This is a genomic window from Streptomyces sp. NPDC015345 (genome assembly GCF_043078805.1).
Taxonomy (GTDB): Bacteria; Actinomycetota; Actinomycetes; order Streptomycetales; family Streptomycetaceae; genus Streptomyces.
In genome coordinates, this window is the sequence record NZ_JBIBTX010000006.1 from 205,314 (window position 1) to 259,730 (window position 54,417).

Sequence of the window (54,417 nt, forward strand, 5' to 3'; positions counted from 1 at the left end):
CTGGCTGATGAGGGTCACCGCCCGGCGCACCCCGGCAGGACCCAGCTCCCGGGTGTCGACGCCGCCCAGGGCGATGGCCCCCTCGGACGGTTCGTGGACCCCGGCGATGAGCTTGGCGAGCGTGGTCTTCCCGGCGCCGCTCGCGCCCACCAGCGCCACGCGCTCCCCGCTGCGGATCTCCAGGTCGACGTCGGCGAGCACGGGATGACCCGAGGCGTACGCGTGACCGAGCGCGGTCACCTTGACCGAGCCGTCCACCGGGGCGCTGTTGCCCTGCGGGGTGCGCTCGGCGGGGAGGTTCGACACCCCGATCAGGCGGGCGAAGCTCGCGCCCGCGGACTGCGCGTCGTCGAGCAGGAACAGCGCGGCGTTGACCGGGTTGAAGAGGCTGTGGAAGTACAGCGCGGCCGCGGTGGCCGTACCGATGCTCACCGAGCCGTTGTCGACCAGCGCGAAGCCGGTGCCGAGCACGGCGGCGAGACCGAGGTACTCGGCGAGGTTCAGCCGGGAGAAGAACCCGGTGACGATGTGGATGCCGCGCAGCGCCAGGTCACGCGCCGACGCCGACCGCTGCTCCAGGAGACCGGCGTGCGTGCCGTTCAGCCGGAAGGCGCGCACGGTCCGCACCCCGCCGATGCTGTCGAGCAGCTGGTGCTGCAAGGCCCCGGTGGCGACGCGGTGTTCGGCGTACACGGGGGAGGAACGGCCCAGGTACCAGCGTACGGAGAGCACCTGGACGGGCATGGCCACCAGCGCCGCCAGCAGGAACCGCCAGTCGAGGACGGCGAGTCCGCCGAGGGTCAGCACGATGGTGAGCGCGGAGCGGGTGAACTCCGGCAGCGCCTGGCGCACCGACTTGGCGATCATGGAGACGTCGCTGGTGACCCGGGAGACCAGGTCGCCCGAGCCGGCGGCCTCGACGCGCTCGAGCGGCAGCCGCAGCGCCCGCTCGATGAACTGCTCGCGCACGACGGCCAGAACGGTCTCGCCGAGCCGGGCCACCAGGGCGCTGCCGACGGCCGTCGCGGCGCCGCGGACGAGCGCCACCACGACCAGCAGGACGAGCGGCACCGTCAGCGCGTCGGAGCCGCGCTTGTCCACCACCAGGTCGACGATGTGTCCGAGCAGGGGAGCGGTCAGCAGACCGACTCCGGTGCCGGCGGCCAGGACGACGAAGGCGCCCGCCGTCAGGAGCCGGTGGCCGCGCAGCATGGTGCGCAGCGCGGCCAGGCTCTCGGCGGCGGTGGCGGTCGGCAGAAGCACGCGGTCGGTGCTGTTGGCGGTCATGGTGTCGGCTGTCTCTTCTGTCCCTGCCGGATTCTGTGTCCCTGTCGGCTTCCCCGGCTCCGCCGGGTTCTGAGCCCCCGCCGGCTTTCCTGGCTCCGCCGGATCCGTCCCTGCCGGCTTCTCCTGCTCCGCCGGATTCCGTGTCTCGCTCGCGTACGCGGATGTCATGCGAGCACCGCCGCTCGGTACGCCTCGTCGGCGGCGACGAGTTCGGTGTGCCGGCCCTCGGCCGACACGGCGCCCTCGTCGAGGACGATCACCCGGTCGGTGACCGCGAGGAGCGCCGGGCTCGTGGTGATGAGAAGGGTGGTGCGGCCCTGGCGGGCGGCACGCAGCCGGGCGGCGATCCGCGACTCGGTGACGGTGTCCACGGCGGTGGTCGGGTCGTGCAGGACCAGGACGGGCCGGTCGGCGGCGAGCGCGCGGGCGAGCGCCACGCGCTGGCGCTGGCCGCCGGACAGCGACCGGCCGCGCTCGGCGAGCACCGTGTCCGCGCCGTCGGGCAGCAGCCGGGCCACCTCGTCCGCCGCGGAGGCGGTGAGGGCGGTGTCGACCGCCGCGGCCCCGGTCTTGTCGTCCACGCCCGCCCGCACGTTGTCCAGGAGGCTGCTCTCGAACAGATCGGCGTCGTGGTGGGCGACCAGGACGGCGCGGCGCAGCCCGTCCGGGTCGAGTGCGGTCAGGGGTACGCCGTCGAGCTCGACGATGCCGTTGGCCGGGTCGGACTCCCTGGCCAGGCAGTGCAGCAGGTCGTTGGCCACGGCCGGGTCCTTGGCGACGATGCCGGTCAGGCTGCCCGCCGGGATGTCGAGGTCCACCGCGCGCAGCGTGCCGAGTGTCACCCCGCGCAGCCGGATGTGCCCCGCGGCCCGGTCGGACGGCGTGTCCTCGCCGCCCTCTACGGCGGCGGGCTCGGCCAGTACCTCGGCGATCCGCCGTGCGGAGGCGCGGCCCTGGGCGAACTCGGCGTTGACGTAGGTGAGGAGCTGGAAGGGGCCGAGCAAGAACTGCGCGAGGCCGACCGCCGCCACCAGTTCGCCGACGCTGATGCTGCCGCGCATGGCGAGGTAGGCGCCCACGACACCGATGACCGCGATGAAGACACCGGTCAGGGCGAGGACGGCGCCCTCGTGGCCGGACCGGCTGCGGGCGGCCCTGAGCGCGGCGGCCAGGGAGTCCTGGCTCGTCGTGCGGTAGCGGGCCACGGCGGCCGACTCGGCGCCCATGCCCTTGAGGACCCGCAGCCCCGAGACCAGGTCGGCGGCGACGCCGGAGGCGTGCGCGGCCTGCTCCTGCTCGGTTTCGCTGCGGCGCTCCAGCGGCCGGCTGATGCGGTGCCCGAGCCACAGCAGGGGCGGGATGCCGAGCAGGACGAGCAGTCCGAGCGGGACGGAGATCCTGAGCAGCGCCACCGCGCTGATGACCAGGGCGGCGACCGCCGCCACGCCGTAGGTGAGGACCGTCGCCACGGAGCCCACCCGGCGGGCGTCGTTGGTGGCGATGCTGGTGAGCGCGCCCGGCAGCCGGTTCGCGTCGGAGCCGCCGCGTGGATCGAGGACCCGGGCGCCGAGTTCGAGCCGCAGCTCGTGCGCGGCCTGTTCGCCCGCGCCCTCGGTGATCCGCGCGCTGTTGCGGTAGCACGTGGACAGCACGAAGAAGAGGACCGCGAGCACGAGGAGCCAGCGCAACAGGGCCCCGGAGTCTCCGGTCGCGACGGCCGTGTCGATGGCGACGCCGATGACCACGGGGACCAGGGCCTCGCATCCCTGATGGGTCATGCCGAGCAGGGAGGCGGCGACGATACGGCGTCGTTGCCCCCTGATCGCCCTGCGGAGGACGTGCCCCCCGGTTGGTGCTCCAGCTGGCATGCGGCCCTCCGCGACGATGTTCATATGGGTTAGGTAAGGCTACTCTAAACAGGTGGTGCCCGTCTGTCGCCACCTCGCGCCCTCGACCTCGCGCCCTCGACCTAGCGCCCCAGTCTCGCGTTCCCGACCTCGCGTGCTCAATCTCGCGTTCCTATCGTGACCGCAGGCCATCTCGCGGTGAAGACCCGCGCGTTGACCGGGCCGGATGCGTTCGGTTAGGCTCACCTAAGTCTCAACTTGCCGTGCGCGCCGCGCCTTCACGCGGACGACGCCCGAACTGCCGCCAGGGGGAGTTGTCGTTGTCGGTCGAAACCCGGGCGGTGTCCGAAGGCCGAGCCGCCGTCGCGGCGCCACCCGGAGCGGGCCGGACCGTGAACACCCTGCGGGGCGTGGGCCTGCTCGTGGCGCTCGGCGCCCTGGTCCTTGTCGCGTTGCTCAGCATTTGGGTGGGTACAAGGGGAATTCCCTTCACCGCGACCTGGAGCGCGCTCTGGAACCCCGACGGGTCGGAGACGTCGATCATCATCCACGACTACCGCATCCCCAGAACGCTCCTAGGGCTCCTCGTCGGCATGGCGCTCGGCCTCTCCGGAGCGCTGATGCAGGCGCTGACCCGCAACCCGCTCGCCGACCCCGGCCTGCTCGGGATCAGCCTGGGAAGCGCCGCCGGAGTCGTGGTGGCCATCGCCTTCCTCGGCGTGGGCTCGGTGCTCGGCTATGTGTGGTTCGCCTTCATCGGCGCCGCCGTCGCCTCGGTCGTCGTCTATCTGCTGGGCACTTCGGGACGCAAGGTGGCCACCCCCGACCGCCTGGTCGTCGCGGGCGCGGCGGTCACCGCGGTCCTGTACGCCTTCAACTCCGCGGTGCTGCTGCTCGACCCCGAGGCCTTCGACCAGTTCCGCTTCTGGAACGTGGGCTCGCTCTCGGGCCGGTACTTCGAAGTCGTCTACGCCATCCTTCCCTTCGTCGTCGTCGGCCTGCTGATCGCGCTCTGCCTCGCCCCGTCCCTCAACGCCCTCGCGATGGGTGACCAACTGGGCCGGGCCCTCGGGCTGAACGTCGGCAGGACCCGGCTGCTCGGCGCCCTCGCGGTCATGCTGCTGTGCGGCGCCGCCACCGCGGCGGCGGGACCGATCGGTTTCGTCGGCCTCGCCGTTCCCCACGTCGCCCGGTTCATCGTCGGCCCCGACCAGCGCTGGGTCCTCGCGTACTCGATGCTGCTCGCGCCGGTCCTGCTGATCGGGTCGGACGTGCTCGGCCGGGTGCTCGGCTCGCCGGGCGAGGTCCAGGTGGGCATCATCACCGCGTTCATCGGCGCACCGCTGTTCATCGCGCTGTGCCGTCGTCGAAAGCTGGCCATGCTGTGAGTGCTGTACGCGAGGCGGGCGCTCCCGCAGACGAGAAGTCCCCGGAAGCGGGCGGCAAGAGCGCCGGGCGGTCCCGTCCGGTCATCAGCGGGACGGTGCTCCGCGCCGGGCGCCGCGGCCCCTCCGTACGGGTCCAGGGGCGGGTCCTCGCCGTGACGTGCGTGATGCTCGCCGCGCTGATCACCGTCATGCTCGTCACGCTGACCACCGGCGACTTCGAACTGTCCGTCGGGGAAGTCCTCAAGGCCGTGACGGGCAACGGCTCGCCCGGCGCCGACTTCATCGTCAACACCCTGCGCATGCCCCGCCTCCTGACCGCGCTCTGCGTCGGCGCGGCCCTCGCGGTCAGCGGCGCCATCCTGCAGAGTCTGACGGGCAACTCCCTGGGCAGCCCGGACATCATCGGCTTCACCAACGGTTCGGCCGTCGGCGCGCTCGTCGTCATCACCGTGCTGCACGGCAGCATGGCGCAGATCGCGTTCGGCGCGCTGATCGGCGGGTTCCTCACCGCCGGCGCCGTCTACCTGCTGCTGCTCGGCCGAGGACTCCAGGGCTTCCGGCTGGTCGTCGTCGGCATCGGCGTCAGTTCCCTGCTGCTCTCCGTCAACTCCTACCTCATCACCCGGGCGACCTGGCAGGAGGCCCTGGAGGCGCAGGCCTGGCTGATCGGGAGCCTCAACAGCCGTGGCTGGCAGCACGCGAACGCCATCGGTCTGGCGGTGCTCGTCCTGCTCCCGCTCGCCTTCCTGCTCTCCCGCCGCCTGTCCATGGTGGAGATGGGCGACGTCACCGCCATGGCCCTCGGGGTCAACGTGCCGCGCACGCGCACGGCACTGCTCGTCATCAGCGTCGCGCTCGCCGCCTTCGCCACGGCGGTCACCGGCCCCATCTGGTTCATCGCCCTGGCGGCGCCGCAGCTGGCCCGCCGGCTGACCAGGTCCTCCGGGCCCTCGCTGCTGCCCGCCGCCCTGATGGGCGCGCTGCTGCTGGCCGGCAGCGACCTCTTCGCCCAGCGCGTCTTCGCCCCCACGCTGCTGCCGGTGGGTACGGCGACCGGCACCATCGGCGGGCTCTACCTCATCTGGCTGCTGATCACCGAGTCGCGAAAGAGCCGCGCATGACTGCAACGACCAAGCCCACGCCCCGGCCCACGCCTCGCCTGCGGGCCGAGGACCTCACGCTCTCCTACGACCAGCGGACCGTGGCCACCTCGCTGGGCGTCGACATACCCGACCACTCCTTCACCGTGATCATCGGGCCGAACGCCTGCGGCAAGTCCACGCTCCTCAAGGCCCTCGCGCGGATGCTCAAGCCCCGCTCCGGCCAAGTCTATCTCGACGGCGCGGCCATCGCCTCGTACCGCTCGCGCGAGGTCGCACGCCGCCTCGGGCTGCTCCCGCAGTCCTCGACCGCGCCCGGCGGCATCACGGTCGGCGACCTCGTCGCCCGCGGCCGCTACCCGCACCAGCGCCTCCTCAAGCAGTGGTCCGCCGAGGACGAGGCGGCCGTCACCGAGGCGTTGCGCCAGACCGGCGTACTCGAACTCGCCGACCGTCCCGTCGACGACCTCTCCGGCGGACAGCGCCAGCGCGTGTGGCTCTCCATGGTCCTCGCCCAGCAGACGTCCATCCTGCTCCTCGACGAACCCACCACCTACCTCGACATCGCCCACCAGGTCGAGGTCCTCGACCTCTGCGCCGACCTGCACGCCCGCAAGAAGAACACGGTCGTCGCGGTCCTGCACGACCTCAACCAGGCCTGCCGCTACGCCACTCACCTCATCGTGATGCGGGCCGGCGGCACGGTCGCCGCCGAGGGCGACCCGGCCACCGTCGTGACCGCCGACCTCATCGAGGACGTGTTCGGGCTGCCCTGCCGCATCATCGACGACCCCGAGACCGGCACCCCGCTGGTGGTGCCCGCAGCACCCCGCCGCCACCTGCCCGATGACCCCAGGGACGACGTGCCCACCGTCGCCGCGATGGCCGAGACCAGCTAGGACGGACCGCCCCCGATGCTCTCCACGCGCCTGACGAACGCCCGCTTCCGCACCATGGATCCGGCCCACCCCGTCGCCCACGACGTGGGGATCTGGCGGGGGAGGATCGTGGGCCTCGACGACGCCGTCACGTCGCTGCCCGCCCGCGAGGTCGTCGACCTCCAAGGCGCCACGGTGCTGCCCGGGTTCATCGACAGCCACGTCCATCTCGCGTGGACGGGACTGAAGGCGCGTACGCCGAGTGTGGCGCCCTGCGAACGGGTCGAGGACGTGCTCGCGGTCGTGGCCCGGGCCGTCTCGCGGCAGTCGTCGCCGGATGCCTGGGTATCCCTCGCCGGGTACGACCAGCGGGCGCTGGGACGGCATCTGACCGCCGCCGAGCTGGACCGGGTCGGCCAGGGACGCAAAATCTTCCTGCTGCACGACTCAGGACACGGATGCGTGGTCAACAGCGCGGTCCTGGACCTGCTCCCCGCCGACGTGCCCCACGAGAACGGCTTCCTCGCCGAGGGCGCCATGGGCGCCGCACGCGCGCTCCGCCCGCCGCACACGCAGCAGGAACTCGCGGACGCCATCGCGCATGCCGCCCGGACCTGCCGCGCGGAGGGCGTGACGGCCTGCGCCGAAGCAGGCATCGGCGGCTCCCTGTTCGGCCACGGCCCGGCCGAGCTCGCGGCCTACCAACTGGCGAGGGAGCAGGGCCAACTTCCCCTGCGCATCCAGCTCATGGTGGCCGCGGACGCCCTGCACCCCGTCGCACTGCCCGACGCCGACCACACCCCCCGCGCCCTCGACCTCGGTCTGCGCACCGGATTCGGCGACGACTGGCTCTCCATCGGCGCGCTCAAGGTCTACACCGACGGCGGCATGATGGCGCGCACCGCCGCGCTCACCGCCCCCTACCACGGCCACGACGACACGGACCACGGCACGGGCCACACAGGGCAGTTGCAGGACGACCCGCAGACGCTCGCCGACACCATCGTGGCCGGCCACCTCGCCGGGTGGCAGCTGGCCGTCCACGCGATCGGCGACCGCGCCGCCGACGTCGCCCTCGACGCGCTGGAACGGGCCCAGCGGACCCACCCGCGCCCCGCCGCGCGCCACCGGATCGAACACGCCGGGCTGATCCGCCCCGACCAGCTCGCCCGCTTCGCCCGGCTCGGCGTGAGCGCCGTGGTGCAGCCGAACTTCCTGCGGTACTTCGGTGACGACTACGCGGCGATCATGGGCGAGGACCGGGCCCCGTGGCTCTACCGTGGCCAGGGGTTCCTGGACCACGGCGTCACCCTGGTGGGCAGCTCCGACCGGCCCGTCACGGACGGATCGCCGCTGCGGGCCGTCCAGTTCATGGTCGAGCGCGCCTCGGAGTCGGGACAGGTGATCGGCCCCGACGAGGGCATCACCGTCGACGAGGCCCTGCGCGCGTACACCGTCGGCGGCGCCTTCGCCTGCCACTGGGACGACGGCGCGGGCACCCTCGCTCCCGGCAAGCGCGCCGACCTGGTCGTGCTGGGTGACGACCCGCAGAGCGTCAGTACGTCGCGCATCGGCGAAATCGAGGTCGTGGCGACATACGTCGACGGCCGCGCTGAAATCTCTTGAATTCCTCTGATTTGACGGCGGCTCAGGTGCCCCGGCTGGCTTTTGAAGGTCTACTTAGGGCAGGCTAACCTTAGTTGACCTGGAGGAAGGGAACCTGTTGTCCACGGCCGCCCCACGCCTCGGCGCACCGTCGCCGTGCGCCGCCCCGCCCGCCCTGCTCGCCGTGCGTTCCGCGCGCCCTGGAGACGCCGTCGCCCTTGAGGCGCTGTCCCGGCCGTTCGTCCGCTCGGGAGCGCTGCGCCGACGCCCCTTGTCGCTCTACGCCTCCGACGCGACCGACTTCCTGGTCGTCGAGGCCTGCGACGGCACCCTCGACGGCTGTCTGGGAGTGAGCGTCTACCCCGCCGACCCGGACGAGGGCCGCGGACCGGCCGGCGTCCTCTACAACTTCTGTGTCGCGCCGCGCAGTCAGGGGCGAGGCGTGGGTGTGGCCCTGCTGCGCGCGGCGCTGACCGAGGCCGACGCCCGGTCGTTGTGTGCCCTGTTCACCGCGACGACCGGCGGCGGAGAGCTCTTCCTCCGGCACGGCTTCGCGCCCACCGCGGCGGAACTGGCGCCGCGCGCCTGGGCCGACTCGCTGGACCCTGCCCGCAATTCACGGGTCCTCGCCCGAACCCTCTGACCGCCTCGCGGTGAAGGCGAAGGCGAAGGGGTGGAGGCAGAGGCGAAGGGCGCCTGTATGTGAACTCCGTTCCGGAGGCCGGACTTCACATACAGGCGCCCTTCAGTGTGTCCTGTCGCCGGTCAGGCGTCGCCCTGTTCCCGCTCCGGAACCACGACCGTGCCGTGGCGGACACCGGAGAAGACCCTCCGCGACACGGCGTGCGGAACCCGGCCGTCGAGTACGTGCGCCATGCGTACGCCCGCCCGGGCGGCCCGCAGGCACGCCTCCATCTTGGGCAGCATTCCGCTCGCCAGCTCGGGCAGGAGCTTCTCCAGCTCGTCCGCCGTCAGGTGCTCGATCACCTCGGTGCTGTGCGGCCAATTCGCGTACAGGCCCTCGACGTCGGTGAGCATCACCAGCTTCTCGGCGTCGAGTGCCACCGCGAGCGCGGACGCCGCGAGGTCGGCGTTGATGTTGTAGACCTGTCCGTCCGCCCCCCGGGCGATGGGGGAGACCACCGGGATGCGGCCCTGGTCGAGGAGGGCGGTCAGGGTGTCGGCGTTCACGTCGACGATGTCGCCGACGAGCCCGATGTCCACGGGCTCGCCGTCCACCCAGGCGGCACGTCGCACGGCGGTCATGGTGTGCGCGTCCTCGCCGGACATCCCCACGGCGAACGGTCCGTGACGGTTGATGAGCCCCACCAGCTCCCGCTGGACGCGGCCGGTCAGTACCATCCGGGCCACGTCCATGACCTCGGGAGTGGTCACCCGCAGCCCCGCCTCGAAGCGGACCTCCAGGTCGAGCCGGTCCAGCAGGGCGCTGATCTGCGGACCGCCGCCGTGTACGACGACCGGGCGCAGGCCCGCGCGCAGCAGCTCCACCACGTCCCGGGCGAACGTCCGCTTGAGCTCGTCGTCCACCATGGCGTTGCCGCCGAACTTGATCACCACCGTGCTGCCCCGGAACTCCTTGAGCCGGGGCGCCCGCAGAGCCTCCCCGCTGTCGGTGGAGGGGGTGAAGGGGGCGGCGAGAGTGTCGGGGGCGGGCAGGGAGGGCGTCGTCCTTCGCTCCTGTTCGCTGCCCGGGCCATGGCCGGGCGGAACCGTCACAGGGCGAGGTGTTCGAAGGGCATCGGTCACTTAGCTGAGCCTAACCTAAGCCGATGATGGGTGGAAAGGCGCGGCTCCAGAAGTGCGACGGTCGGACTCACCGCCCGGGGCCGACGTCCTTGACGAACACGAGGCCGTCACTGCCCGCCAGGTGCGCCGGGTCGAGCGCGGCGTAGCCGAACCACGGGGACACGCGCGGCGTTGGCGGCACGTCGTCGAGGGCGGCGGCCAGTCGCCGGGCGTCGACGACGCAGCGGTCCTCCGGGAGCGCGTACAGGAGCCCTTCGACGGTGTCCGGCGGCGGCGCGTCCACACCCTGGTGCCGAATCGTCCCGAGCGCCGTGGCCACGAAGGCGTACTCGTCGCCGAGCCGGGCGCTCGCCAGCGCACCGGCGCTCCACCACTCCACCGGCCCCTGCCACATGCGCATCGTGCTCTTCTCCCGCTGGAGATGGGAGTTCTGGGCATGGACGAGCGCCGGGCCGCGGGCCGCGACGGCGAGGAGGTTGTGCGCCATCATCTGGTCCCGCGCGCTCACCAGCCGGGTCATGCGGGCCGGTGAGGGGTCCGCCATCCAGTGGTGGTAGCGCAGCAGGCCGGTCGCGGTGCGGCCGTACAGGCACGCCCGTTCCCAGTCGTCCCGGGAGGACGCCGCGAGGAGGTGCGGTGTCTGCGCGTCGACAAGCGCCTCCAGCTCGTCGGCGAGCAACCTCAGTTGGCGTGCCTCGGCCGACCGTCCCACGGAACGGGCCGGATCCCGCATCACCGCCGGGTCGGTCCACCGGTCGTCGGCGCCGAGCAGACGGTCGAGCGTCTCCTCGGTGCAGGGCAACAGGTCGGGGTCCACCTGGTCCGAGAGGTACCCGTGCAGCGCCATGAGGGCCTCCCGGGGGCTCTCGGCACCGGTGATCTCCAGCGGGCCGTCGAAGCCGGCGAAGCGGAGCCGGTCCGGCGCGGGCCGACCGTCGTTGAACTCCCGCATCCAGCGCACGAGTTCGCGGTTGCCCGCGAACTCGCCCCAGCCGTGGCTTATCCCGCGCTCCATGACCTCGTCCAGGGTCCCGGCGCCCGAGGTGACGTACTCGTCCACGATCAGGCCCCGCACGCAGTCGCTCTCGATCGCGATCGTCCGGTAGCCCTCCTCCTCGACGAGCTGCCGGAAGAGTTCGTTGCGCAGGTCGAGCAGGGTGTCCTCGCCGTGGGTGGGCTCACCCAGGGCGAGCAGCCGCGGCCGGGCCGGGAGCAGCCTCATGACGGCGGCGGCGTCGACGGCGTGGATGGTGTCGGCGATGTCAGCGGTCTCAGCGGTCTCAGCGGTCTCAGCGGTCTCAGCGGTCTCAGCGGTGTCAGCGGTGTCAGCCATGACCTCAACGGTATCGTTGAACCTTCGGTTGAAACTTTTTCACGGCATCGGCGGGCCCATGGGGAGAAACCTTCAAAACGGCGTGCGGCTCAGGCCGGTCGACCTGGCGCGCGGACACGGCCTTTCCACGCAGGCGGTCAGGAACTACGAGGAGGCCGGCATCCTTCCGGCCGCCGGCCGCACGGCCCACGGCTACCGCACCTATACGCCGCTGCACGCGGGGGCCCTGCGCGCGTTCCTCGCCCTGGTGCCCGGCCACGGCCACCGGACGGCCGCGTCGATCATGCGGGCCGTGAACGAGGGAGCGGCCGACGAGGCGTTCCGCCTCATCGACGAGAGCCACGCCCAACTCCTCGAAGACCGCAGGACCCTACGAGCCGTGGAGAGCGCCCTGCGCGATCTGGACCCCGCCACCGTCTTTGAACCGGTGCCGTCCGCACCCGGCGGCACATTCATCGGGCCGCTGGCCGGGAGACTCGGCATCCGGCCGGCGACGCTGCGCGCATGGGAGCGCGCCGGGCTGGTGCGCCCGAGCCGTGACGCCCGGACCGGCTACCGCGTCTACGACGAGTCCGATGTGCGAGACGCCCGCCTCGCCCACCAGCTCAGGCGGGGCGGCTACCTCCTGGAGCAGATCGCCCCGCTGATCGCCCAAGTGCGGGCGGCCGGCGGCCTGGAGCCGCTGGAGACCGCTTTGCGCGACTGGCACGGCAGGCTCTCCGCCCGCGCGCGGGCGATGCTGACGGGGGCCGCGGAGCTGGAGGCGTACCTCCGCGAACGCGGCTGAGCCCCGGGGCGTACTCCCGCCGAGCGCCGTAAGGGGCGGTCACGTGCGTGGCCGCACCAGACCGCTCTGGTAGGCGATCACCACGGGCTGCGCCCGGTCGCGGGCATGCGGTTCCGTCATGGCCCGCTGGATGTGGCTGCGTACGGTCAACGGGCTGAGGACGAGGTGGTCGGCGATGTCGGCGTTGGACCTGCCGCGGGCGGCCAGCGCCATGACTTCGCGTTCCCGTCCGGGGCGTCATCTTCGGGCATGGCCAGGAAGCGGGTGATGAGCGCCCGTGTCGCCGTGGGGAGATCAGCGAGTCGCCGGCCGCCACGGTGCGGATGCCGGTCAGGAGGACGTCCGGGACCACGTCCTTGCCGAGAAAGCCGCTGGTGCGTTTGCATGAGCCGGGGGCGTCGTCTCCTCCCTGGGGAGGAGGAGCGTACGGGCCCTCCGCGACCGGCGGCGCCACCGCTGGGTGAGGCGAGTGTGTCAGGCGTGGCCGCCGATCCTCAATTCGACCTCGCCGTCCACCCAGGTGAACTCCCTTACGAACCAAGCGCGTTCGCCGATATGGGTGCCCGCGCCGGTTGTGTAGGGCGGCACGGCGAGCACGGGGCCATCCGGCCCGCCGGTGCGCAGTTCGGCGGCGGCCGCGTCGTCGGAGAAGCGCAGGTCCACGCCGATGGACCAGGGGGCGGCGGTGAACGCGTGCGGGTCGGGCAGCCCTTGGAGGCGGCAGCGGGCGCCCGGGAACAGATGCGTGTGAGCACACAGCGCCGGGAAGGTGTTCGCTTCGGTCGGTCCGGTGGCGGGCTGGGGCATGAGGGCTCCGGAAGTGCGGCTGCGGTGGGCCCTGCCCAGTCTGGCGGCGGGGGAGGCCCGGCCGTGGCGTGCCACGGCCGGGCCGGTCGCCGTCACCCGGTCGGAGCCGGGCGGCGGCGTGAGGGGGGCGGGTCAACGCCGACGACGCGCCGCGATGACGTTGTCGTCCAGGGTGGCGGTCTCCCCGCCGGGTCCGGTCGCCTCCCGGGAGCGGGGCTCCGCGATCTCGACCGTCCATTCGCCTTCCGCCAGGGCGAGCCCGGCCAGCGTCTCGGCGGCGGTCGGCAGCTCCACGTCCGGATGGGCCGCGCGGCCCCACGGTGGAACCGAGGCGTGCTCGACGACAAGCAGCAGGCCGCCGGGGGCGACCGCCTCGGCGGCCTGCCGCAGCACTCGTTGCCGGGGGAAGGCGAGGGGTGACTGGAGGAACTGGGCCGAGACCAGGTCGAACCGGCCCGTCGGGAACGACACGCTCAGATCGTGGTGTTCGGTGCGGATACGCTTCTCCAGCCCGGCTGCGGCCGCCTCGGCCCGTACGCCCGCCAGCGCGGTGGGTGAGATGTCGACGGCGGTCACGGTCCAGCCCCGCCCCGCCAGCCACAGGGTGTCACCGCCGGGGCCGCAGCCCAGATCGAGGGCGCTGCCGGTCGGCAGGCCGGCGACGAGTCCGGCGAACACGGCGTTGGGCCGGCCGCGGCCGGGTTGCGTACCGGCGCGGTACCGCTTGTCCCAGAACCGCTGGGCGTCTTCGGACGGCTCGGCGTCGCGCGAGTCAGCGGCCGACGGCCGGACGGCGACGCCGCTGCCGGCCCTGGGGGTGGAGTCAGAGCTTCCTGAGGTAGTCATGCGCCCACTGTGCGGACGCCTTCGCGGTGCCGGAAGATTTCTTGCCGAAAGGGCAAGTTGGCCTCCGGCGGCGGGGCGTTCGGTCTCTGCGGCGGGGTGGTCAGCGCCTGCGGAGGGGCGCCTCCGCGCCCCTGGCGGGACGTTCAGCGCCTGCGGCGGGATGGTAAACGCCTTCGGTGGGACGCCTCGGCGCCCCTGGCGGGACGTTCAGCGCCTTGGTGGGACGCTCACGTCCTCGGCGGGATGCATCAGCTCCCCTGGCGGGGACGTGCAGCGCCCGCGGCGGGCTGGTAAGTGGCGGGACGCCTCAGCGACCCCGGCGGACCATGGCCGCCCTGCGCGCCTCCGCGAGTTTGCGGGCCTCGCCCGACTTGCGGGACTTGCCGCCCGTGCCGCGCGAGGCGTCCTTGCTGGTGCCGATGCCGCGGAAGGGGGCGTTGACGTTCTTGGGCCGGGGCGCGGCGGGACCACCGTCGAGCGGCGTGCCGGAAGGGGCCTTGGCCCCGGTGATCCGGCTCAGCTCCGCCTCGCCGGAGCGCACCTTGGTGACCGTCGGCTCGACCCCGGCCTCGGACAGCAGCCGGCTCATCTCGCGGCGCTGGCCGGACAGGACCAGCGTGACGACGCTGCCGGACTCGCCGGCCCGGGCGGTGCGGCCCGCGCGGTGCAGATAGTCCTTGGGGTCGGTGGGCGGATCGACGTTCACCACGAGGTCGAGGTCGTCGATGTGCAGGCCGCGGGCCGCGACGTTGGTCGCCACCAGGACGCTGATCTGCCCGTTCTTGAACTGCGCGAGGGTCCGGGTGCGCTGCGGCTGCGACTTGCCGCTGTGCAGCGCCGCGGCGTGCACCCCGCTGGCCCGCAGGTGCCGGGTGAGCAGGTCGACGGAGTGCTTGGTGTCCAGGAACAGCAGGACGCGGCCCTCGCGGGCGGCGATCTCGGTGGTGACGGCGTACCGGTCGGGGCCGTGGACGACCAGGACATGGTGGTCCATCGTCGTGACCGCGCCCGCGGACGGGTCTACGGAGTGCACGACGGGCTCGTGGAGGTAGCTCTCGACCAGCTGGTCGACGTCGCGGTCCAGGGTGGCCGAGAACAGCATCCGCTGACCGTCGGGGTGCACCTGGTCGAGCACGTCCGTGACCTGCGGCAAGAAGCCCATGTCGCACATCTGGTCGGCCTCGTCGAGAACCGTGATCCGGACCCGCGCGAGGCGGCAGGCCTTGCGCTCGATGAGGTCGTGGAGGCGGCCGGGGGTCGCGACGACGACCTCGGCGCCCTCGCGCAGCGCGGCGATCTGGCGGCCGATCGACATGCCGCCGACGACCGCGGCCATGCGCAGCCGGAGCGCGTCGGCGTACGGCGTGAGCGCCTCGGTGACCTGCTGGGCCAGCTCACGGGTCGGCACCAGGATCAGGGCGAGCGGCTGCTTCGGCTCCGCGCGGCGCCCGGCGGTGCGTGCGAGCAGCGGCAGACCAAAGGCGAGCGTCTTGCCGGAACCGGTGCGGCCGCGCCCCAGGACGTCACGTCCCGCGAGGCCGCTGGGCAGTGTGGCCGCCTGGATCGGGAAGGGCTCGCGCACGCCCTGTTCGGTGAGGGTGCGCAGGACCGCGGCCGGCAGTTCCAGATCGGCGAAGGAGGTGACCGCGGGCGCGGCCGGGGCCGAGCCGTCGAGGCCGTCGCCAGGGACGCCAGGGGCGCCGGTGGCGATGCTGGCGGTGCCGGGGCGGTCCGTACGCTTCATGTAGAGCCTTCCGCAGAGGAACATACCGAGGAAGGCCCGGCAGGATGGTGGTTGCTGGCAGCAGGGCGAGCGGTCGACGAACACCGCGGCCCCTATGGGGCAGGAGCATCGGCCGTCACGCGCGCACAAACGTCTGAGGGTAACACAGAGTAACACCCCGGCGCGGGGTCGTGGCGCTGACGCCGATCACGGAGAGCTCGCGGTGAGGCCGGCCGTGCCATCGTGGTGTCATGACCATCGAAGTCCGCCCGGCTTCGCGCTTCGAGGACGTCCGTGCCCTGCTCGGCCCGAAGTCGCCCGGCGCCAACGTGTGCTGGTGCCTCAGCTACCGGACTCCCTCCCGACTCAACAACGAACTCCGCGGTCCGGCCCGCGGCCGGTACGTCGCCGAACTGTGCCGCAAGGGGCCCGGGCCGGGGGTGCTCGCCTACGACGGCGACGAACCGGTGGGCTGGGCGGCCGTGGCACCGCGCTCCGACACCTCGTTCGCGCGCAGCCGTACGATTCCGCACGTCGACGACCTGCCGGTCTGGTCGCTGTGGTGCATCCGCGTACGGCCGGGCCACCGCAAGCAGGGCATCTCGCATGTCCTCATCGCCGGGGCGGTCGAGTTCGCGCGGTCCCAGGGAGCGCCCGCGATCGAGGCGTACCCCATTGACAACAGTGCTGACAACAGTGCCCGTGGCGGCGGTGGAGGCAGTGGCGGGGCCAAGGTGGACCTGACGATGGCGTACGCAGGAATCAGGAAGAACTTCGAACGGGCCGGATTCATCCACGCCGCCGACACGACCTCGGTCCTCGCCGGTCACCCCCGCGTCGTGATGCGCCTCGACCTGCGCTGACCGCGCCGCGCGGCCCCAACAGGCCCGACCCGGCCCCAACAGGCGACCCGGCTATCGTCATCGGATGTCTGAAGCCACCGAGAAGTTCGACACCGCCATGGCCAAGTGGCAGGAGTGGCAGGACGCCCCTTGGGGTCGTCTGCGCTACGCGATCGCCGAGGCGAACCTGCTCCGTCACCTGAGCGGCGACGGCCCTCCGTTGCGCATACTCGACCTGGCCGGCGGCGACGGCGGTGACGCCGTGCGTCTCGCCGCGCGCGGGCACCGCGTCACCGTCGTCGACCACGCCCCCGCCATGCTCGCCGCCGCGTCCGAACGGGCCGTGGCGGCGGGCCTGGCGGAGCTGATCACCTGCGTGCACGCCGACGTCACCGCTCTGCCGCCGGACCTCGCCGAGGGGGAGTTCGACGTGGTGCTGTGCCACAACCTCCTTCAGTACGTGGACGACGTGCCGGGCACTCTCGCCGCGGCTCTCGCTCCGTTGCGGCGCGGCGGTCTGTTCTCCGTCATGGCGATCAACCGGCACTCGGCCGCCCTGACCGCGGCCGTCCGCGAGATGGACCCCGCGGCCGCGCTGGCCGCGCTGGACACCGACCGGGCCCGTACGCAGACGTTCGACATGGCGCTGCGGCTCCACACGGCCGAGGAGATCACCCCCGTACTGCGGACCCTCGGCTGCGAGGACGTGCGGCACTACGGGATCCGCGGTTTCTGCGACTACATCACCGACGACGCACGGAAGTACGACCCCGCGTTCTACGCCCGGCTGGCGCAGCTCGAATTCGCCACGACCGACCGCCCGCCCTACATGCACACCGCCCGCCTCTTCCAGCTGACGGCGCGAAAAAGGTAAGCCGCCTGTCTCCCCAACACCCCTGCCATGCAATGTAGTTGGAATAATCGCGCAAGCATGGTGCGGTGTGGGGCGCGCTCTGGATACTGATGGGCATGCCGAACAAAGAGGAAGGGTGGCGGCCCCCGGGCTACAACGGGCCGGGATGGGAACCGCCCAAGGTTCCCCCCGGCGGCCCGGGCCGGGACGACAGGGGTGGCCCTGAGGGCCGGTCCCGCTGGAGCGTGCCGGGTGTGGTGGCGGTGGTCGCGGTCGTGATCTGGACCGTGCTGGCCTATCAGTGGACGGAACAGAACGACTGCGAGGTCCCGGAGTCGTACGGCCTGGTCCTCTCTCACGGGACCCCGGACCCCTGGGAGATGTGCGGCGACTAGCTCCCGCGCATCACGCCGGAGCCGGCCCGTCCACCCCGGCCGCGCTCCGCGACGCGGTGACGATCCAGACGGATCCGGGGATCCGTACACCGTCCGCCGTCTCGAACTCCGTGAGCGCGTCGCGTACTTCGGCGCGGACGCGGGTCACGGTCGTGGGGTCGGTGTCGCGCAGGTTGTGGCGCGTCGGGCCCATGGCGAAGAGGAAGTCGGTGGCGTCGTCCGCGTCGGAGCCGAAGGCCATGGGGGCCTCGGCGGGGGTCACGTCGATGTCGGCGAAACCGGCGGCGGCGAGCACGTCGCGGATGCGGGCGGGGTCGGAGAGCGACCCCATGCCTCGCGCCGCCGGGGAGGGTTCGCGCAGATGCGGTGAGAGCGCGGCGGTCGCCCGGGCGTACGCGCTGCCCGGGCCCCCTGGCCGGGGTGTGAGGAAGGCGAGCCGGCCGCCCGGTGCCAGCGCGGCCCTGAGGTGGGCGAAGGCCGCGACGAGGTCGGTGAAGAACATCACGCCGCCGCGGCTGATGACGACGTCGAACCCGCCCGCGGGAAAGGGGTGCACCTGGGCGTCACCCTGCTCGAAGGTGACGTTGTCCAGGCCTTCCGCGAGGGCGTCGCGGCGAGCGCGTGCCAGCATCGGCGCCGACAGGTCGCTGCCGACGACGCGTCCGGCGTGCGCCTGTCGGGCGGCGAGGCGCGTCGTCCGGCCGGTGCCGCAGCCGACGTCGAGGACCCGGTGTCCTGCCGTGATGCCCGCGGCGGCGAAGAGCGGTGCGTTGAACGCGTCCAGCATCGCGTCGTAGCGCTCCGGATGCTCGGCCCAGTGGGCGCCCTCCCAGCCGTTCCATGCCTCTGCTTGCTGACGGTTCGCGACGTTGTGCATGGCGTGCCCTCCCCGCGCTAGAGTCCATCTCTAGAGCTGAACTCTAGATATAGACTCCAGTCATGGGTGAAGGCAAGGGTTCGCGGGGCCACAGGGCCCTGGAGACGCGGCGGCGGATCATCGAGGCCGCCGGTGAACTGTTCGTCGAAAAGGGCTACGGCGCGACGAAGTTGCAGGAGATCGCCGACCGGGCGGGGGTGGCGGTGCAGACGATCTACTTCGTCTTCCGGAACAAGCCCTCCCTGCTCAAGGAACTCGTCGACGTCGCGATCGCCGGCGACGACGAGCCCGTGCCGACGATGGAGCGCCCGTGGTTCATGGAGGTCACGTCCGCGCCCACCGCCGAAGCCGCGCTGGCCGCACTGGTCGCCGGTGCCCGCGAGACCCTCGAACGCGTCGCGGCCATCACCGAGATGGTCCGCGCCGCGGTGGCGACCAACCCCGAGATCCGGGAGCTGTGGCAGGACCCGACGGACCCCCGGTACACGGTGATGTCGACCGCGGCGAAGTCCCTGACCGCGAAGCCGGGCGCCCGGCCTGTCGTCTCCACCGATGAGGCGGCGGACATCGTCTACGGCATCCTCAGCCCCGAGCTCTTCCTGGTCCTGACCCGCGACCGCGCCTGGTCACCGGCGAAGTGGGAGCGGTGGGCGTACGACACCCTTCACTCCCAACTGGTGGCCGGGACCAGGCCCTGACTCACGAGTCACGAGTCACGGGTTACGAGTCACGGGTTACGAGTCGCGAGTCACGGGTCAGGCCCGCACGCCGCCCGCGCACGGTCGTGCGCAACTCCCTTTCCCCGCCCGGCCCGACAAGTCCGGGCCGACCACATGCCCGAGCAGGCGCAGCGGCGCCGCCGTGATCCCGGCATGATCCACGGCCTGCGTGTAGATGTGGGCCATCTCCGGGTCCACGAGGCCGTGCACCGGTGGCAGGTGCGGCATCGAGGCGTGGAGCAGCGACTCCGTACGGCCCGTCGGCCGGGTGTCGCCGGGTGCCCCCTACGCGCCACGTCGGCCGGTGCCACTGGCGTGACGGGAGACACCGGTACGGCGCACGCGCGCAGCGCGTCAAGGCGCAGGAGCCGCGCGGCTCCGGGCAGTTCCTCGGCCACCGCCGCGCTCGCCGCGTCCACGACGGGAGGAACATCGGCTGGACGCCCTCGCCGCGCTCCGCGAGCAGCGGCACACACGGGGGCCGTGACCGGGCGGGGTTGCCCCCTGCCCTGGTCCCGGCCCCGTACCTGTACGGCTACGCGGATCACTCAGGGGTGCAGGGCGCCCCAGGTGGCGGCGTCGACGACGCCCGTGACGGGCAGGGCGAACTGCCGTTGCAGGTGCTCGACCGACGCCTTGGTGACCTCTTCGAAGACGCCGTTCATGGGGACGTTCACGTAGCGGTAGACCTCGTTGAGGATGCACTGGAGGTGGCGTACGGCCTCTCCCGTGCTGCCCATCTGGAGGGTGGTGTGTCCGCCCAGGTACATGCACAGGCGCCATTCGGCGGCCGCCGCGCGCTGCGGTGCGATGGCGGTGGCCGGGCCTGTGGCGGACATCGCCAGCGCGGCGGCGGCCACGGCCACCGCGGCGGCCGTACGGATCGTGCGTCCGTTCTTCATCGCGTCTCCTCCTCGCGCCCGTGGGCGCCTGCTGGGGCCGGCCCGGGCCGGCCGGGTCGGGTGGTGCGGCGGTGCGTGACGGGTCGGGGGCGGCTGTCAGTACCAGGGGCAGCGCGGCAGCCCGGCGACGGGGTGGGACATGGTGGAGGGGATCTTGACGACCTCCGCGGGGACGTTGCCCCAGCCCTTGATGCGGGGCAGCTCGCCCACCTGGTCGCCCTGGGTGTAGTACCAGACGTTGTTGCCCTGGGTGTCCCTCGGCCCGATGGTGTAGCAGGTGAACCAGGACGGCGTCAGGCGCAGCCACCCGGTGATCGGCGCGTCGAAGGAAGGCCTTCCGTACACGTCGGACGGAAGGTTGTCGCAGTACAGCGCCTTGGTGAACGCGTTGCCGATGGTGTCGCGCAGATCGAGGCCCTCCTGAAGGGAACAGGTGGCCCGCTCGCCGGCGCTCGCGGGAGCGGCCGACAACGGCAGACACAGCAGCGCGCCGACGGCCGCGGTGACGGCGGCCGCGCGGGGCGAGAGGCGCGGGATGCGCGGGAGGAACGGTCTCCTGTTCACGACGTACTCCTGATGGCTCGTCATGTGCCGGAAGAACAAGGAAGAAGGGCCGGGCGTCACGACCAAGGGCATTGCGTGAGACCGGGGAAGGGGTGCTGAGGGGCCTTGACCGCGACCGCGGGCATGTAGCCCCACGCCTTGACGGTGGGGGAGGACACGACCTGATCGCCCTGGGTGTAGTACCAGATGTTGTTGCCCATGTAGTCGGAGCCCTCCTTCCAGCACACGAACCAGCGCGGACTGAAGAGCATCTTGCCCACCACCGGGCTGGTCGAGCGTGACTGGATGCGCACCGAGCCGGGGGTGAGATCGCACCACATGTCCCCGGTGAAGTTCATCCCCGTCCAGTCCACGTGCGGCTCGCTGGGACGCAGCCAGCACGCCGGATCCGCGGTCGTCGCCGCCGAGGCGGGCGCGGTGAGCGCCCCGCACACCAGCACGGCGGCGGCCAGTGGGCCCACTGCCTCGCGAAGCCGACGCAGCCGGCCCCTGGGTCTTCCACTCATGGCGCGTACACCCCTCGTCTCGGTCGACCGATCCGTACGTCTCTGGCGGTACGGGGCCGATGGTGACCGCGCGGACTGACGTACCGCTGACAAATGAGTTCCGAGTCCGAGCCCCGCTGCGGCCGTCCCTTCGCGGGCAGCTGAATGTCAGGCTCACGTCAGTCCGTCGTGCGAGGCTCCGCTCGCTCCGCCGACATCCGGTACGTCCGGGCTCACCGGTACGCCCGGCTCACAGGCCCACCCGAGGGGACGGCTCATGCGAAGACCAGGCCACAGACGTCCGCGCTCCCGCTCCGCCGCACTGCTCGCCGCCGTCGCCCTTCTCCTCGCTCTGGTGGGCGCGCAGGGCATGGCGAGCGCGGCATCGACCGCGGCGCAGGACATCAACATCGTCTCCACTCACAGCGGCATGTGCCTCGAAGTCGGTACCGCCACCGAGGGCGAGGTGATCACGCAGCGCCGTTGCGCGGGCCGCAAGAACGCGCTGTGGACGCTGAAGTCATCACCCCTGGGCGGTGGTTCGTACCAGATCGTCAATGTCTACAGCGGCAAGTGCATGGCGGTGGAGAACTCCAGCCCCGCCGCCGGCGCCCTCGTACGGCAGCAGACCTGCGGCAGCCAGCCCGGCGCGAGCTTCGTCTTCACCGAGACCGACGGCGGTGTCTGGCTCCAGCCCAAGACCGTCACTCCGTCCCCGCAGTGCCTGGAGGTCACCGAATCCTCCACCGCCGACGGGGCACGGCTGCGGCAGTGGGGCTGTGACCGCCAGCCCGGTGCCGTCTTCACCCAGGAGCGGTACCAGGGCCCGCCGCTCGGCTGGGCGAAGATCCGCCCGGCGAGCGCGCCTTCGCTGTGCGTCACCGAAGGCCGCGACCGCAAGGGCCTCTACCCCAGCGCCGTCGCCGTGCAGCGCGCGTGTGCCCAGGCGGTCCCGCCGCGCACCTACCTCGAAGAGGTCGGCGCAGGCCGCTACCGCATCCAGTGGCATCACCCCGAATTCGGCATCGGCTGTCTGACCGTCATGAACGGCGGCCCGGTCCCCGGCATGCTCGAACCGTGGGACGCCTGTGCCTCGGCCGGCGTGTTCCTGGTCGAGCCGGTCGAGACCCCGGCGCCGGGCGGCTTCCGCATCCGGGAGGCGGCGACGGGCCAGTGTCTGGGCATGGTGGGCGGCGGCACGGCGGAGGGTGTCGAGCTCATGCGCCAGTCGTGTACGTCGTCGGCGTTGTCCCAGGAGTTCTTCATCGACCCGGAGTGACGGAGCAGGACGCCGAATGAGGCCTTGAGCCCGCAGGCGGCGGGTGACAGGGTCGGGCCTCATGATCGATGATTTCGCGAAAGAGTACTTGCACAGCGATCTGCGACAGATGCGCGAGGCGATGCTCTGGAAGGTCGACGGGCTCGGTGAGTACGACATCCGCCGCCCCCTGACCGTGACGGGGACCAACCTTCTCGGCCTCGTCAAGCATCTGTCCGTCTGGGAGTCCAGATACTTCGGCGAGGTCTTCGACCGCCCGTTCCCCGAACCGCTGCCCCGCTGGGACGACGTCGGGGAACGCGGCGCCGACCTGTGGGCGACCGAACATGAGACGCGGGAGGAGGTCATAGGCCGCTACCGCCGCGTATGGGAGCACTCGGACGCGACGATCGCCGCGCTGACCCTCGACTCTCCCGGCTTCGTGCCCTGGTGGCCGCGTCCCGACGTGCAGCTGTTCAACGTCCTGGTCCACATGCTCACCGAGACGGGCAGGCACGTCGGACACGCGGACATCCTGCGCGAACAGCTCGACGGCTCGACGGGGACGGCCGCCGAATACGCCGCTCCGCCGCACGACGCGGCCTTCTGGGAAGCCCACTGCGCGAGGATCGAGCGCGCGGCGACAGCGGCGGCGGCCACGTCCGGCGGCCGAGGGGACGCGGCGCCGACGCCGTAAGCTCCACCGGGCGCATCGGCGTCGGCTTCGGTCTCATCGCGGTGGCACCCGTGCTGCCCAAGGTCGTGCCGAGCGTCCCGCTCGAACGGGGTGTCGGCCGGAGGGCGGCTGTCGCCGCCATGGCCCTGGGTGCGGCCGCCGGTACCGCCCCGACCATGGCGGTTGCTCGCGCGGTGGTCTGAGAACACGACCCCGCGCCCGCGACTTGCCCTTCGGGTCGGGCAAACCTCGTGGGAGACCGGGCGGCCGGGCGGTACGAGCGCGTCCCGTTCAGGCCTTCCGCTCGGGCGCGATCTCCGCGATCAGTCCCTCGACCAGGGCCTTGATCTCGTCGCGGATGGGACGCACGGCGGCGACGCCCTGGCCCGCGGGGTCTTCGAGCTGCCAGTCGAGGTAGCGCTTGCCGGGGAAGACGGGGCAGGTGTCGCCGCAGCCCATCGTGACGCAGACGTCCGACTCCTCGACCGCGTCGACGGTGAGGATCTTCGGTGTCTCGGCGGAGATGTCGATGCCCACCTCACGCATGGCCTCCACCGCCGCCGGGTTCACACGCTGCCCGGGATCCGATCCCGCCGAGCGGACCTCCACGCGGTCGCCCGCGAGGTGGGCCAGCCAGGCGGCGGCCATCTGGGAGCGGCCGGCGTTGTGGACGCAGACGAACAGGACGGAGGGCTTCTGGGGCATCTGAGGTCTCTCTTGTCTTGTGCTTGTACCTGGTGCCTTGTTGCTTGTACCTGGTCGCATCATCGGCCGCTGATGTGACAATATCAGCCCATGATGACGTCAGCCGACACTGAACTGATCAGGGTCCTCGCCGACCCGCTCAGGCTCCAGATCGTGACCCTGCTCGCCCGCGAGACCCTGTGCACCACCCACCTCGTGGAGGAGACGGGCGCCCGGCAGACGAACCTCTCCAACCATCTGCGCGTCCTGCGCGAGGCCGGGGTGGTGGAGACGGAGCCCTGCGGCCGCTTCACCTACTACAAGCTGCGGCCCGAGGTCATCGAGGCGCTCGCGGCCTCGTTCGGTGAACTCGCGGAGGCCGCGCGCACCACCGTCGAGACCGACCGAAAGCGGGTCTGCTGATGACCGCCACCGGCCCCGGCACCACATCACCGCCCGAGGGTGGCGCGGACGTCTCGGTCGTCGCCAAGCTCTCCGCCCTCGACCGCTACCTCGCGGTGTGGATCCTCCTCGCGATGGCCGTGGGCATCGGCCTCGGACGCCTCGTCCCCGGGCTCGGCGGCACCCTCGCCAAGGCCGAGATCGGCGGCATCTCGCTGCCCATCGCCATCGGCCTGCTGGTCATGATGTATCCGGTCCTCGCCAAGGTCCGCTACGACAAGCTCGATGCCGTGACCGGCGACCGCAGACTCATGGTGTCGTCGCTGTTCGTCAACTGGATCGTCGGCCCGGCCGTGATGTTCGCGCTGGCCTGGACCTTCCTGCCCGACCTGCCCGAGTACCGCACCGGCCTCATCATCGTCGGCCTGGCCCGCTGCATCGCCATGGTCATCATCTGGAACGACCTGGCGTGCGGCGACCGCGAGGCGGCCGCCGTGCTCGTGGCCCTCAACTCCGTCTTCCAGGTGGTCGCGTTCGGCCTCCTCGGCTGGTTCTACCTCGACCTGCTGCCGAAGTGGCTCGGCCTCGGCGACGGGGACCACCTGGACATCTCCATGTGGAAGATCGCCCTGAACGTCGTCATCTTCCTCGGCGTCCCGCTCCTCGCCGGATTCCTCACCCGCCGCCTCGGCGAGAAGAGGCTCGGCCGCGAGACGTACGAGTCCGGCTTCCTCCCGAGGATCGGCCCCTGGGCGCTCTACGGACTGCTCTTCACGATCGTGATCCTCTTCGCCCTGCAAGGCGGGACCATCACCTCGCAGCCCCTGGACGTGGCCCGCATCGCGCTGCCGCTCCTGGTGTACTTCGCCGTCATGTTCTTCGGCACCTTCCTGCTCGGCAAGGCGCTCGGCCTCGCCTACGACCGCACGGCGACGCTCGCGTTCACCGCGGCGGGCAACAACTTCGAACTCGCCATCGCCGTCGCCATCGCCACCTTCGGTGTGACCTCCGGCCAGGCTCTGTCCGGTGTCGTCGGACCGCTCATCGAGGTCCCGGTCCTCATCGGGCTCGTGTACGTGTCGCTGGCCTGGCGCGAGAAATTCGCCGCGGCCGGGCGCGCGATGTGATGCCGTACGGGATGGGGGTGGCCCGCACCGGCACCGTCACGCGCCGACGCGCCCCAGGATGTGCCCCATCGCCGCGAGCACGGACGGCTCGACGCGGTAGTACACCCACGTCCCGCGCCGCTCGGAGGTGAGCAGTCCGGCCTCCTTCAGCTTCTTCAGGTGGTGGGAGACGGTCGGCTGGGAGACCCCGACGTCAGAGATGTCGCACACGCACGCCTCGCCGCCCTCGTGCGAGGCGACCAGCGAGAACAGTCTCAGCCGGACCGGGTCGCCGAGCGCCTTGAACATCGCGGCCGTCCGCACCGCCTCCTCGGCGGTGAGAGGGCGCTCCGTCAGGGGCGGGCAGCAGGGCTCGGCATGCTCGACAGACTCGGTATTCGGCATGTGTCTATGTTGACGCATGTCGAATCAACAGGCCAACACGGTCGATGGGTCGATGGGTCGATGGAACCGCTTGAATTGATACCTGTCTATGTTGACGCTTGTCGAAGCAGGTGTCATGCTGGCCGCACGAGACATCGACAGACGTCGAATCAAAGGGGAGCACCGTGAACGCGTCCAGCGCCGTCCTGCCCGTCGTGGTCATCGGAGCCGGCCCCATCGGCCTCGCCGCGGCCGCCCACCTCGTCGGGCGGGGCATCCAACCCCTGGTACTCGAAGCTGGCGACAGCGCGGGCAGCGCCGTGCGCGAGTGGTCGCACGTACGCCTCTTCTCCCCGTGGGCCGAGGTCGTCGACCCGGCCGCCGAGAAGCTCCTCGCCCCCACCGGCTGGGTGCGGCCCGACGGCGCCACCTACCCCACCGGCGGCGACTGGGCGCGGAAGTACCTGGTGCCGCTGGCCGACGTGCTGGGTGACAGCGTCCGCTTCGGGGTCACGGTGACCGGGGTCTCCCGCCGGGGCCGCGACCGTGTCGTCGACGCCGACCGCGAACGGCAGCCCTTCACCGTGTACGTCCGCGACAGCGACGGCGGCGAGCGGCGCGTCGTCGCCCGCGCCGTCATCGACGCCTCCGGCACCTGGATGGCCCCCGGCCCGCTCGGCGGCGACGGCCTGCCCGCGCTCGGCGAACGAGCCGCCTCGGACCGCATCTCGTACCGCGTGCCCGACCTCGGGGACGCGGCCGTCCGCGCCCGGTACGCGGGCAGGCGTACGGCGGTCATCGGCTCCGGAGCCTCCGCGTTCACCGCGCTCGCCCTCCTGGCCGGCCTCGCCGAGGAGGTGCCGGGCACCCACGCGGTGTGGGTGCTGCGGCGAGGCATCAGCGGCTCCACCTTCGGCGGTGGTGCGGCCGACCAGCTCCCGGCCCGCGGTGCCCTGGGTCTCGCGGCGAAGGCGGCCGTGGACGACGGCCATGCCGACGCCGTCACCGGCTTCCGCACCGGCGCCGTGGACAGGAGCGGCGAACGGCTGGTGCTGACCGCCGAGGACGGCCGCCGCCTCGACCCGGTCGACGAGGTCATCGTCCTGACCGGCTTCCGCCCCGACCTCTCCTTCCTCGGCGAACTCCGGCTCGGCCTCGACGAACGCCTCCAGGCGCCCGTCGGGCTCGCCCCGCTGATCGACCCCAACCAGCACTCGTGCGGCACCGTCTACCCGCACGGGGCCAAGGAGTTGGCCCACCCGGAGAAGGGCGTCTACCTGGTCGGCATGAAGAGTTACGGCCGCGCCCCGACGTTCCTCGCGATGACCGGCTACGAGCAGGTCCGCTCCATCGCCGCGGCCCTCGCGGGAGACCACGAGGCCGCCGGGCGCGTGGAGTTGACCCTCCCCGAGACGGGAGTCTGCGGCGGATCGGGCCTCTTCGACGAACCGGCCGACACCGGCGATGGCGACAGCACCGGCATCGACACCGGCGACGCGTCCGGCGGCTGCTGCGGGACCCCGTCGACGCTCCGGATCGGCGCGGCCGCGCCCGCGTCTTCCGGCGGCTGCTGAGCGGAGGTGAGCGGCGGCCCCTCGCCCCGGCCGACTCGGCCCGCAGGCCGCCGGGGCCGGGCCTCCTCATGTCACCCGAACGGCCCTGAGCGGTCGCGAGAAGGGGCGGCGGGCTATCTGCTGGAGAGCGATCGCTTTTCCTACACCGAGGAGATCACTCCATGCGTGTCCGTACTCTCAGCGCCGCTGTCCTGCTCGCCGCCAGTGCCGTGGTCGGCGGCGCGGGTCAGGCTCTCGCCGACGGCGACGACCCCTCCGCCGTGGGGCATGTCCACGACAGCCCCGGCGTCCTGTCCGGCAACGCCGTTCAGGTGCCGGTCGAAGTCGATGCCAATGTCTGCGGCAACACCATCGACATCATCGGGCTCCTCAACCCCGCGAGCGACAACAAGTGCAAGAACCACTGACACGAACCACTGAACGGACGGCTGCGGCCCGGCCCCGGGGAAGTCCCCGGGGCCGGGCCCCGGTCTTTCACCGCCCCCGCCCGGATCGTCGCCCCGATCCTCCAAAAGAAATTTTGCAAAAGTTCTTTTGGAGAACCGTGTTCCGCCCTACGCTCCCGGCATGGTCAGCGAAGAGAAGAGGCGCCGCCTCGACCCCGAGAGCGACGCGTCGGCCCTGAAAGCCCTCACCCACCCCCTGCGCATCCGGCTGCTCGGCCTGCTGCGCTCGGACGGCCCCGCCACCGCCAGCGAACTGGCGGCAGTCACGGGGGAGTCGTCCGCCTCCACCAGCTACCACCTGCGGGTCCTCGCCAAGTACGCGTTCGTCGCCGAGGCCGAGCAGCGCGACGGCAGGGAGCGTCGCTGGCGGGCCGTGCACGAGGTCACCTCCTGGAGCAACGAGGCGATGGAGGCCTCGCCGGGCAGCCGTGACTTCGTCGGCACGATGCGCCGACGTCAGATCCAGCACCTCGGGGAGGCCTTGACGCGGCACGAGCAGGACATGGAAGCGGGACGGCTGTCCCCGCAGTGGGTGGAGCCCTCCGGCATCAGCGACATGCTGCCCCGTCTCACCCCCGACTCGCTCGCGGAGCTGTGGCGGACGTTCGAGGACAAGCTCGCGGAGCTGACTACGCGCGACGCGTCGGACCCACGAGCCGCCCGGACGGTGGTCTTCACGGCCGGCCTGCCCCTGGCGTCACGCCCGACGGCGGAGGACCCCCCGGCAGCCGGGGATGGACCGCACACCGCGGGGCCCGCGTGACGAAGCCCATGGACATAGCCGCCGCGCGCCGCCGCTACGTCATGATCTGCGCCCTCTTCTGGCTGCCGCTGGGGCTGGCCATCGCCCCGCAGTTGCTGCTCTTCGCCGAGCGCGGCATGACCCTCGCCGCCATCGCGGGCTTCTTCGCCGCACACTCCCTGACGGCGGCCCTCCTCGAACTGCCCACCGGAGGGCTGTCCGACGTCCTCGGCCGCCGCGCGGTCCTCGTGGCCGCCGGGCTCACGGACCTGGCCGCCTTCGCCCTCCTGGGGCTCGGCACCGACGCCTGGGTGTTCGTACTCGGTATGGCGCTGAAGGGCGCGGGGCGGGCCTTGTCCAGCGGGCCCGCCGAGGCCTGGTACGTCGACACCGTCCACGCCGCCGCGGGGCCCGACGCCGAGCTGCGGAGCGGGCTGGCCCGCGGGGGTTCGGCCACCTCGGCGGTGCTCGCCGTCGGCACCCTCGTCGGCGGCGCCCTGCCCTGGCTGCTCGGGCTCGGCCCCGACCTCGGCGCGTGGCTGAGCCGGGCCACCTCCGGTGTGGTCCTGCCGCTCTCCGTCCCGGTGCTGCTGGCCGCCGCCGTCGACATCGTCTTCGTGCTGTACGTCCTGACCGCCCTGCCCGAACCGCCGCGGACACCGGTCGGCCCGCGCGCGGTCCTCCGGGGCGTCCCGGCCACCATCGTCTCCGGAGTGCGCCTGGCTGGCGGCGACGCGCTGGTGCGGCGCGTACTGCTCGGCGTGGCGGCCACCGGCGCCGCCTTCGCCGCCGTCGAACTGCTCACGCCGGGCCGGGTCGCGGACCTGGCCGGTGACCCCGAGGCGGGCGCGGTGCTCTTCGCCGGCCTGGCCTGCGTCGGCTACGTCTGCTCGGCGCTCGGCAGCCACCTCGCGCCGCTCACCGCCCGCCTCACGGGTGGCAGCGGACGCGCGGTCCTGGCCGGCCTGGGCGCGGGGGCGGGCGGACTGCTGCTCCTCGCGGCCACGGCGAGCGCGGCGGGCCCGGTGCCCGTGGCCCTCGGCGCCGCCGGTTTCGCCCTGGTCCACCTCGGCCTCGGCGCGGCGGGGCCCAACGAGAACGACCTGCTGCACCGCCGCGTGACCTCGGCCGGGCGCGCCACCGCCCTGTCGGTCCAGTCGCTCGCGCTGCAACTGGCGTGCGCCCTCGCCGCCCCGGCCGTCGGAGCCCTCCCGGCCGGCCCACTGCCCTGGCTGGTCGGCGGAGTCGCACTGACCGCGGGCACCCTGCTGTGGACACGCCCCGTACCCGCGCCACGCGCCGCCTCGGAGGCCGCCCTGCCGGAGCCGGTTCGGCCCGGCGCGGCATGAACGACGTACGCGGCATGAACGACGTACGCGGCATGAACGACGGACGTGTGAAGGACGCACAAGGCCTTGAACTTCCCGGGCAGACAGCCTCGTTGCCGCGTCCGGCAGAGGGGGGACCCCGCTTCGGCGTCGAAGATCACCGGGTGCAGAATGACCCGTATGCCTATATCGCACACGCCGAAGACGGCGACGCTCGACGATGCCCCCCTGGTCGGCGCCACCCTGGCCCGCGCCTTTGACGACGACCCGATGATGCGCTGGTTCTTCCCCGACGAGGCCACGCGGGAAGCGTCCCTGGGCCGCTACTTCGGCACGATCTTCACCCGCCAGTACGTGCTGCACGGCGTGTGCCAACGGACCGAGGCCGCCGTCGCGTTCTGGGTGCCCGCAGAGGCGCAGGAGAAGGCCGTCCCCGACCAGGGGACCATCCAGGAGCTCACGAACCTCCTCGGCGACCGGGCGGAACTGTTCGGGGGCGCCGTCGAGATGGCGGCCAAGCACACGCCCCAGGAGCCGCACTGGTCCCTGGCGCTCATCGGAGCCGACCCGGCCGCGCAGGGCCAGGGGCAGGGCGCCGCCCTGCTGCGCTCCGGCCTCGCCCAGGCCGACGCGGCGGGCATGCCCGTCCACTTGGAGTCCTCCAAGCCGGAGAACCTCCCCGTCTACGAGCACTTCGGCTTCACCGTGCGCGACGAGCTGCGGCTGCCGGGCGGCGGACCGCAGCTGTGGACGATGTGGCGCGAGCCGCGCCGCCAGGCCGACGCCTAGCCACTGCTGAGGATCAGCTGAACGGGCGCGGGTACGGGCCGGGCCGGTACGTCACATAGCGGGAAGGCGTGGTCGGATCCGCTTGCCGCGCACGGGAGTTGAGGGCGGCAGGCGACGTGTCGCCCCAGCTTCCCGTGCCGACCCGGCGCTCGAGCGTGTGCAGCGCGCCGAGTTGTTCCGCGGGGCTGAACGTGCAGTGGCCGGCGTTGTCGGTGTACGCCTGGCGCAGGAGTGGTGCGCGGCCCGCCCGGCCCACCGCACGGCGATAGGCGCTCTCGACCTCGACGGGCACGAGCGCGTCGCCGGTCGTGTGGATGTCGAGCTGGGGCTTGCGGAGCCGTCCGGAGGGCGCGGCGTGCTCGGCCAGATAGCGCACAGCGCCCGGATTCGCGTCCGAGCGGGGAGCGTCGGCGAGTGCGCGCAGGTCGTCGCCGAGGGAGAGTCCCGCCGCCTTGTAGAGCGACTTGACCTCCTTGTAGGTGGCGGAACGGGCCAGCATCGCCGTGTAGTCGACACCCGTGTTCCAGGACATGTTGCCGCCCGCGCGGCGCTCGGCCTCCGCCCGCCACACGAAGCCCGGTTGTGCCACCAGGGCGCGGAGCGCCGCGTACTGGTTCGCCTGCCGGGAGGCGTGGTCGTCCGGGGCGGGCCGGGGCGTGGCCGGGTCGTTCCAGCCGGGGACGGCGTGCAGCGCGGCGGCGAGCGCGATGCGGGCCCGCCCGGGAGCCGTGCGCTGCGCCGTGACGAGGGACGCGCCGAGCCGTTCGCCGGACGCCTTGGCGTCGGCGGCGTCCTTGAAGCCGGTCAGCCGGATGCCGGAGCCGGGCGCGAGCAGCGTGCGCAGCGCGAACGTGGCGTCCAGTGTGGAGTTCCAGTTGGCGACGCCGCCGTGCACGAGGCCGCACAGGGAGAGCGAGCCGTCGACGCGCCCCGGGTGGCGCTCGGCGATCGCCGTGGTGACGAGCCCGCCCAGCGACTGGCCCCAGGCGAGGGTCCGCCTGGCCTCGCCGACCTTCCCCGCGAAGGTGTCGAGCGCGGCCAGCTGGTCCGGCACCGCCTGCTCCACCGCCCAGCCGTTCGTCGCGTAGGAGGAGCCGACGAGCGCGTAGCCCTCCTTCAGGAGCAGCTTCTTCGTCGGCTCGTCGGGGGCGTCGACGGCCGGGTTCGGGGTGCCTTCGGGGCGGTAGCCGTGGCTGAAGAGCAGGACGGTGCCGTTCCAGCGGGCCGGGGTGTCGATCACGTACGTGGCGCCGGAAGGCAGGGTGCCTTCCAGATGCCGGGGAGCGGGCTCGGCGGCGGTGGCCCGGGCGGGAACAGGGGGCAGCAGGAGGAGCAGCAGCGCGGCGAGTCCGGCGGCGGGACGGCTGCCGGCGGGGCGCGGCCGGGTGGTGGTGCGGGTCATGGGGATTCTCCTTGGGTGGCGAGGTTCTGGGCGCTGGTCTCCTTGACCCGCCAGACGGCGAGCGCCGTGATCGCGCTCCCGGCCGTGAGCAGCACGGCGACGGAGCCGCTGGAGTGGCCGGTGGCCAGCAGCGCGCCGGCGATCAGCGGTGAGAGGCCGGCGCCGAGCAGCGTCGCGGTCTGGTAGCCGAGCGAGGCGCCGGTGTAGCGCACCCGGGTCGGGAACATCTCGCTGAACAGGGCGCCGAGCGGCCCGTACATCACGGACTGGGCGATTCCGTGCCCGATCACGCAGGCGAGGATCAGCAGTCCGGGCCGATGGCTGTCCACGAGCGCGAAGACCGGGAAGGCGGTGGCCGCCGAGAGCAGGGCCCCGGCCAGGACGACGGGCCGGCGCCCGAGGCGGTCCGAGAGGTGGTTCGCGCAAGGAAGCACCACGAGCGCCACGCAGGAAGCGACGGTGACGCCGATGAGCACCTGCTGGCGGCTGTATCCCTCGTCGACGGCGTACGAGATCATGAAGCTGGTCAGCAGCGCCTGCGCGGTGAAAGGACCGATGCCGACCGCCGAGGCGAGCAGCACCGGCCGAGGCGCGCGCAGGACGTCGAGCAGCGGCATCGGCGCCCGCTCCCGCCGCTCGGACAGCGAGGCGAAGAGCGGACTCTCGGCGACCTTCAGGCGTACGTACAGACCGGCACCGAGCAGTACGAGCGAGAGCAGGAACGGCACCCGCCAGCCCCAGGCGCGGAAGTCGTCGTCGGGCAGCGTGCTCACGAGCGCGACGACCTCGGTGGAGAGCACCGTGCCCAGCGGCGCGCCGAGTTGGGTGAAGCTGGTCCACAGGCCGCGCGGCCGTTCACCGGCGTGTTCGGCGACCATGAGGGTCGCGCCGCCCCATTCGCCGCCGATCGCGATGCCCTGCACGACGCGGAGCAGGACGAGCAGGACCGGGGCCCAGACGCCGATCGCGTCGTACGTGGGCAGCAGCCCGATGAGGAAGCTGCCGGTGCCCATCAGGACCATCGTCAGGAGCATCATCGACTTGCGGCCGAGCCGGTCGCCGAAGTGGCCGAAGACGATGCCGCCGAGGGGCCGGGCGAGATAGCCCGCGGCGAACGTCCCGAAGGCGGCCACGGTGCCCACCGCCGGGTCGGCCTCGGGGAAGAAGAGGTCGCCGAAGACGAGCGCGGCGACGGTTCCGTAGACGAGGAAGTCGTAGAACTCCACGGCCGTGCCGATCAATCCGGACAGCGCGACGCGGCGCAGCTGTCCGGGCGCCGCCCCCGCTCCGGTCCCGGGGCTCGCCGCCTTGCCGGGTGGGTGCACCATGGCAGGGCTCCTTACGCGTAGAAGCGGGACAGGCTCCGCAGGACGCACGCCGGTTTCTCGCCGCCCTCGATCTCGACCGTGCCGTCCACGGCGATCTGTACCCCGCCCCGCACCTCGTCGACGGAGGCCAGCGTGGCGCGCAGCCGTATCCGCGCGCCGGCCTTCACGGGCGCCGGGAAACGCACCTTGTCCAGGCCGTAGTTGACCTTCGTGGTGACTCCGCGGACGTCGAGGAGGTCGCTGAAGAGCGGGATGAAGAGGGAGAGCGTCAGATAGCCGTGCGCGATGGGCGCCCCGAACGGTCCTCGCGCGGCCTTCTCGGGATCGGTGTGGATCCACTGGTGGTCGTCGGTCGCGTCGGCGAAGGTGTCGATGCGGTCCTGCCCGACCTCCAGCCACTCGGTGACGCCGAGTTCGCTTCCGGCGAGGGCGGCCAGTTCGTCAAGTCCGTTGGCGGTGACGGTCATCGGGGTACTCCTCGGTCGGTACGGTCGGTGGGTGCGCCGCCGTGCTCGCGGCGCAGGCTGGGCTTGTGGAGCTTCCCCGAGGCGGTGCGCGGCAGTTCGCGTACGCACACCAGTGACGCGGGGATCTTGTACTTGGCGAGGCGGCCGGCCAACGAGCCGAGGACCTCCTCGGGGGTGGCCGTCGCGCCCTCGCGTAGCACGGCGACGGCGCGCGGCACCTCGCCCCACCGCACGTCGGGCACGCCGATGACGGCGCACTCCAGGACGTCGGGGTGGGCGAGCAGGGCGCTCTCGACCTCGGCGGGATACACGTTCTCGCCACCGGAGATGATCATGTCCTTGAGACGGTCGGCGATGGTGACGAAGCCGTCGGCGTCCACCCGCGCCGCGTCGCCCGTGCGGAACCAGCCGTCGGCGAACGCGGCGGCCGTCTCGTCCGGCAACTGCCAGTAGCCGTCCATCACATGGGGCCCGCGTACCAGCACCTCGCCGGTCTCCCCGACCGCCGCCGGGCTGAGGTCGGGGCGTACGACACGGACGTCGGTGAAGAAGTGCGGCACCCCGGCCGTGCCCGCCTTGCGTACCGCGTGCTCGGCGTCGAGATAGAGGGCGCCGGGGGAGGCCTCCGTCATGCCGTAACCCTGCTGGAAGGCGAGGCCGCGCCGCGCGTACGCCTCGATCAGCGGCGTCGGCACCGGCGCGCCGCCGCACATCAGGACCCGCAGCGAGGACAGGTCGGCCGCGTCCCAGCGCGGCTCCCTGGCGAGGCGTTCGTACATCGTCGGCACCCCGAACGTGACGCTCACACCGTGCTCTTCCACGAGGTCGAGGACCTGGGCCGGGTCGAACGAACCGACGAGGACACAGGTGCCGCCCTTCAGGAACACGGGCAGGGCGAGCATGCCGAGCGCGGCGGCATGGAAGAGCGGGGCGCAGACCAGCGCGACCGCGTCGGCGGTGAGGTCCGCGTCGACCAGGACGTTGACGGCGTTCCAGGTGAGGTTGGCGTGGGTGAGCATGGCGCCCTTGGGGCGGCCCGTCGTGCCGGAGGTGTACATCAGCAGGCAGACGTCGTCCGCGGCGACCGCCTCGTCCAGCGGCTCCTCGGTGGAGCCGTCGAGCAACTCCTCGTATGCGGCGCCCACTTCGACGACGCATCCGAGCGAAGGGGTCTGTCCCGCCTGCCGCAGCCCGGCGACGAGCGCGGTGTGCGCGGGGGAGTGGATGAGGGTGCGGGCGCCCGCGTCGGCCAGCTGGTAGGCGATCTCGGGGCCGCTCAGCCGGGTGTTGAGCGGGACGAACACCGCGCCGAGCGCACCCGTGGCGAAGAAGGTCTCCAGGAACGCCGGGTGGTTCGGCCCCAGGTGGGCGACCCGGTCGCCGCGCCGGACACCTCGGGCGCGCAGCGCGTGTGCGAGGCGCAGCGTGCGGGCGTGCAGGTCCGCGTAGGTGAGGGCCTGGCCCTCGTGGGTCAGGGCGGTGCGGTGCGGGGTCTTGCGGGCCCGGCGCGCGGGCCAGGAGCCGAGTCCTTCGTTGCGCATGGCGCCCCCTCTATCCGAGCCCGAGCAGGCGGGCGGCGTTCTCCTTGAGGATCTTGGGGCGGACCTCGTCCTTGATGGCGAGCCGCTCGAAGTCGGCGAGCCAGCGGTCGGGTGTGAGGACGGGGAAGTCGGAGCCGAAGAGCACCTTGTCCTTCAGCAACGTGTTGGCGTAGTGGACGAGTTGGGGCGGGAAATACTTCGGAGACCAACCGGAGAGGTCGATGTGCACGCCCGGTTTGTGGGTGGCCACGGCGAGTGCCTCGTCCTGCCAGGGGAATGACGGATGGGCGAGGATGATCTTCAGGTGCGGGAAGTCGGCGGCGACGTCGTCGACGTGCATGGGGTTCGAGTACTTCAGCCGGATCCCGCCGCCGCCGGGCACGCCCGCGCCGATGCCGGTCTGCCCGGTGTGGAAGAGGGCGACGCAGCCGGTCTCCTCGATCACCTCGTACAACTCGTAGGCGAGCGCACGGTCGTTGGGGAAGAACCCCTGGATGCTCGGGTGGAACTTGAACCCCTTGACGCCGTACTCCGCCACGAGCCTGCGGGCCTGGCGCACGCCCGCCCTGCCGCGAAACGGATCGAGGGACGCGAACGGTATGAGCACATCCGGGTGCGCGGCGGCGGCCTCGGCCACCTCCTCGTTCGGTACGGGCGGGGTGCCGGTGGCCGACTCGGCGTCCACGGTGAAGACGACGGCGGCCATCTTGCGCTCGCGGTAGTAGGCGGCCATCTCCTCCAGCGTCGGTTTGCGCGTGCGCCCCTCGACCTTGAAGTACGCGGTGGAGGCGGCGTCGAGATCCTCGGCGAGCGAGGCGTGGCCCTGCGAGGAGACCTCCGCGTGGGTGTGGACGTCGATCGCGGTCAGCTCGGAGAGGTCCAACCCGCTCACTCCCCGGGGGACTTGGGCGCGGGGATGCCGACCGCCTCCGGGGCGCTGCCCACGGAGGTGTGCCAGACGGCGGCGATGGCCTCCGGGGTCCAGCCGCCGTCGGCGTACGCGACGGAGGCCTCCCGGGGGTGCGACCACAGGGTGAGGCGGTCGCCGCCGATGCCCACGCACTGCCCGGTCACGTCGCCCGCCGCGTCGGAGGCCAGGAAGGGGACGAGCGCGGCGCAGTCCTCCGCCGTCCCGAAGCCCTCGCCCTTGCGGAGGAAGTCCGGCAGCGGCCTGCCCTCCCGCATCGCCTCTACGTACGGCGCGAAGGCGGGGATCGTCTCGGTCATCGCGGTCGCGGCGACCGGCACGATGGCGTTGACGGTGATGCCGGCCCGGGCCAGCTCCATGGACCAGGTGCGGGCCATGGCGGCGATGCCCGCCTTGGCGGCCGCGTAGTTGGTCTGCCCGAAGTTGCCCCGCTGCCCGGCCGGCGAGCCGACCAGGATCAGCCGGCCGCCGCCGCCCTGCTCCCGCATCCGTACGGCGGCCGCGCGGGCGCAGGTGAACGTGCCGCGCAGATGCGTCGTGACCACCGCGTCGAAGTCCTCGTCGGACATCTTCCACAGCACGCGGTCACGGAGGATTCCGGCGTTGGTCACCATCACGTCCAGGCGCCCGAACTCCTCCACGGCGCGCCCGACCAGGCGGTCGGCGGCCTCGCCCGTCCCGACGGCGACGCACTCCGCGACCGCGCGCCCACCGGCCTCGGTGATGCTCTTGACGGCTCGCTCGGCGGCCGCCTCGTCGATGTCGTTGACGACCACGGAGGCCCCGGCCCGAGCGAGGGCGGAGGCGTAGGCGAGGCCGAGGCCGCGCCCCGAACCGGTGACGACGGCGACCTTGCCACCGAGATCGACTGTGGGTGTTTCCGGCATGGCGGTATCCCTTCGACGGGCTGGAGAGGCTGGGGAGGTCCCGGAAAGGAAGCTAAGACAAACCATTGTTGCCGTCAATGGTTGTTGTCGACACCGGTGATACGGCATGCTGGGGCGGCGGGCCACCATCGCCGCACGTACCCGCGAAGCACCGACCAGGGAGAGCGCCCCTCATGACCAGCCGCAAGACGACCGCCGGGCCCGCGGAGGAAGGCTCCGTCGACGAGGGCGCCCCCTGGATGCGAGGACTCCACGCCGACGCGGGGTATCTCCTCTACCGGCTCGGCCTGCGCTCGGGACAGCTCTTCAACGCGGCGCTCCAGCGGTCGGGCCTGCGCCTGCGCCACTACGCGCTGCTGCGCTATCTGGCCACGGTGGAGGGCGCCGCCCAGCGGGAGTTGAGCCGACGGCTCGGTTACGACCCGAGCGCGATCGTCGGCCTGGTCGACGACCTGGAACGCCTCGGCTTCGTCGAGCGCCGCCCCGCCCCCGACGACCGCCGCCGCCGCATCGTCGCCCTCGCCCCGCAGGGCCGCGACTTCCTGCGCGACTCCGACGAGGTGGCCCGAGGCGTGACCGCGGAACTCCTCGCCCCGCTCGCCCCGGAGGACCGGGAGACCCTGCACGCGCTGCTGTCCCGGATCGCGCACACGGACGGGGAGTGAAAGGGCGGCGAGCGGTCGAGGTCTCGGCGGAACCGGCCCCCTGTCACGCGCGATGCCGGCCGCGTCGGCGGAGACCGTTGCTCCGCGCGCGGCCGGGTTCGCCGTCACGGCCGGGGCCGGACGGGGCGGAGGTCGACGGGCCGCCCCGCCCGGCTCGGTCTCAGCGGCTTCCCGAGGTGAGGAGCCCGTCCGTCCCGAAGGCCAGGGCGGCGAAGCGCTCGCCCATGAGGCGGTGGGTCGCGGCGTCGGGGTGGAGCTCGTCGGGCAGCGGCAGTTCGGCGTGGTCCGCCTGGCCGTAGAGGTCGCGGCCGTCGAGATAGTGGAGATTCGCGTCGTCGGCGGCGCGCTGCTTCACGATGCGGGCCAGCTCGTCCCGGATCACATTGAGCGTCAGCTTCCCGGCGGCACGCTCGGCGGGGTCGCCCATGGCCGCGAACCGGAGCCGCCCCTCGCTGACGTTGCTGAAGTCCGGGGCGCAGGGGCCGGGAGTGTCCTCGTGGATGGGGCACAGGATGGGCGAGACGACCAGCAGCGGGGCGGTCGGGTGCCCCTCGCGGATCGTGTCGAGGAAGCCGTGCACCGCGGGGCCGAAGGCGCGCAGGCGCATCAGGTCGGCGTTGACGATGTTGATGCCGATCTTGACGCTGATCACATCGGCGGGGGTGTCGCGCATGGCGCGCGCGGTGAACGGGTCGAGCAGGGCGCTGCCGCTCAGCCCGAGGTTGACCAGTTCCACGCCGCCGAGGGACGCGGCGAGCGCGGGCCAGGTGGTGGTGGGGCTCACCGCGTCGGAGCCGTGGCTGATGGAGCTGCCGTGGTGCAGCCACACCTTGCGGCCCCGGTCGGGGACCGGCTCGACGGGAGCGTCGGTGCGCAGGGTGACCAGCTCGGTGATCTCGTTGTGCGGCAGCCAGATCTCGACGTCCTTCACGCGGTCGGGCAGACCGGCGAAGCGGACGGTGCCGACCGGCCCGGGCACGGTCTCCGTCGTACCGGTGGCCATGTCCATCATCAGGACGTTGCCGCCGATCATGGTGGCCTGCCGGGTGAGGGCGCCGTCGACGAGCAGGTCGTACACACCGTCGGGGCGCGGCGGGACGCCGTGATAGCCCATCTTCGTGCGGAGCGCGTCCAGCTCGACGGTGGTGGACCGCGTGCGGAAGACCAGCCGTACGCCGGAGGGCTGCGCCTCGGCCCTGGCCACCTGCTCGTCGGTGAACTGGGCGCGGGCCCGGGCGGGCAGCCGGTGCGGCAGTACGCCGTACGCGGTGGCCTCCACGTCGAGCGCGCCGCGCAGCAGGTCCTCGGCGAGGGCAGGCGTGATGGGCGTGGTGATCCAGTCCGTTCCCCAGGGAGTGACGGAGGGGGCGGGGCCGGGGTCGGGGACGGCGGGGTCGTGCGGAGAGTTCATGACGTCAGCGTGTCAAGCGGAATACCGATCCGCACATGAGTTTCCGGCGTTCCGGCCTTTACGATGCTCCGGCGGCGTTCCGGCTTTTCCGGTGCTCCGGCGGTGTTGCCGCCGTCGCGCGACCGGCTTCACGGCTCCCTACAGCTGGATCCACTCCCGGGCCGTGGTCACCCTCTCCAGTACCTCGGGGATCGGGTCGACGCCGAGCCCCGCTCCGGTGGGGACGTCGAGGTGGCCGTCGGCGAGTTCGAAGGGCTCGGTGATGTCCGTGGCGAAGTAGCGGCCGGACGCGGAGGTGTCGCCGGGCAGAGAGAAGCCGGGCAGCGCGGCCAGCGCGACGTTGGCGGCGCGGCCCAGCCCCGTCTCCAGCATGCCGCCGCACCACACGGGCACCCCGTGGGCGACGCACAGATCGTGGATGGCCTTGGCTTCGAGGTAGCCGCCGACCCGGCCCGGCTTGATGTTGATGACGGAGGCGGCGCCCAGGGTGATGGCCGCGGCCGCGTCCTCCGCCGACTCGATCGACTCGTCCAGGCACACCGGCGTACGCAGCAGCTTCGCGAGCGCCGCGTGCTGCACGAGATCGTCGTCGGCCAGCGGCTGTTCGATGAGCAGCAGGTCGAACGCGTCCAGCTTGGCCAGCTGCCGGGCGTCGGCGAGGGTGTAGGCGGCGTTGGCGTCCACCTGGAGCAGCAGCTCGTCGCCGAACCGCTCCCGCACCGCGCGGACGGGCGCGAGGTCCCAGCCGGGTTCAATCTTGAGCTTGATCCGCACGTACCCCTCGTCGACGAACCCGCCCACGACGTCGAGGAGTTCGGGGACGGACTCCATGATCCCGACCGACACCCCGCACGGCACCCGGTCGCGTTCGGCCCCGAGATACGCTCCGAAGGACTGGCCCGACGCCCGCAGCTCAACGTCGAGCACGGCCGTCTCCAGCGCCGCCTTGGCCATCTTGTGGCCCTTGAAGGGCTTCATGGCGCGCTTCACCGAGTGGGCGTCCGCCACGGCGGGCAGCGCCGGTACGAGGAAGCGGCGCAGCACGTCGGCCGCTCCGTCGACGTACTCGGAGCAGTAGCGGGGTTCGGACATCGCGACGCACTCGCCCCAGCCCTCGCCGTCGGGAGTGACGACCCGTACGAGCAGGACGTCACGGGCGGTCTCGACGCCGAAGGAGGTACGGAACGGCGACCGCAGGGGCATCGCGACGCGGCGCAGTTCGATTCCGGTGATCTTCATGGTGCTCGGCTCCTCGGGTGGGCGCACGCGTCGGGCGGTGGTCGGACGGTGGTGTCACGCGTGACGCGTCAGGCGGCGGGCTCGCGCGTGACGACGTAGGAAGTCCGGCCGTGGAAGCCCGTGACGCGGGCCCCCTCGGCCAGCAGACCGCCCAGCACCTCGCGCATCGCGAGACGCCACGCCTTGGCCGCGCCGGGGTCGGTGCGGCGCAACGCCTCTATGTCGGGCGGCACTTCGACCAGCAGGGCAGGGGCGTCGAGCCGGCCCACCACCGGCAGGCCGTCCTGTACCGACAGGGCGGTCACGGCACCGGCGGGGACGCGGACCGGCGGCGGGGACGCCATGGACCCGGGGCCGCCCAACTCCCAGGCGACGAGCGCGCGGTCGGTGTCGTCGCCGCCGTTGATGGCGTCGTCGATCTGCCCGTAGAAGCCGGTGAGGTACTCCACCGGACGCGCGCCGAGCTTGGCCAGGTTGAAGTGGGCGTTGCGCCGCACCAGCGGATCGTAGGTCCAGGTGATCCGGGAGAGCCCGCGAGCCAGCGACCAGTCGCGCTGGTGTTGTTTGAGGGCGAGGCCCGCCGCGTGCCCGGGCAGGGCGCCGGTGACGTGGGAGTGCAGCGTCTCTCCGACGGGGGCCGCGAAGAAGGCGACGGACGCGCCGACCAGACGGCCGTCGGCGAAGGCACCGGCGACGTAGTTGCCGGCGTGCGAGAGCGCCCGCATCTGCTCGGTCCCCATCGGCGAGGCGCCGGGCGCGGTGCCCCAGATCTCCTCGAACAGCGCGTTGACCGAAGCCAGTTCGTCCAGCTCGTACACCTCGCGGACCTCAAGGGCGCTCACCGGGTGACCTCCTCGACGAGGGCGGCGAGCAGCCGGGCCCGGGGAACCATCTCCGCGACGATCACATGCTCGTGGTCGGCGTGGGCCCCGCCGCCGACGGCGCCGAGGCCGTCCAGCGTCGGGCAGCCGAGGCCGGCGGTGAAGTTCCCGTCGGACGCTCCGCCGACCGCGGCCGAGGCGAGCGGCCCCCAGCCGTGGCGCCGGGCGATCTCCCGCGCCCGCTCGAACAGCGCGGCGGACGAAGCCTCTTCGAGAGGCGGCCTGCTGGGTCCGCCGCGCACCTCGAGGCGTGCCCCCGGGACGGTCACCTTCAGTGCTCGAATGGCGGCATCCACCCGCTCCTGCGCGGCGAGCGTCGGGACGCGCACGTCGACACAGACCGTGGCCTCGGCGGGCACCGTGTTGGTCGTCGAACCGGCCCACGTCATCGTCGGCGTCACCGTGGTCCGCCACCCCTCGGGGGCGTCGATGTCGGCCGCAGCGGCCAGCCCCTCCAGGGCGAGGACGAGATGAGCGGCCTCGATCGCGGCGTTGACCCCCTTCTCCGGCTCAAGGCCGGAGTGGGCCGCCTTTCCGTGCACCACCAACTCGTAGGCGGAGGTGCCCTTGCGCGCCGTCTTCACCGCGCCACCGTCCGCCGAGGCCTCCAGTACGAAGGTCGCCGCGCACTGCCGCGCCGTCTCCTCGATGAGCGCCCGCGAGGTGTCCGAGCCGACCTCCTCGTCCCCGGTCACCAGCACGCACACGCCCTCCAGCGAGGGCAGCGAGGCCAGGGCGTGGAAGATCTGCACGAGGCCCGCCTTCATGTCGAAGATGCCGGGCCCACGCGCGACGCCATCCCGCAGTGACCACGGGTGAGTGGCGAGCGAACCCATCGGCCACACGGTGTCGTGGTGGCCGAGGAGCAGGACCCGGGGCGTGCCGAACGCCCACCGCAGGTGCGTCACCCCGTCGACGACGAGGCGTTCGGGCGGGGCGCCGAGGTGGCGGGTGCCCTGCGCGGCCACGACGTCCGCGCTGCGCGCCACCGCGTCCAGGTCCGAGGAGAACGACTCGCACTCCACCATCTCCCTGAGATCCGCGACCATCGCGGCGAGCCGCTCGGCCGCCCCCTCCGGCTCCACTCCAGCGTCGGGCGTGCCACTGCGCAGATCTTCGGTCACCGTCGACTCCTCTTCGAAAGCATTCCCGCGATAGTAAGCGTGACGACCCTGACCGCAGGCCCGCATGCCCACACCCCCGCAACCGGCCTGCCCCCCCCCCCCTACCCCACCCCACCGACCGACGGCCTCGACACGAAGGCCAAGATGTGCGGAACCGCCTCGCGCAGTTCGGTGAAGTGGCGATGCGTGCCCTCCACCGCGGTCGCGGCGTTCACGCCCCATACCGTCATCCCGGCGCTCAGCCCGGACCGCACTCCCGACGGGGCGTCCTCGATGACCAGGCAGTCTCCGGGCTTGGCGCCCAGCTCCGCGGCGGCCCGTACGTAGGGCACCGGAGAGGGCCTGCCCGTCCGCAGGAACCGGCCGCGGACCCGGTGGTCGTAATTGGACGTCACCAACGCCCAGGCCCCCCAGGGCTCTTGCGTTCGGTGCGGCCCGGCCGCCCAGGTCCACTGGTCACACGCCGATCATGCCGGCCGGCGGGCCGGCACGAGGCCGGCGCTCAGGGCCGCCAGTAGAGCGCGGGGTCCGGATGGTCGACGAACCCCAGGGCGCGGTACAGCGGTTCGCCTTCCGGAGAGGCGTACAGGTCCACGCGGGACGCCTCCCGCTCGCGGAACCAGTCGAGCAGCGCCCGCATGATCGCGCGGCTGTGACCACGCCGCCGGTACGGCACATCGGTGACCACGCCGATCACATGACCGACCCGGCCGTTGACGTTGTGCGGCCCGGGGAACCACTGCTCCACGGTGCCGATGCCGCAGGCGGCGAGACGGCCGCGACCACCGTCCACGACGAGGATCCGCGCGGTGTCCGCCGTCAGCCGCTCCTTCAGGACCGCGGCGAGATGATGACGCCAGTCGTCGCCCGCCGAGGACGGGTTGAAGTAGTCACCGCCCAGGTCCTCGAACAACGACGCGCGCAGGCGCACGAGTTCGGGGAGGTCGTCCTCCACCGCCTGCCGCACGGCGGAGCGGTGGTCGGCGGTGTGTCCGGTCGGGTCGGTGGCGGGCTGTCCGTCGGGATGTCTCATGCCGATCACCTTGGTGTAATGACCTTATGCACCTCAACCCTTACGGCGGCGACGCCGTGAACCTCGCCGCGGACCTGTGCAACCGGCGTCCGACCAGCGCCGAGGAGTTGGCGGACCGCTGTCGCGAGGCAGGTCTGACCCTGGAACGCCCGGCCGAGCCACAGGACTTGGCGTACGCCCTGGCCGCACTGGACGCGTGGGAGAAGGTCGTCGACGCCACCGATGAGCGGGAGCGCGCCGAGCTGGCCAATCGGATGCTGGCCGCGTCCACCGCCCACCCGAGGCTCACCGACCACGCGGGCGACGGCTGGCACCTGCACTACCGCGACGATCAACTGCCGCTCGGCGCACTGCTGTTCTCGTTGATATCGGTCGGTACCGCACTGCACTTGGTGGGACGCGGCATGCACCGGCTGCGGCGGTGCGGGGTCACCGAGTGCGCCACCATCTTCGCGGACACCTCCCGCACCGGGCGCAGGCGCTACTGCTCCCACCGGTGCGCCAACCGCGACGCGGTACGCCGCCACCGCGCGCGAGCGGCGACGTGACGGCTCCCCGGAAGGCGTGCGCGAACGGTTGACCCGACGTGCGAAGCCGCTTACGGTCCGATCGCAAGTTCTTGCAGATTCAACCTGCAAGATTCTGGCGCCCCCACCCCATCCCCCCACTGGAGACCCCGTGAACGGCCCAGCGCACAGAGCGCACGCAGCCCGCAGACCCCTCGCCGTCACGCTCGCCCTGACCGCCGGTGTCCTCGGGAGCCTCTTCGCGACGCCGCCCGAGGCCGACGCGTCCCCGCCCGGCGGCAAGGACGTCACCGCCGTCCTCTTCGAGTGGCGCTTCGACTCGGTCGCCAAGGAGTGCAAGGACCGACTCGGTCCCGCCGGCTACGGCTTCGTCCAGGTCTCACCGCCGCAGGAGCACATCCAGGGCGGCCAGTGGTGGACCTCGTACCAGCCGGTCAGCTACAGGATCGCCGGGCGCCTCGGCGACCGGGCGGCCTTCAAGAGCATGGTCGACACCTGCCACGCCGCGGGCGTCAAGGTGGTCGCGGACGCCGTGATCAATCACATGTCGGCGGGCTCCGGCACCGGCACGGGCGGCTCGGCCTACACGAAGTACGACTACCCGGGCACGTACTCCGGCGCCGACCTGGACGACTGCCGCTCGTCTGTCGACGACTACGGCAACAGAGGGAACGTACAGAACTGCGAACTCGTCGGCCTCGCCGACCTGGACACCGGCGAGGACTATGTGCGCGGCCGGATCGCCGCCTACCTCGACGATCTGCGCTCGCTCGGCGTGGACGGCTTCCGCATCGACGCCGCCAAGCACATGCCGGCGGCCGACCTCGCCGCCATCAAGGCCCGCCTGAGCGACCCCGGCGTCTACTGGAAGCACGAGGCCATCTACGGCGCGGGCGAGGCCGTCTCCCCGAGCGAGTACCTCGGAACCGGAGACGTCCAGGAGTTCCGCTACGCCCGCGACCTCAAGCGCGTCTTCCACCACGAGAAGCTCGCCTACCTGAAGAACTACGGCGAGGGCTGGGCCTACATGCCCTCCGGGAAGTCCGCCGTCTTCGTCGACAACCACGACACCGAGCGCGGCGGCGACACTCTCAGCTACAAGGACGGCGCCAACTACACCCTGGCCAACGTCTTCATGCTCGCCTGGCCCTACGGCGCGCCCGACGTCCACTCCGGATACGAGTTCTCCGACCGCGACGCGGGACCGCCGGGCGGCGGCACGGTGAACGCCTGCTACTCCGACGGCTGGAAGTGCCAGCACGCCTGGCGCGAGATCTCGGGCATGGTCGGCTTCCGCAACACCGCGAGCGGCCAGGCCGTCACGGACTGGTGGGACAACGGCGGCGACCAGATCGCCTTCGGCCGCGGCGACAAGGCGTACGTGGCGATCAACCACGAGGCCTCCACGCTGACCCGCACCTTCCAGACCTCGCTGCCCGCGGGCGACTACTGCGACGTCCAGTCGGACAAGCGTGTCACGGTCGACTCCTCCGGACGGTTCACCGCCACGCTCGGCCACAACACGGCGGTCGCGCTGCACGGGGGAGCGAGGACCTGCCGGACCTGACCGATCGCCCCGCTCACCGTAGGCTCATCCGTATGGGAAAGTCAGAGGTAGGCGGGGCGGAGGCGGCCGTTCCGCAGTCGGCGGGCGGGTCACTGGACCTCAACCAGCTGCGCACCTTCCTCGCCGTCTACCGCTCGGGGTCCTTCACGGCCGCCGCCCGCGTCCTCGGCCTGTCGCAGCCCACGGTCACCGCGCAGATCCGTTCCCTGGAGCGGCAGCTGGACCGGGAGCTGTTCGAGCGCCTGCCGCGCGGCGCCGCCCCCGCGCCCTTCGCGGACGAACTGGCGTCGCGGATCGGCGAGCCGCTGGACGCCCTGGCCGAGGTCGCGGGCCACGGCGGCGACGGTACGGCGGAGCCGGTCCACCTGGCGGGCCCGGCGGAGTTCCTCTCCCACTGCGTGCTGCCCGGCCTCGCGCCCCTGGTGGAGCAGGGCGTGCGGCTGCGGATCGCGACGGGCCTGACGGACGACCTGCTGGACGAGCTGCGCGCGGGCCGGCACGACCTGGTGGTCGCCACGGTCCGTCCGCGCGGCCGGGCGCTGGCCTCGGTGCCCCTCGCGGACGAGGAGTTCGTGCTGGTCACGGCGGCTTCCTGGACGGAGCGCATGGGCGGGGCGGAGCGGCTCGCGGCCCTCGGGCCCGCCGCGCTGCGGGGCGTGCCCCTGGTGGCGTACGCCGAGGACGTGCCGATCGTCCGCCGCTACTGGCGTCACGTCTTCGGCAAGCAGCTGGTGTGTGAGCCCGCCGTCACCATGCCCGACCTGCGCGCCGTCAAGGCGGCCGTGGCGGGCGGCGCCGGCTTCAGCGTGCTGCCCCGCTACCTGTGCCTCGACGAGCTGGCCTCGGGGGCCCTGGTCCTGTTGAACGATCCCGAGGACCCGCCCATCAACACCGGCTACCTCGTGCAGCGGCCCGGCTCATCGGACAACCCGCACGTCGCCCTGGTCCGGGACCACCTGCTGGCGTCCTCGCGGGACTGCTAGGACCGACTGTCAGGGGCGACTGTCAGGACCCTTCGGTGCCACGCGCCGTACGCTCGGCACCCGGTTCGGGGTCCGTGAGCCGCAGGCCGTTCTCCCAGATCTTGTTGAGCGTCGTGACCAGCCGCTCGTACGGGATGCGCTGGCCCAGCACGAACACCAGGTAGGCCATGCGGCTCACCATCACGGACAGGGCGTGCGCGGTCACCAGCGGATCGAGGCTCGTGTCGGCCTCGCCGTTCTCCTGGAGGGTGCGGATCAGCTTGGCGTTGCGCCGCGCGAAGGCGTTGCCGCGTTCGATGCGCAGCGCCATGAACTGCTCGTCGACCTGTGCGACCTGCTCGAACAGCGCCATCAGGCGCGCGTTCTTCTTGTACGCCCGCAAGTACTCGCGGTTGGAGGCGTCGATGAGCTCACGGGTGTCGGTGATGCCCGTGCGCTCGCGCAGATGCGGGTGGAGCATCTCCTCCTGCACCTGCTCGACGAGCGCCTGGAAGATCTCTTCCTTGCTGTTGAAGTACGTGTAGAACGACCCGGAGGCGACATGCGCGGCCTTGGAGATGTCCGTGATCCGGGCGTCCAGATACCCGTCGCGTTCGAAGACCTCACGGGCGGCGGCGATCAGCGCGTTGCGGGTGCGGACACCGCGCGCGCTGCGTGGCGTGATCGGTTGCTTCTGGCCGCTGTCCGCGGCCGGGGCCTGGGCAGCCACTGCGGATCCATTCACTGTCGTTCGAACGTGTCATAACCGGTGGCAGCGGATGGTATCAGCCGACCGCGGACAGGAAGCCGAGGAGAGCGGCGTTCACCTCCTCGGCACGCTCCTGCTGGACCCAGTGAGCGGCGCCGTCCAGGACGACGTGCCCGCGCTGGTCGGTGAGCATGCGGCCGAGGCCGTCCGCCGGCATGAACCGTGCGACCGGGTCCTTGGAGCCGGTGACGAACAGCGAGGGCTGGGCGATGACACGGCCCTCCAGGTGCTCGGTGAGCGCCCAGTTGCGGTCCAGATTGCGGTAGTAGTTGAGGCCGCCGGTGAACCCGGTCTCCTCGAACGTGTCGACGTAGTAGGCGAGTTCCTCATCGCTCAGCCACGGCGGAGGCGGCAACTGCTCATCGGGGCGTGTGGCCCACTCGGCGGAGTAGATGTCCCTGGTGACCAGCGTCCTGCGCACATTGCGGCTCAGCGCCCGGTCCGCGACGCCCGGCTCCTGGAACCACGCGATGTAGAAGTCGTCCCCCAGGCGTGAGCGCAGGATCGGCAGGGGCGGCGCGGGGGCCCGCGGCGTCACCGGCACGCTCATCCCCGCCACCGCCCGCACCCGTTCGGGGTGCTCCAGGGCCATGTGCCACACCACGTTCGCGCCCCAGTCGTGCCCCACGAAGACGGCGTCGTCCGCGCCGACGTGGTCGAGGACCCCGGCCAGGTCCGCGCAGAGCGTCAGGATGTCGTACGCCTCGACGTCGGCGGGGCGTGAACTGCCGCCGTAGCCACGCATGTCGGGCACCAGGACCCGGTGGCCGGCCTTCGCCAGTGCGACGACCTGATGCCGCCAGGAGAACGCCAGCTCCGGGAAGCCGTGGCACAGCACCACCGGCGGCCTGCCCGGCCGTTCGTCACCGTGGTCGAAGACCCGCAGCGTGACACCGCCCACCGGGATCCGGCGCGCCTCGACGCGCTCCCACTCGCTGACCGGCATATGTGTCGTCATGGGCCGAACTCCTCGGATCCGCGGGCACCTCCGCGAGAAATTCACGCAGGTGGAGGGCGTGTTCAAAACCTTGAACTTGACGTTGGGTTCAAATATACAGGGGGCCCCGACGGCGAGGAGCGAACACGTGACATCGTCCACGGCAGAACCGCACGAAGGGCTCGGCGCACGAGAAGGGCGGGCCGCCACGGGCCGTGGTGACACCCGGGCCTCAGGCAAACTGCTGGCGGCGGGGCTCATCGGCAGCTCCATCGAGTGGTACGACTTCTTTCTCTACGGGACCGCCGCGGCCCTCGTCTTCCCGCACGTCTTCTTCCCCGACTCCTCCGCGCTGACCGGCACGCTGCTGTCGTTCAGCACCTTCTGGGCGGGGTTCCTCGCCCGCCCGCTCGGCGGCGTGCTCGCGGGCCACCTCGGTGACCGGAACGGACGCAAGGCCATGGTCGTCGCCTCCATGTCACTGATGGGCGCGGGCACCTTCCTGATCGGCTGCCTGCCGGGGGCGGGTGTCATGGGAGCCCTCGCGCCGGTGCTCCTTGTGCTGCTGCGCTTCGTCCAGGGTCTCGCGTGTGGGGCGCAGTGGGGCGGCATCGTCCTGCTGCTCACGGAGTCGGCGTCGCCGAAACGCAAGGGGTACGTCGGCACGTACGGCCAGATGGGGGTCTCGCTCGGCGTCTTCCTCGGCAACGGCGCCTTCCTGCTGGCGAGCCGGCTGGTCTCCGACGACGCGTTCCTGAGCTGGGGCTGGCGCATACCGTTCCTCGCCAGCGGCGTGCTGCTACCGGTCGTCATGTACGTCCAGCGGCGCGTCGAGGACTCGCCGGACTTCCGCCGCTTGGCCACGGAGAGCGCCGAGGGCGACCGGGCCAAGGTCGCCAAGGCACCCGTGATCGAGGTGATCCGCTCGGGATGGCGCACCGTCCTGCTCGCCTCCGGGTTGATGGCCGGCACCAACTGCCTCTTCTACATCAGCATCGCGGGCGTCGTCAGCTACGCCGCCGACGACCTCGGCCTCGACCGCGACTCCATCCTCCTGGTCACGCTGCCGGTCACCGCACTCGGCGCCGTCTTCGTGCTGGCGTCCGGCTGGCTCTCCGACCGGGTGGGCCGCCGCCCGATGATCCTGATCGGCGCCGCGCTGATCGTCGTATGGGCGTTCCCCTACTTCTGGCTGGTGAACACCGGGTCGCTGGCCCTGCTCGGCGTGGCGGTGATCGTCGGCGGCATCGGGCAGTCGCTGACCTACGGGCCGATCGCCGCGTACATCGGCGAGCTGTTCGAGCCGCACGTGCGCTACTCCGGCGCCTCGCTCGCCTACCAGCTGTCCGCCCTGACCATCAGCGGCGGCACCCCGCTGATCATGACCGCGATCATCGGCGGCACCGGCGCGACGACCTGGGTCTCGGTGTTCGTCGCCGCCATGGGCCTGCTCACCTTCGGCTGCGCGTGGGTGCTGCGCGAGACGAACCCGGCGTCGGTGCGGCAGGATCCGTACGCGGTGCCGGGCGTGCGGGCGGCCTCCGACAAGTCTTGAACCTGAATCCGGATTCAAATATGGTGACGGCGCCGAGGAGAGAGGCCGAGCAGAGGGGAAGGGCGGTGCGATGAGCCGGGAGCGTACCCGCAGCGCGGCCCTGTTCGACTTCGGCGGAGTGCTGACCAGCAGCGTGCGAGCGGCTCGGCGTCCGCCCCGAGGACACCGTGATGGTGGACGACCTGCGACAGGACATCGACGCCGCGGCGCGCCTGGGCATCGCCGGGGTGCTGCACCGGGACGCGGCCGGGACCGCTGCCGAGCCGGCGCGACTCCTCACGCCCGCAGCGGATCAGCGCGTCCCCAGGGCATGACCGAGACCGAGACTGTGGGAGGACACCCGTGTTCGACGTGACCGACAGGGCCAAGGAGTACCAGGAGAGACTGCTCGCCTTCATGGACGAGCACGTCTACCCCGCCGAGGCGGTGTACGAGAGGCAGATGGCGGAGTCGGGTGATCCGCACTTCCATCCGCCGGTCCTCGAAGAGCTCAAGGCCGAGGCGAGGAAGCAGGGCCTGTGGAACCTCTTCCACCCGCACCCGGAGTGGGGCCCCGGCCTGACCAACCTGGAGTACGCGACGCTCGCCGAGATCATGGGCCGCAGCGCGCACCTCGCCCCCGAGGCCACCAACTGCAACGCGCCGGACACCGGCAACATGGAGGTCCTCACGCTCTTCGGCACCGAGGAGCACAAGGAGAAGTGGCTGAAGCCGCTGCTCGCCGGGGAGATCGCCTCCGCGTTCGCGATGACCGAACCCGCCGTCGCCAGCTCCGACGCCCGCAACATCGAGATGCGGATGGTGCGCGACGGCGACGACTACGTCCTCAACGGCCGCAAGTGGTGGACCTCCAACGCCCTGCACAAGAACTGCCGGGTGCTCATCGTGATGGGCAAGACCGATCCGGACGGGCCGAGCCACCGGCAGCAGAGCATGATGGTCGTCCCGCTCGACACCCCCGGCGTCACCGTCCTGCGCGGCCTGCCCGTCTTCGGCTACCAGGACCGCGAGGGCCACGCGGAGGTGCTCTTCGAGGACGTACGCGTCCCGCGCACCGCCCTGCTCGCGGGCGAGGGCGACGGCTTCATGATCAGCCAGGCCCGTCTCGGCCCCGGCCGCATCCACCACTGCATGCGCTCCATCGGTATGGCCGAACGCGCCCTCGACCTGCTGATCGACCGCGCGCAGTCCCGTACGACGTTCGGCGCGCCCCTGTCCGACCGGGCCAACATCCAGGACTGGATCGCCGAGGCCCGCATCGAGATCGACATGGCGCGGCTCCTGACCCTCAAGGCCGCACACCTGATGGACACCGTCGGCAACAAGGAGGCGCGAACGGAGATCGCCGCGATCAAGGTCGCCGCGCCCGAGGTGGCGCTCAAGGTCATCGACCGGGCGATCCAGGTCCACGGCGGCGCGGGCGTCTGCGACGACTTCCCGCTCGCGAGCATGTACGCCCACCTGCGCACCCTGCGCCTCGCGGACGGCCCCGACGAGGTGCACAAGCGCACCATCGCGCTGCGGGAGCTGCGCCGCCGCGAGACCGAGCGGAACGCGCGGTGAGCGGCCCGCTCGACGGCAGGGTCGCCGTCGTCACGGGCGCCTCGCGCGGCATCGGCCTCGCGGCCGCGGCCGCCCTGCGCGACCACGGCGCACGCGTGGTGATCACCTCGCGCAGCCAGGAGCGCGCCGCAGAGGCGGCGGCCCGACTGGGCGGCGGCGTCGTCGGATTCGGCGCCCACGCCACCGACGAGGAAGCCGCCCGCGCCTGCGTGGACTTCACGCTGGACACGTACGGACGGCTCGACGTCCTCGTCAACAACGCCGGTACGAACCCCGCGTACGGCCCCGTCATCGACCAGGACCACGCCCGGTTCGCCAAGACCATGGACGTCAATCTGTGGGCGCCGATCCTGTGGACCTCGCTCGCGGTGAAGGCGTGGATGGGCGAGCACGGCGGGTCGGTCGTCAACACCGCCTCGATCGGCGGGTACACGGTCGCCCAGGACGTTGGCGTCTACCACGTCTCCAAGGCCGCGCTCATCCACCTCACCAAGCAACTCGCCCTGGAACTGGGGCCGAAGGTCCGCGTCAACGCCATCGCCCCCGGCGTCGTACGGACCCGTCTCGCCGAGGCCCTCTGGCAGGAGAACGAGGCGCGGGTCGCCGAGGCCACCCCGCTGGGCCGCATCGGGGAGCCCGAGGACCTGGGGGAGGCCGTGGCGTTCCTCGCCGGGGACGGCGCGCGCTGGATCACCGGGGAGACCCTCGTCGTCGACGGAGGGCAACTCCTCGGTTCCGGCCCGCTGTGAGAGCCGACGGCGGCGCGGCCGTCCCGCGCCGTCAGGCGGGGAGTGCGTCGACGGTCGGTACGACGGTGCCGAACAGGTCGGTGACGGTCGTCAGGGCCGCGGCCTGGAGGGCGGCGGCGGGCAGGACAGTGCCGTCCGGTGCGGTGAGGGCGCGGGTGGCGGTGGCCTCGGCGACGACCGTGGGACGGTAACCGAGCTTGAAGGCGCCCTGCGCGGTGTAGTTGACGCACATGTGCGTCATGAACCCGGCCAGCACCAGGTCCCCGCCGCCGGTCGGGGTCACGCCCAGGTCACCGAGGGTCTTCTCCAGCTCGGTGGCGTGGAAGGAGTCGGGGAACTGCTTGACCACGACCGGCTCCCCGGCCACCGGGGCGACCTCGTCGCACAGGGCGCCGATGTGCGCGCGGATGTCGTAAGGAGTGTCGGGGCCGCCGTCGTTGATGACATGGACGACCGGGATGCCCGCGGCGCGGGCCCGCTCCAGCAGACGCGCGCCCGCCGCGAGCGCCGCCTCGGCGCCCTCCAGGGCCATGACCCCGGTGCGGTAGGTGTTCTGGAAGTCGATCATGATCAGGGCGGACTCGCTCAGCCGGGGCGGGTGGTTGGCGAGGCCGATCACGTCGCGCAGGGTGGTGGACGCGGTGCTCGTGTGGGTGCTCATTGAAATACCTGTATGCCTTTCATGTTTTTTCATGGGGAAACGGCGGGTTTTTCACAGGAGGGTCGGGAAGGTCAGGTCGTGCGGAGGCGGAAGCGGCGGCGGTAGGCGGCCGGGGTACTCGCGAGCTGCCGGCGGAACGCGCGGTGCAGGGTCTCCACCGATCCGAGCCCGGCACCGGCCGCGACCTGCTCCAGAGAGCAGTCGGTGCTCTCCAGGAGCCGACGGGCCGCCTCCACTCGGGCGGCCTCGACGTACTCGGCCGGGCTCGTACCCGTCTCCTGTTTGAAGACCCGCGCGAAGTGCCGCTCGCTGAGGCACATCCGGGCCGCCAGCGCCGCCGCGGACAGGTCGTCGCCGAGGTGCTCGGCGATCCACAGCCGCAGTTCGTCGATGTCCCGGCGGTCGGATGCGGGCCGGCTGAGGGGCACGGAGAACTGGCTCTGCCCGCCCTGGCGTTTGAGGAACATCACCAGCTGCCGCGCCACCGCCAGGGCGACGTCCTCGCCCTGGTCCTCGGCCACCAGCGCGAGCGCGAGATCCAGGCACGCGCTGATCCCGGCGCCGGTCCACAGCCGGCCACGGTCGGTGCGCACGAAGATGGGGTCCGGGTCGACCGTGACGGCGGGGTGGTCCGCGGCGAGCTGGGCGGCGGTCGACCAGTGGGTGGTCGCCGTCTTCCCGTCCAGGAGCCCGGCCGCGGCGAGCAGATGGGCGCCCACGCAGACCGACGCGACACGCCGGGCCCGTGGGGCGGTCTCCTTCAGCCACTCCACGACGTCGCCGTCGATGCGGGCGACGGGCCCGCCGTCGGTCATGTCGACGGCGCCGGGCACCAGCAGCGTGTCCACCGGCTCTTCGGCCATCTCCTCGAAGGAGACGTCGGTGAGCAGCCGCACACCGGCCGACGTACGCACCGCGCCGGCGACCGGCCCGGCGAGGCGGACCTGGTATCCGGCGCGGCCCCGGGTCTCCCGGCCGGCCAGCGCGAAGACCTCGGCGGGGCCGGTCACGTCGAGCAGATCGACATCGGGGAAGACCGCGATGACGACGCGGTGTGCAGTGGGCATGAGGCAATCCTCACGGCCGCATCGGACGACCGCAATGACGATTCCCTGTCACATCCGGACACGGGCCGCACCCCGCCCCACCCGCACGACAGCGGGCCCGGCGGAAGGCATTCCGCCGGGCCCACTTCAGGTGCGCGAGGCACCGACGAACCGGTGTCAGTCGGTGCCGGACTCCATCGCGGCGCGGTCCAGCATCGACTCTTCCTCCGTGGTCTCACCGCGCGAGGCGATCGCCTGGGCGCCGCCCGCGTCCATGGCACCGATCAGACCCGTCGAAGCCGCCTGCGCGGCGCCGATGGGCGTCGGGTGGACCGTGCCGACGAGGCCGAGCTCCACGTACTGTTCGAGCCGCGAGCGCGAGTCGGCGATGTCGAGGTTGCGCATGGTGAGCTGGCCGATCCGGTCCACCGGGCCGAACGCCGAGTCCTCGGTCCGCTCCATCGAGAGCTTGTCCGGGTGGTAACTGAGCGCCGGGCCCCGGGTGTCGAGGACCGAGTAGTCCTCGCCGCGCCGCAGCCGCAGCGTCACCTCGCCGGTGATCGCCGCGCCGACCCAGCGCTGGAGCGACTCGCGCACCATCAGCGCCTGCGGGTCGAGCCACCGGCCTTCGTAGAGGAGCCGGCCGAGCCGCCGGCCCTCGTTGTGGTACGCGGCCACGGTGTCCTCGTTGTGGATCGCGTTGACCAGGCGTTCGTAGGTGATGTGCAGGAGCGCCATGCCGGGCGCCTCGTAGATGCCGCGGCTCTTGGCCTCGATCACC

General features: G+C 72.1%; 55 protein-coding genes and 4 pseudogenes (2 of these 59 running past the window's edge). 27 read left to right on the forward strand and 32 right to left on the reverse strand.

What is annotated here, in order from left to right; translation table 11 throughout:
* On the reverse strand, positions 1–1,287 hold the 5' portion of the coding sequence (locus ACF062_RS25130; protein ID WP_392141416.1) for an ABC transporter ATP-binding protein. Its footprint begins 498 nt before the window's first position; 1,287 of the gene's 1,785 nt are visible here — the first part of the coding sequence; its start codon is at positions 1,285–1,287; its stop codon lies off the left edge, out of view.
* A gap of 164 nt (positions 1,288–1,451) precedes the next feature.
* Positions 1,452–3,155, reverse strand: coding sequence for an ABC transporter ATP-binding protein (locus tag ACF062_RS25135; protein ID WP_392141417.1), 1,704 nt, complete (start codon positions 3,153–3,155; stop codon positions 1,452–1,454).
* Between the two features lie 299 nt (positions 3,156–3,454).
* Here ACF062_RS25135 and ACF062_RS25140 point away from each other — a divergent pair, with 299 nt between their 5' ends.
* From ACF062_RS25140 to ACF062_RS25160, 5 genes are all read left to right on the forward strand, one after another.
* Positions 3,455–4,522 (forward strand): FecCD family ABC transporter permease, encoded by a 1,068-nt coding sequence (locus ACF062_RS25140; RefSeq protein WP_392141419.1) that lies wholly within the window; start codon positions 3,455–3,457, stop codon positions 4,520–4,522.
* Complete coding sequence (locus ACF062_RS25145; protein ID WP_392141421.1) at positions 4,519–5,643, forward strand: FecCD family ABC transporter permease; 1,125 nt, start codon at positions 4,519–4,521, stop codon at positions 5,641–5,643. The genes ACF062_RS25140 and ACF062_RS25145 overlap by 4 nt, the downstream gene beginning before the upstream one ends.
* Positions 5,640–6,521 carry an ABC transporter ATP-binding protein gene (locus tag ACF062_RS25150; RefSeq protein WP_392141423.1) on the forward strand — a complete coding sequence of 294 codons (882 nt, stop codon included), beginning with the start codon at positions 5,640–5,642 and terminating at the stop codon, positions 6,519–6,521. The genes ACF062_RS25145 and ACF062_RS25150 overlap by 4 nt, the downstream gene beginning before the upstream one ends.
* Positions 6,522–6,536: 15 nt before the next feature.
* Positions 6,537–8,126 (forward strand): amidohydrolase, encoded by a 1,590-nt coding sequence (locus ACF062_RS25155; protein WP_392141424.1) that lies wholly within the window; start codon positions 6,537–6,539, stop codon positions 8,124–8,126.
* 97 nt (positions 8,127–8,223) lie between these two features.
* Positions 8,224–8,748, forward strand: a complete 525-nt coding sequence (locus tag ACF062_RS25160; protein WP_392141426.1) for a GNAT family N-acetyltransferase — start codon at positions 8,224–8,226, stop codon at positions 8,746–8,748.
* Between the two features lie 122 nt (positions 8,749–8,870).
* On the opposite strand, the gene argB is transcribed toward ACF062_RS25160, so the two are convergent.
* Both argB and ACF062_RS25170 read right to left on the reverse strand, forming a co-directional pair.
* Positions 8,871–9,722 (reverse strand): acetylglutamate kinase, encoded by an 852-nt coding sequence (gene argB, locus ACF062_RS25165; RefSeq protein ID WP_392142014.1) that lies wholly within the window; start codon positions 9,720–9,722, stop codon positions 8,871–8,873.
* 217 nt (positions 9,723–9,939) lie between these two features.
* A complete protein-coding gene (locus tag ACF062_RS25170; protein ID WP_392142016.1) occupies positions 9,940–11,094 on the reverse strand; it encodes an erythromycin esterase family protein in 1,155 nt (384 codons plus the stop codon).
* Between the two features lie 169 nt (positions 11,095–11,263).
* Here ACF062_RS25170 and ACF062_RS25175 point away from each other — a divergent pair, with 169 nt between their 5' ends.
* Positions 11,264–11,992, forward strand: coding sequence for a TioE family transcriptional regulator (locus ACF062_RS25175; protein WP_392141428.1), 729 nt, complete (start codon positions 11,264–11,266; stop codon positions 11,990–11,992).
* Between the two features lie 39 nt (positions 11,993–12,031).
* On the opposite strand, the pseudogene ACF062_RS25180 reads toward ACF062_RS25175, so the two are convergent.
* The 4 genes and pseudogenes from ACF062_RS25180 to ACF062_RS25195 form a co-directional block, all read right to left on the reverse strand.
* Positions 12,032–12,365: pseudogene (locus ACF062_RS25180) on the reverse strand (response regulator transcription factor); the annotation flags it as partial.
* Between the two features lie 101 nt (positions 12,366–12,466).
* Positions 12,467–12,799 carry a hypothetical protein gene (locus tag ACF062_RS25185; protein ID WP_392141430.1) on the reverse strand — a complete coding sequence of 111 codons (333 nt, stop codon included), beginning with the start codon at positions 12,797–12,799 and terminating at the stop codon, positions 12,467–12,469.
* Positions 12,800–12,931: 132 nt separating this feature from the next.
* A complete protein-coding gene (locus ACF062_RS25190) occupies positions 12,932–13,645 on the reverse strand; it encodes a class I SAM-dependent methyltransferase (RefSeq protein WP_392141432.1) in 714 nt (237 codons plus the stop codon).
* A gap of 307 nt (positions 13,646–13,952) precedes the next feature.
* Positions 13,953–15,389, reverse strand: coding sequence for a DEAD/DEAH box helicase (locus ACF062_RS25195; RefSeq protein ID WP_392141434.1), 1,437 nt, complete (start codon positions 15,387–15,389; stop codon positions 13,953–13,955).
* Positions 15,390–15,619: 230 nt separating this feature from the next.
* On the opposite strand from ACF062_RS25195, the gene ACF062_RS25200 reads away from it, so the two are divergent.
* The 3 genes from ACF062_RS25200 to ACF062_RS25210 all read left to right on the forward strand — a co-directional run bounded on the left by ACF062_RS25200 (position 15,620) and on the right by ACF062_RS25210 (position 17,458).
* On the forward strand, positions 15,620–16,231 hold the full coding sequence (locus tag ACF062_RS25200; RefSeq protein WP_392141436.1) for a GNAT family N-acetyltransferase: 612 nt from the start codon (positions 15,620–15,622) through the stop codon (positions 16,229–16,231).
* Between the two features lie 64 nt (positions 16,232–16,295).
* On the forward strand, positions 16,296–17,084 hold the full coding sequence (locus ACF062_RS25205) for a class I SAM-dependent methyltransferase (protein WP_392141438.1): 789 nt from the start codon (positions 16,296–16,298) through the stop codon (positions 17,082–17,084).
* A 95-nt stretch (positions 17,085–17,179) separates the two neighbouring features.
* The gene (locus tag ACF062_RS25210; RefSeq protein ID WP_392141440.1) at positions 17,180–17,458 is read left to right on the forward strand and encodes a hypothetical protein; all 279 of its coding nucleotides are present in this window, start codon (positions 17,180–17,182) and stop codon (positions 17,456–17,458) included.
* 10 nt (positions 17,459–17,468) lie between these two features.
* Here the strand turns inward: ACF062_RS25210 and ACF062_RS25215 are convergent, their stop codons facing one another.
* Positions 17,469–18,335, reverse strand: coding sequence for a class I SAM-dependent methyltransferase (locus ACF062_RS25215; RefSeq protein WP_392141442.1), 867 nt, complete (start codon positions 18,333–18,335; stop codon positions 17,469–17,471).
* 62 nt (positions 18,336–18,397) lie between these two features.
* Here ACF062_RS25215 and ACF062_RS25220 point away from each other — a divergent pair, with 62 nt between their 5' ends.
* Positions 18,398–19,033, forward strand: coding sequence for a TetR/AcrR family transcriptional regulator (locus ACF062_RS25220; RefSeq protein WP_392141443.1), 636 nt, complete (start codon positions 18,398–18,400; stop codon positions 19,031–19,033).
* Positions 19,034–19,090: 57 nt separating this feature from the next.
* Here ACF062_RS25220 and ACF062_RS25225 read toward each other — a convergent pair whose 3' ends face one another.
* The 4 genes from ACF062_RS25225 to ACF062_RS25240 all read right to left on the reverse strand — a co-directional run bounded on the left by ACF062_RS25225 (position 19,091) and on the right by ACF062_RS25240 (position 21,026).
* Positions 19,091–19,282 carry a hypothetical protein gene (locus tag ACF062_RS25225; RefSeq protein WP_392141445.1) on the reverse strand — a complete coding sequence of 64 codons (192 nt, stop codon included), beginning with the start codon at positions 19,280–19,282 and terminating at the stop codon, positions 19,091–19,093.
* Between the two features lie 320 nt (positions 19,283–19,602).
* Positions 19,603–19,956 carry a peptidoglycan-binding protein gene (locus ACF062_RS25230; RefSeq protein WP_392141447.1) on the reverse strand — a complete coding sequence of 118 codons (354 nt, stop codon included), beginning with the start codon at positions 19,954–19,956 and terminating at the stop codon, positions 19,603–19,605.
* A gap of 96 nt (positions 19,957–20,052) precedes the next feature.
* Positions 20,053–20,520, reverse strand: coding sequence for a hypothetical protein (locus tag ACF062_RS25235; protein WP_392141449.1), 468 nt, complete (start codon positions 20,518–20,520; stop codon positions 20,053–20,055).
* A 56-nt stretch (positions 20,521–20,576) separates the two neighbouring features.
* Entirely contained in the window at positions 20,577–21,026 is a 450-nt protein-coding gene (locus ACF062_RS25240) for a hypothetical protein (RefSeq protein ID WP_392141450.1), read from the reverse strand.
* A 256-nt stretch (positions 21,027–21,282) separates the two neighbouring features.
* Between ACF062_RS25240 and ACF062_RS25245 the strand changes: the two genes are divergently transcribed.
* Together ACF062_RS25245 and ACF062_RS25250 are read left to right on the forward strand one after the other, a co-directional pair.
* Positions 21,283–22,284, forward strand: coding sequence for an RICIN domain-containing protein (locus tag ACF062_RS25245; protein ID WP_392141451.1), 1,002 nt, complete (start codon positions 21,283–21,285; stop codon positions 22,282–22,284).
* 61 nt (positions 22,285–22,345) lie between these two features.
* Positions 22,346–22,960, forward strand: coding sequence for a DinB family protein (locus ACF062_RS25250; RefSeq protein WP_392141453.1), 615 nt, complete (start codon positions 22,346–22,348; stop codon positions 22,958–22,960).
* 270 nt (positions 22,961–23,230) lie between these two features.
* Here the strand turns inward: ACF062_RS25250 and ACF062_RS25255 are convergent, their stop codons facing one another.
* Complete coding sequence (locus ACF062_RS25255; RefSeq protein WP_392141455.1) at positions 23,231–23,644, reverse strand: arsenate reductase ArsC; 414 nt, start codon at positions 23,642–23,644, stop codon at positions 23,231–23,233.
* 90 nt (positions 23,645–23,734) lie between these two features.
* Between ACF062_RS25255 and ACF062_RS25260 the strand changes: the two genes are divergently transcribed.
* Complete coding sequence (locus ACF062_RS25260; protein WP_392141457.1) at positions 23,735–24,046, forward strand: ArsR/SmtB family transcription factor; 312 nt, start codon at positions 23,735–23,737, stop codon at positions 24,044–24,046.
* The gene (gene arsB / locus ACF062_RS25265) at positions 24,046–25,152 is read left to right on the forward strand and encodes an ACR3 family arsenite efflux transporter (protein ID WP_392141459.1); all 1,107 of its coding nucleotides are present in this window, start codon (positions 24,046–24,048) and stop codon (positions 25,150–25,152) included. The genes ACF062_RS25260 and arsB overlap by 1 nt, the downstream gene beginning before the upstream one ends.
* A gap of 36 nt (positions 25,153–25,188) precedes the next feature.
* On the opposite strand, the gene ACF062_RS25270 is transcribed toward arsB, so the two are convergent.
* Positions 25,189–25,536 (reverse strand): ArsR/SmtB family transcription factor, encoded by a 348-nt coding sequence (locus ACF062_RS25270; protein WP_392141461.1) that lies wholly within the window; start codon positions 25,534–25,536, stop codon positions 25,189–25,191.
* Between the two features lie 164 nt (positions 25,537–25,700).
* Between ACF062_RS25270 and ACF062_RS25275 the strand changes: the two genes are divergently transcribed.
* From ACF062_RS25275 to ACF062_RS25295, 5 genes are all read left to right on the forward strand, one after another.
* A complete protein-coding gene (locus tag ACF062_RS25275) occupies positions 25,701–27,089 on the forward strand; it encodes an FAD-dependent oxidoreductase (RefSeq protein ID WP_392141463.1) in 1,389 nt (462 codons plus the stop codon).
* Between the two features lie 161 nt (positions 27,090–27,250).
* Positions 27,251–27,496: a chaplin gene (locus ACF062_RS25280; RefSeq protein WP_223778546.1), complete on the forward strand. Its 246-nt coding sequence runs from the start codon at positions 27,251–27,253 to the stop codon at positions 27,494–27,496.
* 160 nt (positions 27,497–27,656) lie between these two features.
* Positions 27,657–28,298, forward strand: coding sequence for an ArsR/SmtB family transcription factor (locus ACF062_RS25285; protein ID WP_392141464.1), 642 nt, complete (start codon positions 27,657–27,659; stop codon positions 28,296–28,298).
* An 8-nt stretch (positions 28,299–28,306) separates the two neighbouring features.
* On the forward strand, positions 28,307–29,626 hold the full coding sequence (locus ACF062_RS25290) for an MFS transporter (RefSeq protein ID WP_392142018.1): 1,320 nt from the start codon (positions 28,307–28,309) through the stop codon (positions 29,624–29,626).
* A 159-nt stretch (positions 29,627–29,785) separates the two neighbouring features.
* The gene (locus ACF062_RS25295; protein WP_392141465.1) at positions 29,786–30,394 is read left to right on the forward strand and encodes a GNAT family N-acetyltransferase; all 609 of its coding nucleotides are present in this window, start codon (positions 29,786–29,788) and stop codon (positions 30,392–30,394) included.
* A 13-nt stretch (positions 30,395–30,407) separates the two neighbouring features.
* Here ACF062_RS25295 and ACF062_RS25300 read toward each other — a convergent pair whose 3' ends face one another.
* The 6 genes from ACF062_RS25300 to ACF062_RS25325 are packed head-to-tail and all read right to left on the reverse strand — an operon-like array spanning position 30,408 to position 36,947.
* Entirely contained in the window at positions 30,408–31,796 is a 1,389-nt protein-coding gene (locus ACF062_RS25300) for an alpha/beta hydrolase family protein (protein ID WP_392141467.1), read from the reverse strand.
* A complete protein-coding gene (locus ACF062_RS25305) occupies positions 31,793–33,124 on the reverse strand; it encodes an MFS transporter (protein WP_392141469.1) in 1,332 nt (443 codons plus the stop codon). The genes ACF062_RS25300 and ACF062_RS25305 overlap by 4 nt, the downstream gene beginning before the upstream one ends.
* 11 nt (positions 33,125–33,135) lie before the next feature.
* A complete protein-coding gene (locus ACF062_RS25310) occupies positions 33,136–33,591 on the reverse strand; it encodes a MaoC family dehydratase (RefSeq protein ID WP_392141470.1) in 456 nt (151 codons plus the stop codon).
* Positions 33,588–35,132 carry a long-chain fatty acid--CoA ligase gene (locus ACF062_RS25315; protein ID WP_392141472.1) on the reverse strand — a complete coding sequence of 515 codons (1,545 nt, stop codon included), beginning with the start codon at positions 35,130–35,132 and terminating at the stop codon, positions 33,588–33,590. Before ACF062_RS25315 ends, ACF062_RS25310 begins: the two co-directional genes overlap by 4 nt.
* Before the next feature lie 10 nt (positions 35,133–35,142).
* The gene (locus ACF062_RS25320; protein ID WP_392141473.1) at positions 35,143–36,015 is read right to left on the reverse strand and encodes an amidohydrolase family protein; all 873 of its coding nucleotides are present in this window, start codon (positions 36,013–36,015) and stop codon (positions 35,143–35,145) included.
* A 5-nt stretch (positions 36,016–36,020) separates the two neighbouring features.
* Positions 36,021–36,947, reverse strand: coding sequence for an SDR family NAD(P)-dependent oxidoreductase (locus ACF062_RS25325; protein ID WP_392141475.1), 927 nt, complete (start codon positions 36,945–36,947; stop codon positions 36,021–36,023).
* 173 nt (positions 36,948–37,120) lie between these two features.
* On the opposite strand from ACF062_RS25325, the gene ACF062_RS25330 reads away from it, so the two are divergent.
* Entirely contained in the window at positions 37,121–37,612 is a 492-nt protein-coding gene (locus tag ACF062_RS25330; protein WP_392141477.1) for a MarR family winged helix-turn-helix transcriptional regulator, read from the forward strand.
* A gap of 160 nt (positions 37,613–37,772) precedes the next feature.
* On the opposite strand, the gene ACF062_RS25335 is transcribed toward ACF062_RS25330, so the two are convergent.
* The 6 genes and pseudogenes from ACF062_RS25335 to ACF062_RS25360 form a co-directional block, all read right to left on the reverse strand.
* A complete protein-coding gene (locus tag ACF062_RS25335; RefSeq protein WP_392141479.1) occupies positions 37,773–39,023 on the reverse strand; it encodes a GDSL-type esterase/lipase family protein in 1,251 nt (416 codons plus the stop codon).
* A gap of 138 nt (positions 39,024–39,161) precedes the next feature.
* Complete coding sequence (gene menC, locus ACF062_RS25340) at positions 39,162–40,262, reverse strand: o-succinylbenzoate synthase (protein ID WP_392141480.1); 1,101 nt, start codon at positions 40,260–40,262, stop codon at positions 39,162–39,164.
* A 68-nt stretch (positions 40,263–40,330) separates the two neighbouring features.
* Entirely contained in the window at positions 40,331–41,104 is a 774-nt protein-coding gene (locus tag ACF062_RS25345; protein ID WP_392141482.1) for a GNAT family N-acetyltransferase, read from the reverse strand.
* On the reverse strand, positions 41,101–42,192 hold the full coding sequence (locus ACF062_RS25350; RefSeq protein ID WP_392142020.1) for a M20 family metallopeptidase: 1,092 nt from the start codon (positions 42,190–42,192) through the stop codon (positions 41,101–41,103). Before ACF062_RS25350 ends, ACF062_RS25345 begins: the two co-directional genes overlap by 4 nt.
* Positions 42,193–42,368: 176 nt before the next feature.
* Positions 42,369–42,683, reverse strand: a pseudogene (locus ACF062_RS25355) (HAD-IA family hydrolase); the annotation flags it as partial.
* Positions 42,684–42,769: 86 nt separating this feature from the next.
* Positions 42,770–43,300, reverse strand: coding sequence for a GNAT family N-acetyltransferase (locus tag ACF062_RS25360; protein WP_392141484.1), 531 nt, complete (start codon positions 43,298–43,300; stop codon positions 42,770–42,772).
* A 26-nt stretch (positions 43,301–43,326) separates the two neighbouring features.
* Between ACF062_RS25360 and ACF062_RS25365 the strand changes: the two genes are divergently transcribed.
* The 3 genes and pseudogenes from ACF062_RS25365 (at position 43,327) to ACF062_RS25375 (ending at position 46,377) form a co-directional block, all read left to right on the forward strand.
* Positions 43,327–43,848, forward strand: a complete 522-nt coding sequence (locus tag ACF062_RS25365) for a CGNR zinc finger domain-containing protein (protein ID WP_392141485.1) — start codon at positions 43,327–43,329, stop codon at positions 43,846–43,848.
* A 130-nt stretch (positions 43,849–43,978) separates the two neighbouring features.
* Positions 43,979–45,385: pseudogene (locus tag ACF062_RS25370) on the forward strand (alpha-amylase family protein); the annotation flags it as partial.
* A 41-nt stretch (positions 45,386–45,426) separates the two neighbouring features.
* Positions 45,427–46,377 (forward strand): LysR family transcriptional regulator, encoded by a 951-nt coding sequence (locus ACF062_RS25375; protein WP_392141487.1) that lies wholly within the window; start codon positions 45,427–45,429, stop codon positions 46,375–46,377.
* A gap of 22 nt (positions 46,378–46,399) precedes the next feature.
* Here ACF062_RS25375 and ACF062_RS25380 read toward each other — a convergent pair whose 3' ends face one another.
* Together ACF062_RS25380 and ACF062_RS25385 are read right to left on the reverse strand one after the other, a co-directional pair.
* Entirely contained in the window at positions 46,400–47,086 is a 687-nt protein-coding gene (locus tag ACF062_RS25380; protein ID WP_392141489.1) for a TetR/AcrR family transcriptional regulator, read from the reverse strand.
* 55 nt (positions 47,087–47,141) lie between these two features.
* Positions 47,142–48,083, reverse strand: coding sequence for an alpha/beta fold hydrolase (locus tag ACF062_RS25385; RefSeq protein ID WP_392141491.1), 942 nt, complete (start codon positions 48,081–48,083; stop codon positions 47,142–47,144).
* 127 nt (positions 48,084–48,210) lie between these two features.
* On the opposite strand from ACF062_RS25385, the gene ACF062_RS25390 reads away from it, so the two are divergent.
* The 4 genes and pseudogenes from ACF062_RS25390 to ACF062_RS25405 all read left to right on the forward strand — a co-directional run bounded on the left by ACF062_RS25390 (position 48,211) and on the right by ACF062_RS25405 (position 51,929).
* The gene (locus ACF062_RS25390) at positions 48,211–49,617 is read left to right on the forward strand and encodes an MFS transporter (RefSeq protein ID WP_392141493.1); all 1,407 of its coding nucleotides are present in this window, start codon (positions 48,211–48,213) and stop codon (positions 49,615–49,617) included.
* Positions 49,618–49,757: 140 nt separating this feature from the next.
* Positions 49,758–49,931: pseudogene (locus tag ACF062_RS25395) on the forward strand (HAD hydrolase-like protein); the annotation flags it as partial.
* Between the two features lie 82 nt (positions 49,932–50,013).
* Positions 50,014–51,180: an acyl-CoA dehydrogenase family protein gene (locus tag ACF062_RS25400; RefSeq protein ID WP_392142022.1), complete on the forward strand. Its 1,167-nt coding sequence runs from the start codon at positions 50,014–50,016 to the stop codon at positions 51,178–51,180.
* The gene (locus tag ACF062_RS25405) at positions 51,177–51,929 is read left to right on the forward strand and encodes an SDR family oxidoreductase (protein WP_392141495.1); all 753 of its coding nucleotides are present in this window, start codon (positions 51,177–51,179) and stop codon (positions 51,927–51,929) included. Before ACF062_RS25400 ends, ACF062_RS25405 begins: the two co-directional genes overlap by 4 nt.
* A 31-nt stretch (positions 51,930–51,960) precedes the next feature.
* Here ACF062_RS25405 and ACF062_RS25410 read toward each other — a convergent pair whose 3' ends face one another.
* The 3 genes from ACF062_RS25410 to argG form a co-directional block, all read right to left on the reverse strand.
* Positions 51,961–52,590: an isochorismatase family protein gene (locus ACF062_RS25410; RefSeq protein ID WP_392141497.1), complete on the reverse strand. Its 630-nt coding sequence runs from the start codon at positions 52,588–52,590 to the stop codon at positions 51,961–51,963.
* A gap of 71 nt (positions 52,591–52,661) precedes the next feature.
* Entirely contained in the window at positions 52,662–53,657 is a 996-nt protein-coding gene (locus ACF062_RS25415; protein WP_392141499.1) for a GlxA family transcriptional regulator, read from the reverse strand.
* 156 nt (positions 53,658–53,813) lie between these two features.
* Positions 53,814–54,417, reverse strand: partial view of an argininosuccinate synthase gene (gene argG, locus ACF062_RS25420; RefSeq protein WP_223778570.1) — the end only. It continues 845 nt past the right edge of the window; the window shows 604 of its 1,449 coding nt (coding positions 846–1,449); its start codon lies beyond the right edge, outside the window; the stop codon is at positions 53,814–53,816.

What these genes read in the sequence shown, in the direction of transcription:
- ACF062_RS25335 (WP_392141479.1), bottom strand. Translation starts at nt 39,023, where the DNA reads ATGAACTCTCCGCACGACCCCGCCGTCCCCGACCCCGGCCCCGCCCCC.
- ACF062_RS25150 (WP_392141423.1), top strand. Translation starts at nt 5,640, where the DNA reads ATGACTGCAACGACCAAGCCCACGCCCCGGCCCACGCCTCGCCTGCGG.
- ACF062_RS25260 (WP_392141457.1), top strand. Translation starts at nt 23,735, where the DNA reads ATGATGACGTCAGCCGACACTGAACTGATCAGGGTCCTCGCCGACCCG.
- ACF062_RS25410 (WP_392141497.1), bottom strand. Translation starts at nt 52,590, where the DNA reads ATGAGCACCCACACGAGCACCGCGTCCACCACCCTGCGCGACGTGATC.
- ACF062_RS25400 (WP_392142022.1), top strand. Translation starts at nt 50,014, where the DNA reads ATGGACGAGCACGTCTACCCCGCCGAGGCGGTGTACGAGAGGCAGATG.
- ACF062_RS25290 (WP_392142018.1), top strand. Translation starts at nt 28,307, where the DNA reads ATGGACATAGCCGCCGCGCGCCGCCGCTACGTCATGATCTGCGCCCTC.
- ACF062_RS25325 (WP_392141475.1), bottom strand. Translation starts at nt 36,947, where the DNA reads ATGCCGGAAACACCCACAGTCGATCTCGGTGGCAAGGTCGCCGTCGTC.
- ACF062_RS25310 (WP_392141470.1), bottom strand. Translation starts at nt 33,591, where the DNA reads ATGACCGTCACCGCCAACGGACTTGACGAACTGGCCGCCCTCGCCGGA.
- ACF062_RS25255 (WP_392141455.1), bottom strand. Translation starts at nt 23,644, where the DNA reads ATGCCCCAGAAGCCCTCCGTCCTGTTCGTCTGCGTCCACAACGCCGGC.
- ACF062_RS25220 (WP_392141443.1), top strand. Translation starts at nt 18,398, where the DNA reads ATGGGTGAAGGCAAGGGTTCGCGGGGCCACAGGGCCCTGGAGACGCGG.
- ACF062_RS25135 (WP_392141417.1), bottom strand. Translation starts at nt 3,155, where the DNA reads ATGCCAGCTGGAGCACCAACCGGGGGGCACGTCCTCCGCAGGGCGATC.
- menC (WP_392141480.1), bottom strand. Translation starts at nt 40,262, where the DNA reads ATGAAGATCACCGGAATCGAACTGCGCCGCGTCGCGATGCCCCTGCGG.
- ACF062_RS25155 (WP_392141424.1), top strand. Translation starts at nt 6,537, where the DNA reads ATGCTCTCCACGCGCCTGACGAACGCCCGCTTCCGCACCATGGATCCG.
- ACF062_RS25200 (WP_392141436.1), top strand. Translation starts at nt 15,620, where the DNA reads ATGACCATCGAAGTCCGCCCGGCTTCGCGCTTCGAGGACGTCCGTGCC.
- ACF062_RS25250 (WP_392141453.1), top strand. Translation starts at nt 22,346, where the DNA reads ATGATCGATGATTTCGCGAAAGAGTACTTGCACAGCGATCTGCGACAG.
- ACF062_RS25300 (WP_392141467.1), bottom strand. Translation starts at nt 31,796, where the DNA reads ATGACCCGCACCACCACCCGGCCGCGCCCCGCCGGCAGCCGTCCCGCC.
- arsB (WP_392141459.1), top strand. Translation starts at nt 24,046, where the DNA reads ATGACCGCCACCGGCCCCGGCACCACATCACCGCCCGAGGGTGGCGCG.
- ACF062_RS25185 (WP_392141430.1), bottom strand. Translation starts at nt 12,799, where the DNA reads ATGCCCCAGCCCGCCACCGGACCGACCGAAGCGAACACCTTCCCGGCG.
- ACF062_RS25295 (WP_392141465.1), top strand. Translation starts at nt 29,786, where the DNA reads ATGCCTATATCGCACACGCCGAAGACGGCGACGCTCGACGATGCCCCC.
- ACF062_RS25205 (WP_392141438.1), top strand. Translation starts at nt 16,296, where the DNA reads ATGTCTGAAGCCACCGAGAAGTTCGACACCGCCATGGCCAAGTGGCAG.
- ACF062_RS25170 (WP_392142016.1), bottom strand. Translation starts at nt 11,094, where the DNA reads ATGAGGCTGCTCCCGGCCCGGCCGCGGCTGCTCGCCCTGGGTGAGCCC.
- ACF062_RS25195 (WP_392141434.1), bottom strand. Translation starts at nt 15,389, where the DNA reads ATGAAGCGTACGGACCGCCCCGGCACCGCCAGCATCGCCACCGGCGCC.
- ACF062_RS25210 (WP_392141440.1), top strand. Translation starts at nt 17,180, where the DNA reads ATGCCGAACAAAGAGGAAGGGTGGCGGCCCCCGGGCTACAACGGGCCG.
- ACF062_RS25245 (WP_392141451.1), top strand. Translation starts at nt 21,283, where the DNA reads ATGCGAAGACCAGGCCACAGACGTCCGCGCTCCCGCTCCGCCGCACTG.
- ACF062_RS25215 (WP_392141442.1), bottom strand. Translation starts at nt 18,335, where the DNA reads ATGCACAACGTCGCGAACCGTCAGCAAGCAGAGGCATGGAACGGCTGG.
- ACF062_RS25240 (WP_392141450.1), bottom strand. Translation starts at nt 21,026, where the DNA reads ATGAGTGGAAGACCCAGGGGCCGGCTGCGTCGGCTTCGCGAGGCAGTG.
- ACF062_RS25385 (WP_392141491.1), bottom strand. Translation starts at nt 48,083, where the DNA reads ATGACGACACATATGCCGGTCAGCGAGTGGGAGCGCGTCGAGGCGCGC.
- ACF062_RS25285 (WP_392141464.1), top strand. Translation starts at nt 27,657, where the DNA reads ATGGTCAGCGAAGAGAAGAGGCGCCGCCTCGACCCCGAGAGCGACGCG.
- ACF062_RS25270 (WP_392141461.1), bottom strand. Translation starts at nt 25,536, where the DNA reads ATGCCGAATACCGAGTCTGTCGAGCATGCCGAGCCCTGCTGCCCGCCC.
- ACF062_RS25375 (WP_392141487.1), top strand. Translation starts at nt 45,427, where the DNA reads ATGGGAAAGTCAGAGGTAGGCGGGGCGGAGGCGGCCGTTCCGCAGTCG.
- ACF062_RS25190 (WP_392141432.1), bottom strand. Translation starts at nt 13,645, where the DNA reads ATGACTACCTCAGGAAGCTCTGACTCCACCCCCAGGGCCGGCAGCGGC.
- ACF062_RS25415 (WP_392141499.1), bottom strand. Translation starts at nt 53,657, where the DNA reads ATGCCCACTGCACACCGCGTCGTCATCGCGGTCTTCCCCGATGTCGAT.
- ACF062_RS25360 (WP_392141484.1), bottom strand. Translation starts at nt 43,300, where the DNA reads ATGAGACATCCCGACGGACAGCCCGCCACCGACCCGACCGGACACACC.
- ACF062_RS25175 (WP_392141428.1), top strand. Translation starts at nt 11,264, where the DNA reads ATGGGGAGAAACCTTCAAAACGGCGTGCGGCTCAGGCCGGTCGACCTG.
- ACF062_RS25225 (WP_392141445.1), bottom strand. Translation starts at nt 19,282, where the DNA reads ATGCCGCACCTGCCACCGGTGCACGGCCTCGTGGACCCGGAGATGGCC.
- ACF062_RS25230 (WP_392141447.1), bottom strand. Translation starts at nt 19,956, where the DNA reads ATGAAGAACGGACGCACGATCCGTACGGCCGCCGCGGTGGCCGTGGCC.
- ACF062_RS25305 (WP_392141469.1), bottom strand. Translation starts at nt 33,124, where the DNA reads ATGGTGCACCCACCCGGCAAGGCGGCGAGCCCCGGGACCGGAGCGGGG.
- ACF062_RS25330 (WP_392141477.1), top strand. Translation starts at nt 37,121, where the DNA reads ATGACCAGCCGCAAGACGACCGCCGGGCCCGCGGAGGAAGGCTCCGTC.
- ACF062_RS25280 (WP_223778546.1), top strand. Translation starts at nt 27,251, where the DNA reads ATGCGTGTCCGTACTCTCAGCGCCGCTGTCCTGCTCGCCGCCAGTGCC.
- ACF062_RS25365 (WP_392141485.1), top strand. Translation starts at nt 43,327, where the DNA reads ATGCACCTCAACCCTTACGGCGGCGACGCCGTGAACCTCGCCGCGGAC.
- ACF062_RS25315 (WP_392141472.1), bottom strand. Translation starts at nt 35,132, where the DNA reads ATGCGCAACGAAGGACTCGGCTCCTGGCCCGCGCGCCGGGCCCGCAAG.
- ACF062_RS25350 (WP_392142020.1), bottom strand. Translation starts at nt 42,192, where the DNA reads ATGGTCGCGGATCTCAGGGAGATGGTGGAGTGCGAGTCGTTCTCCTCG.